The organism is Massilia sp. IC2-476 (genome assembly GCF_020707295.1).
Classification (GTDB): Bacteria; Pseudomonadota; Gammaproteobacteria; order Burkholderiales; family Burkholderiaceae_D; genus Telluria.
In genome coordinates this window covers 228,739-286,409 of the sequence record NZ_JAJFER010000005.1, presented here as the reverse complement: position 1 = coordinate 286,409, position 57,671 = coordinate 228,739, and the positions used below count along the sequence as shown (strand labels likewise).

General features: G+C 66.7%; 47 protein-coding genes (2 of these 47 only partly in view). 23 read left to right on the top strand and 24 right to left on the bottom strand.

The genetic code is table 11. From position 1 onward, the window contains the following. From LK539_RS15475 to LK539_RS15460, 4 genes are all read left to right on the top strand, one after another. A protein-coding gene (locus LK539_RS15475; RefSeq protein ID WP_227801929.1) for an L-threonylcarbamoyladenylate synthase crosses the window boundary here: on the top strand, positions 1-691 show its 3' portion. Its footprint begins 347 nt before the window's first position; the window shows 691 of its 1,038 coding nt (coding positions 348-1,038); its start codon lies off the left edge, out of view; its stop codon occupies positions 689-691. Between the two features lie 267 nt (positions 692-958). Continuing rightward, positions 959-2,326: an SGNH/GDSL hydrolase family protein gene (locus LK539_RS15470; RefSeq protein WP_227801928.1), complete on the top strand. Its 1,368-nt coding sequence runs from the start codon at positions 959-961 to the stop codon at positions 2,324-2,326. A 54-nt stretch (positions 2,327-2,380) separates the two neighbouring features. Continuing rightward, positions 2,381-3,064, top strand: coding sequence for an OmpW family protein (locus LK539_RS15465; RefSeq protein ID WP_227801927.1), 684 nt, complete (start codon positions 2,381-2,383; stop codon positions 3,062-3,064). A gap of 144 nt (positions 3,065-3,208) precedes the next feature. Then, a complete protein-coding gene (locus LK539_RS15460) occupies positions 3,209-4,420 on the top strand; it encodes an MFS transporter (protein ID WP_227801926.1) in 1,212 nt (403 codons plus the stop codon). A gap of 1 nt (position 4,421) precedes the next feature. On the opposite strand, the gene LK539_RS15455 is transcribed toward LK539_RS15460, so the two are convergent. Continuing rightward, positions 4,422-5,375, bottom strand: coding sequence for a LysR family transcriptional regulator (locus LK539_RS15455; RefSeq protein ID WP_227801925.1), 954 nt, complete (start codon positions 5,373-5,375; stop codon positions 4,422-4,424). Positions 5,376-5,416: 41 nt separating this feature from the next. Between LK539_RS15455 and LK539_RS15450 the strand changes: the two genes are divergently transcribed. Further along, positions 5,417-6,268: an alpha/beta hydrolase gene (locus tag LK539_RS15450; protein ID WP_227801923.1), complete on the top strand. Its 852-nt coding sequence runs from the start codon at positions 5,417-5,419 to the stop codon at positions 6,266-6,268. Positions 6,269-6,316: 48 nt separating this feature from the next. Here the strand turns inward: LK539_RS15450 and LK539_RS15445 are convergent, their stop codons facing one another. The 3 genes from LK539_RS15445 to LK539_RS15435 all read right to left on the bottom strand — a co-directional run bounded on the left by LK539_RS15445 (position 6,317) and on the right by LK539_RS15435 (position 12,143). Further along, positions 6,317-9,262, bottom strand: coding sequence for a TonB-dependent receptor (locus tag LK539_RS15445; protein ID WP_227801922.1), 2,946 nt, complete (start codon positions 9,260-9,262; stop codon positions 6,317-6,319). 248 nt (positions 9,263-9,510) lie between these two features. Further along, entirely contained in the window at positions 9,511-10,713 is a 1,203-nt protein-coding gene (locus LK539_RS15440; protein ID WP_227801921.1) for a DUF4861 family protein, read from the bottom strand. Positions 10,714-10,730: 17 nt separating this feature from the next. After that, the gene (locus tag LK539_RS15435; RefSeq protein ID WP_227801920.1) at positions 10,731-12,143 is read right to left on the bottom strand and encodes a glycoside hydrolase family 105 protein; all 1,413 of its coding nucleotides are present in this window, start codon (positions 12,141-12,143) and stop codon (positions 10,731-10,733) included. 156 nt (positions 12,144-12,299) lie between these two features. Here LK539_RS15435 and garD point away from each other — a divergent pair, with 156 nt between their 5' ends. The 5 genes from garD (at position 12,300) to LK539_RS15410 (ending at position 18,653) form a co-directional block, all read left to right on the top strand. After that, on the top strand, positions 12,300-13,841 hold the full coding sequence (gene garD / locus LK539_RS15430; protein WP_227801918.1) for a galactarate dehydratase: 1,542 nt from the start codon (positions 12,300-12,302) through the stop codon (positions 13,839-13,841). A gap of 215 nt (positions 13,842-14,056) precedes the next feature. Beyond that, entirely contained in the window at positions 14,057-14,875 is an 819-nt protein-coding gene (locus LK539_RS15425; RefSeq protein ID WP_227801917.1) for an NAD(P)-dependent oxidoreductase, read from the top strand. Positions 14,876-14,879: 4 nt separating this feature from the next. Next, a complete protein-coding gene (locus LK539_RS15420) occupies positions 14,880-15,773 on the top strand; it encodes an aldose 1-epimerase (protein WP_227801915.1) in 894 nt (297 codons plus the stop codon). Next, positions 15,773-18,205 (top strand): family 43 glycosylhydrolase, encoded by a 2,433-nt coding sequence (locus tag LK539_RS15415; RefSeq protein WP_227802095.1) that lies wholly within the window; start codon positions 15,773-15,775, stop codon positions 18,203-18,205. Before LK539_RS15420 ends, LK539_RS15415 begins: the two co-directional genes overlap by 1 nt. A 70-nt stretch (positions 18,206-18,275) precedes the next feature. Then, positions 18,276-18,653 (top strand): cupin domain-containing protein, encoded by a 378-nt coding sequence (locus LK539_RS15410; protein WP_227801914.1) that lies wholly within the window; start codon positions 18,276-18,278, stop codon positions 18,651-18,653. Position 18,654: 1 nt separating this feature from the next. Here the strand turns inward: LK539_RS15410 and LK539_RS15405 are convergent, their stop codons facing one another. Both LK539_RS15405 and LK539_RS15400 read right to left on the bottom strand, forming a co-directional pair. Then, positions 18,655-19,185: a hypothetical protein gene (locus tag LK539_RS15405; RefSeq protein ID WP_227801912.1), complete on the bottom strand. Its 531-nt coding sequence runs from the start codon at positions 19,183-19,185 to the stop codon at positions 18,655-18,657. A gap of 138 nt (positions 19,186-19,323) precedes the next feature. Further along, positions 19,324-20,118, bottom strand: a complete 795-nt coding sequence (locus LK539_RS15400; RefSeq protein ID WP_227801911.1) for an ElyC/SanA/YdcF family protein — start codon at positions 20,116-20,118, stop codon at positions 19,324-19,326. A 123-nt stretch (positions 20,119-20,241) separates the two neighbouring features. On the opposite strand from LK539_RS15400, the gene LK539_RS15395 reads away from it, so the two are divergent. Continuing rightward, positions 20,242-20,742, top strand: coding sequence for a hypothetical protein (locus LK539_RS15395; protein WP_227801910.1), 501 nt, complete (start codon positions 20,242-20,244; stop codon positions 20,740-20,742). A gap of 5 nt (positions 20,743-20,747) precedes the next feature. Here the strand turns inward: LK539_RS15395 and LK539_RS15390 are convergent, their stop codons facing one another. Continuing rightward, the gene (locus LK539_RS15390) at positions 20,748-21,641 is read right to left on the bottom strand and encodes a LysR family transcriptional regulator (protein WP_227801909.1); all 894 of its coding nucleotides are present in this window, start codon (positions 21,639-21,641) and stop codon (positions 20,748-20,750) included. A gap of 104 nt (positions 21,642-21,745) precedes the next feature. On the opposite strand from LK539_RS15390, the gene LK539_RS15385 reads away from it, so the two are divergent. Next, positions 21,746-22,609, top strand: coding sequence for an NmrA/HSCARG family protein (locus tag LK539_RS15385; RefSeq protein ID WP_227801908.1), 864 nt, complete (start codon positions 21,746-21,748; stop codon positions 22,607-22,609). Positions 22,610-22,633: 24 nt separating this feature from the next. After that, positions 22,634-23,107, top strand: coding sequence for an AtaL-like protein (locus LK539_RS15380; RefSeq protein ID WP_227801907.1), 474 nt, complete (start codon positions 22,634-22,636; stop codon positions 23,105-23,107). Positions 23,108-23,145: 38 nt separating this feature from the next. On the opposite strand, the gene katG is transcribed toward LK539_RS15380, so the two are convergent. From katG to LK539_RS15335, 9 genes are all read right to left on the bottom strand, one after another. Continuing rightward, a complete protein-coding gene (gene katG / locus LK539_RS15375; RefSeq protein ID WP_227801906.1) occupies positions 23,146-25,374 on the bottom strand; it encodes a catalase/peroxidase HPI in 2,229 nt (742 codons plus the stop codon). A 143-nt stretch (positions 25,375-25,517) separates the two neighbouring features. Beyond that, the gene (locus LK539_RS15370; protein WP_227801905.1) at positions 25,518-27,338 is read right to left on the bottom strand and encodes a glycoside hydrolase family 28 protein; all 1,821 of its coding nucleotides are present in this window, start codon (positions 27,336-27,338) and stop codon (positions 25,518-25,520) included. A gap of 44 nt (positions 27,339-27,382) precedes the next feature. Next, on the bottom strand, positions 27,383-28,525 hold the full coding sequence (locus tag LK539_RS15365) for a polysaccharide lyase family 1 protein (protein WP_227801904.1): 1,143 nt from the start codon (positions 28,523-28,525) through the stop codon (positions 27,383-27,385). Positions 28,526-28,531: 6 nt separating this feature from the next. Then, entirely contained in the window at positions 28,532-31,339 is a 2,808-nt protein-coding gene (locus LK539_RS15360; RefSeq protein ID WP_227801902.1) for a TonB-dependent receptor domain-containing protein, read from the bottom strand. A 347-nt stretch (positions 31,340-31,686) separates the two neighbouring features. Continuing rightward, positions 31,687-32,385, bottom strand: coding sequence for a FadR/GntR family transcriptional regulator (locus tag LK539_RS15355; RefSeq protein ID WP_227801901.1), 699 nt, complete (start codon positions 32,383-32,385; stop codon positions 31,687-31,689). Between the two features lie 108 nt (positions 32,386-32,493). Then, entirely contained in the window at positions 32,494-33,708 is a 1,215-nt protein-coding gene (locus LK539_RS15350) for a M56 family metallopeptidase (RefSeq protein ID WP_227801899.1), read from the bottom strand. Then, complete coding sequence (locus LK539_RS15345; protein ID WP_227801898.1) at positions 33,698-34,087, bottom strand: BlaI/MecI/CopY family transcriptional regulator; 390 nt, start codon at positions 34,085-34,087, stop codon at positions 33,698-33,700. The genes LK539_RS15350 and LK539_RS15345 overlap by 11 nt, the downstream gene beginning before the upstream one ends. A gap of 65 nt (positions 34,088-34,152) precedes the next feature. After that, complete coding sequence (locus LK539_RS15340; RefSeq protein WP_227801897.1) at positions 34,153-37,305, bottom strand: pectinesterase family protein; 3,153 nt, start codon at positions 37,303-37,305, stop codon at positions 34,153-34,155. Then, a complete protein-coding gene (locus tag LK539_RS15335; protein WP_227801896.1) occupies positions 37,302-38,021 on the bottom strand; it encodes a rhamnogalacturonan acetylesterase in 720 nt (239 codons plus the stop codon). The genes LK539_RS15340 and LK539_RS15335 overlap by 4 nt, the downstream gene beginning before the upstream one ends. Positions 38,022-38,197: 176 nt before the next feature. Here LK539_RS15335 and LK539_RS15330 point away from each other — a divergent pair, with 176 nt between their 5' ends. The 6 genes from LK539_RS15330 to LK539_RS15305 all read left to right on the top strand — a co-directional run bounded on the left by LK539_RS15330 (position 38,198) and on the right by LK539_RS15305 (position 44,912). Beyond that, positions 38,198-38,920 carry a FadR/GntR family transcriptional regulator gene (locus tag LK539_RS15330; protein ID WP_373889548.1) on the top strand — a complete coding sequence of 241 codons (723 nt, stop codon included), beginning with the start codon at positions 38,198-38,200 and terminating at the stop codon, positions 38,918-38,920. Between the two features lie 118 nt (positions 38,921-39,038). After that, a complete protein-coding gene (kdgD, locus tag LK539_RS15325) occupies positions 39,039-39,956 on the top strand; it encodes a 5-dehydro-4-deoxyglucarate dehydratase (RefSeq protein ID WP_227801894.1) in 918 nt (305 codons plus the stop codon). 10 nt (positions 39,957-39,966) lie between these two features. After that, a complete protein-coding gene (locus tag LK539_RS15320; protein ID WP_227801893.1) occupies positions 39,967-41,547 on the top strand; it encodes an aldehyde dehydrogenase (NADP(+)) in 1,581 nt (526 codons plus the stop codon). Between the two features lie 91 nt (positions 41,548-41,638). Further along, on the top strand, positions 41,639-43,048 hold the full coding sequence (locus LK539_RS15315) for an MFS transporter (RefSeq protein ID WP_227801892.1): 1,410 nt from the start codon (positions 41,639-41,641) through the stop codon (positions 43,046-43,048). Positions 43,049-43,056: 8 nt separating this feature from the next. After that, positions 43,057-43,944 (top strand): SMP-30/gluconolactonase/LRE family protein, encoded by an 888-nt coding sequence (locus tag LK539_RS15310; protein ID WP_227801890.1) that lies wholly within the window; start codon positions 43,057-43,059, stop codon positions 43,942-43,944. 62 nt (positions 43,945-44,006) lie between these two features. Then, positions 44,007-44,912, top strand: a complete 906-nt coding sequence (locus tag LK539_RS15305) for a cupin-like domain-containing protein (RefSeq protein WP_227801889.1) — start codon at positions 44,007-44,009, stop codon at positions 44,910-44,912. A 122-nt stretch (positions 44,913-45,034) separates the two neighbouring features. On the opposite strand, the gene LK539_RS15300 is transcribed toward LK539_RS15305, so the two are convergent. The 5 genes from LK539_RS15300 to LK539_RS15280 all read right to left on the bottom strand — a co-directional run bounded on the left by LK539_RS15300 (position 45,035) and on the right by LK539_RS15280 (position 51,154). Next, positions 45,035-47,164, bottom strand: a complete 2,130-nt coding sequence (locus LK539_RS15300; RefSeq protein WP_227801887.1) for a bifunctional diguanylate cyclase/phosphodiesterase — start codon at positions 47,162-47,164, stop codon at positions 45,035-45,037. A gap of 173 nt (positions 47,165-47,337) precedes the next feature. Then, positions 47,338-48,522: an acyl-CoA dehydrogenase gene (locus tag LK539_RS15295; RefSeq protein ID WP_227801886.1), complete on the bottom strand. Its 1,185-nt coding sequence runs from the start codon at positions 48,520-48,522 to the stop codon at positions 47,338-47,340. Positions 48,523-48,671: 149 nt separating this feature from the next. Beyond that, a complete protein-coding gene (locus tag LK539_RS15290; RefSeq protein ID WP_227801885.1) occupies positions 48,672-49,640 on the bottom strand; it encodes an AraC family transcriptional regulator in 969 nt (322 codons plus the stop codon). 41 nt (positions 49,641-49,681) lie between these two features. Next, the gene (locus LK539_RS15285) at positions 49,682-50,518 is read right to left on the bottom strand and encodes an SDR family NAD(P)-dependent oxidoreductase (protein WP_227801884.1); all 837 of its coding nucleotides are present in this window, start codon (positions 50,516-50,518) and stop codon (positions 49,682-49,684) included. A gap of 132 nt (positions 50,519-50,650) precedes the next feature. Beyond that, a complete protein-coding gene (locus tag LK539_RS15280; protein ID WP_227801882.1) occupies positions 50,651-51,154 on the bottom strand; it encodes a flavin reductase family protein in 504 nt (167 codons plus the stop codon). A 122-nt stretch (positions 51,155-51,276) separates the two neighbouring features. Between LK539_RS15280 and msrA the strand changes: the two genes are divergently transcribed. After that, positions 51,277-51,816: a peptide-methionine (S)-S-oxide reductase MsrA gene (gene msrA, locus LK539_RS15275; RefSeq protein ID WP_227801881.1), complete on the top strand. Its 540-nt coding sequence runs from the start codon at positions 51,277-51,279 to the stop codon at positions 51,814-51,816. Positions 51,817-51,961: 145 nt separating this feature from the next. On the opposite strand, the gene LK539_RS15270 is transcribed toward msrA, so the two are convergent. Both LK539_RS15270 and pdxH read right to left on the bottom strand, forming a co-directional pair. After that, the gene (locus tag LK539_RS15270; protein WP_227801879.1) at positions 51,962-53,167 is read right to left on the bottom strand and encodes a class I SAM-dependent methyltransferase; all 1,206 of its coding nucleotides are present in this window, start codon (positions 53,165-53,167) and stop codon (positions 51,962-51,964) included. A gap of 51 nt (positions 53,168-53,218) precedes the next feature. Beyond that, a complete protein-coding gene (gene pdxH, locus LK539_RS15265) occupies positions 53,219-54,415 on the bottom strand; it encodes a pyridoxamine 5'-phosphate oxidase (RefSeq protein WP_227801878.1) in 1,197 nt (398 codons plus the stop codon). Positions 54,416-54,503: 88 nt separating this feature from the next. On the opposite strand from pdxH, the gene tcdA reads away from it, so the two are divergent. The 3 genes from tcdA (at position 54,504) to cysK (ending at position 57,065) form a co-directional block, all read left to right on the top strand. Beyond that, the gene (tcdA, locus tag LK539_RS15260; RefSeq protein WP_227801876.1) at positions 54,504-55,400 is read left to right on the top strand and encodes a tRNA cyclic N6-threonylcarbamoyladenosine(37) synthase TcdA; all 897 of its coding nucleotides are present in this window, start codon (positions 54,504-54,506) and stop codon (positions 55,398-55,400) included. A 35-nt stretch (positions 55,401-55,435) separates the two neighbouring features. After that, positions 55,436-55,972, top strand: a complete 537-nt coding sequence (locus tag LK539_RS15255; protein WP_227801875.1) for an FKBP-type peptidyl-prolyl cis-trans isomerase — start codon at positions 55,436-55,438, stop codon at positions 55,970-55,972. 160 nt (positions 55,973-56,132) lie between these two features. After that, positions 56,133-57,065, top strand: coding sequence for a cysteine synthase A (gene cysK / locus LK539_RS15250; RefSeq protein WP_227801873.1), 933 nt, complete (start codon positions 56,133-56,135; stop codon positions 57,063-57,065). Positions 57,066-57,253: 188 nt separating this feature from the next. On the opposite strand, the gene LK539_RS15245 is transcribed toward cysK, so the two are convergent. Then, a protein-coding gene (locus LK539_RS15245; protein ID WP_227801872.1) for a cation diffusion facilitator family transporter crosses the window boundary here: on the bottom strand, positions 57,254-57,671 show its 3' end. Its footprint extends 587 nt past the window's final position; 418 of the gene's 1,005 nt are visible here — the last part of the coding sequence; the start codon falls outside the window, past its right edge — the gene reads right to left on this strand; the stop codon is at positions 57,254-57,256.

Genomic DNA, 57,671 nt, shown 5'->3' with positions numbered 1-57,671 from the left:
TTCGCACCCGGTGGCGATCGCGCTGCTGCGCGCCTTCAAGGGTGGCAAAGGGGGCGTCGCGGCGCCGTCGGCCAACAAGTTCGGCGCCGTCAGCCCGACCCTGGCCGAGCACGTGCGCGACGAATTCGGTGCAGATCGCAGCGTGGCCATGGTGCTCGACGGCGGGGCCTCCCAGGTCGGCATCGAATCGACCATCGTCGACCTGTCGCGCCTGGCCACCAACGGCCCGGTGCTGCTGCGGCCCGGCCACATCAGCGCGCAAGCCATCGCCGCCGTGATCGACCAGCTCCCGAGCGCACCGGATGCGGCGGCGCCGCGCGCCTCCGGCACGCTCGAATCGCACTACGCCCCGCACACCCCGGTGGCCATGCAGGAAAGCGGCCAGCTGCGCCTGACCCTCGCGGAACTGGCCGGGGCGGGACGCAAGGTCGCGCTGATCCATTACTCGGACATGCCATCCACTCATGCGGCGCTGCGCCTGCCGGCCACCCCGGACGGCTTCGCCCACGCCCTGTACGCAGCCCTGCGCGCAATGGATGGCCATGGCGCCGACGTGATCCTGGTCGAGGCGCCGCCGCAGGGCGGGGACTGGCTCGGCGTCAACGACCGCCTGCGCCGCGCTGCCCACGGCTCGACCGGCATCGTCCACGGCCTGCTCAACAGCACTACTCCAGCCAATCCGAGCGCCTGACAATTCGTATTTTGTCAGCGCTCTTGCGCAAGCCATCGGCCAGAACGCCCGTACGTACGGGCGTTCTTTACACCACACGTTTCAAAAAGCATTTCATTCTTGCCCACAGGCAGGGCTATAATCGCCCTCCCGTTCTGCTTGCTAGTTGTCACTAAAAACTGACGTATCGGCAAGCATTTCCCTATACAAGCAAGTTGAACACTGGCATATTATTGTGAAGCGAATAGCACGCCCGTTCGTTTCATAAAAACCATCTTAGGAGACATAATGCGTCAAACCAAACTCGCGCTTGCCCTGCTGACGGCAGCGGTGCTGACGGCATGCGGCGGCACCAGCCCGGCCGGCGGCGATCAAACGCAAAAACTCACGTTCACCCAGCAGGTCTCCTTTGGCGACAGCCTCTCCGACGTCGGCACCTACGCCGTTGGCGCGGTCAAGCAGGCCGGCGGCGGCAAGTTCACCATCAACGGTGACGCCACCAACAAGAATCCTGAGCTGAACGGCAAGATCTGGGTCGAATTCCTGGCCGCCGAACTGAAACTGCCGGCGCCGTGCGCTGCGCAGACCGGCCTGCAGGGCAATGCCGCCCAGGGCTTCTCGGTCCCGATCGTCAACAACCTGAACTGCTTCAACTACGCCCAGGGCGGCTCGCGCGTGACCAACCCGGTCGGCCCGGGCAATGCCGCCACCGGCTCGCCGATCGGCGAAATGACGGTGCCGCTGGTGACCCAGGTCGCCAACCACCTGTCGCGCACCGGTAACAAGTTCAGCGGTACCGAACTGGTCACCATCCTGTCGGGTGGTAACGACGTGCTGATGTCGCTGACTGTCCTGCAGAATTCGGCAACCGCCGCCGGCAGCGCCGCCGGCGCCCAGGCCTTCGGCACCTCGCTGACCATGCAGCTGGCCGCCGGCGCCACCAACCCGCAGACCGCCGCACAGGCGATCGGCGCGGCCATCGCGGCCGAGAGCGCACGTCCGGGCAATACCTCGCAAACCATCGTCGCCGCCGCAGTCGGCGCCGCCGCGCGCCAGCCGGGCAACGCCGCCGTTGCCCAGGCAAGCGTGTACGGCCCGATGGTCGCCAAGGCCCAGGCCGACGCCACCGCTGCCGGCAACAAGGCGGGCGCCGACTACCTGACCGCCAACGGTCCGAAGCTGGTCCAGGACCTGGGCCTGGCCGGTGCGCAGATGGCGACCCTGGTGAAGAACGAGATCGTCGGCAAGGGCGCCAAGTACGTCGTGGTCGCCAACCTGCCGGACGTGGCCAGCACCCCGGCCGCCAAGTCGAAGACCGCTGAAGTCCAGCAGCTGACCGCCGCCATGGTCAACGCCTTCAACACCCAGCTGAAGAACGGCCTGGGCAGCGACGACCGCATCCTGTACGTCGACCTCTACACCGTCAGCAACGACCAGGTGAAGAACCCGGCGCCGTACGGCCTGACCAACACCAGCACCCCTGCTTGCGGCCCGAACCCACTGGGCACCACGTCGCTGATCTGCACCAACAACAACACGGTCGCCGGTGACGTCAGCCACTACATGTTCGCCGACGAGATCCACCCGACCCCGTTCGAGAACAACCTGGTGGCGCGCTACGTCCTCAAGGAAATGGCCGTCAAGGGCTGGCTGTAAGACTGACGCGGGCCTGTCCTGAACAGGGCAGGCCTTCAAAAACAAGGAGAAAAAATGAAAGTACGTTTCAATAGCGTCGTCAAAGTGCTGGGTGTGGCCGCTGCGCTGGCATGCGCCTCGACCGCATCGGCGCAGTCGGCCGGCCAGTTCACCGCCGCATTCGGCCTCAACCAGCTGACCCCGAAGGTCGAGAGCGGCGACATCAGCGCGCCGGCGCTGCCGGGCACCAAGGCCGACGTCGGCCGCGACACCCAGCCGGTGCTGATCCTTAATTACGGCCTGACCGACAACATTACGCTGGAAACCGCCCTCGGCACCCCGTACAAGCACAAGCTCTACGGCGCGGGCGCCATTGCCGGCACCGGCCAGCTGGGCACCGTGGAAGCGCTGCCGGCGACCCTGTTCGCGCAATACCGCTTCGGCGCCCCGAACGCGACCTTCCGTCCCTTCGTCGGCATTGGCGCGACCTATGCCTACTTCATGAAGGAGCGCGGTTCGGCCAGGATGACCGCCGTCACCAACCCGGGCCGCGGCGTGCCGACCACCTTCAGCATCGACAACAAGTTCACTTACACTGCCCAGCTCGGTACGGTCGTGAACTTCAACGAGAAGTGGTTCGCCGACGTGACCGTCAACAAGGCCCGCCTGCGTACCGACGTGCAGTTCTCGACCGGCCAGACCCAGCACATGAAGCTGGACCCGGTGTCCGTGATCCTGGCTGTCGGCTACAAGTTCTAAGCAGCGTTCCGCTTGCCCGAAAGCCCGCCGCGCGCGGGCTTTTTTTATTGCCGGGTTCGAAAACAGTCTTGCGTGGCGCGCTGTGAATCGGAGAGTGGAGGAGACCTACAATCCTTCCAAACCCTAGCCCACAAGGATCACGACATGAACCACCCCGACACCCCCGACATCGCGCCCGGCATGGTACGCCTGCTGGCTTTCTCCGCCGGCCTGATCGTCGCCAGCCTCTATTATTCCCAGACCCTGGTCGGCCCGATCAGCGCGGCGACCGGCCTGTCCGCCGAAGCCGCCGGCCTGATCGTCACCCTGACCCAGATCGGTTACGCCCTCGGCCTGATCTTCGTCGTGCCGCTCGGCGACCTGCTGGAAAACCGCCGCCTGGTCTTCGTCGCCCTGCTGGCCACCAGCGTGGCCCTGGCCCTGGCGGCATTCAGCAACAGCGCGTGGATGTTCCTCGCCGCATCGCTCGGCATCGGCCTCGGCTCGGTGGCGGCGCAGGTGCTGGTGCCCTTCGCCGCCCACCTGTCGCTCGAGGAAACGCGCGGCTACAACGTGGGCCGGGTGGTCAGCGGCCTGCTGCTGGGGATCATGGTGGCGCGCCCCGCGGCCAGCCTGATCGCCGACCACGGCGGCTGGCACCTGGTCTTCGGCGGCGCCTCGGTGGCGATCCTGGCGCTCGCCTTTGTCCTGCGCCGCAAGCTGCCGCAGCGCGTGCCGGCGCACCAGCTGGGCTATGGCCGGCTGATCGGCTCGCTGTGGACGCTGTTCGCGACCACTCCGGTATTGCGGCGCCGCGCCGCCTACCAGGCCGGCCTGTTCGGATCGTTCAGCCTGTTCTGGACCGTCACCCCGCTGGTGCTGGCCAGCCCGCAGTTCGGGCTGTCGCAGACCGGTATCGCGGTCTATGCGCTGGTCGGCATGGCCGGCGCGGTGGCCTCGCCGGTGGCGGGACGCCTGGCGGACCGGGGCCATACCCTGGCGGCGACCGCCTGCGCCCTGGTGCTCGGCGTGATCGGTTTCGCGCTGCCCTTGTACGAGCCGGCATCGCGTGCACTCGCCATCGGCATCCTGGTGCTGGCCTCGATCGTGCTGGACATGGCGGTGGCGGCCAACCTGGTGCTCGGCCAGCGCGCCATCTTCGCCCTCGGCGCCGAAGTGCGCAGCCGCCTGAACGGCATCTACTTCGCGCTGATCTTCAGCGGCGGCGCACTGGGCTCCGCGCTGGGCGCCTGGGTCTACGCCCACCATGGCTGGCACGGCGCCCTGCTGGCCGGCATGGCCTTCCCGGCAGCGGCACTGGCCTGGTGGTTCAGCGAACTCTCGGGCCGCCCGGCGCCTTTCGGCAAGGCGGTCTGAATCAAGCCTCCGGGATGCCGGCGCGTCCCAGGTGCTCCGCGAGCAGGTCGACGAAGGCGCGGATCTTCTGCGATCCGCGCCGGTTTTCCTGGTACACCGCATGCATGGCCACGTCCATCGGCCCCGGATTGACCGCATAGTCTTCCATCACCCGCAGCAGCCGGCCCGCGCGCAGGTCGGCGTGTACCAGCCAGTGCGCCAGCATCGCCACGCCCAGGCCGGCGACGGCCGCCTGGCGCAGTACGTCGGCATTGTCGGCCTGGACCACGCCGCGGATCGGGACTTCTTCCACCGCCGCATCCGGGTCGTCCTTGCGGCGCAGGCGCCAGCTGCGGCGGTTCTCGGTAAAGCTGAACTGCAGGCAGTCGTGATCCGCCAGCTCCTGCGGCGTGCGCGGCGTGCCATGGCGCTTGAGGTAGGCGGGGCTGGCGCACAGCACCCGCTGGTGCGCGGCCAGGCGGCGCGCCACCAGCCGCGCTTCCGGATCGACGCTGCCCATGCGGATCGCGACATCGATCGATTCGTCGGCCAGGTTGATCACCGTGTTGCTCAGGCAGAGGTCCAGCGTCAGCTGCGGATGGCGCACCCGCAGGTCGGGCAGCATCGGTGCGATGTACAGCGCAGCGAAGGTCGGCGGGGCAGCGACGCGCAGCACCCCTTTGACCTCGCCTGCGCGCTCGGTCACCGCGTCGTCGGCGGCCTCGAGCTGCTCCAGGATGCGCAGCGCGTCTTCCTGGTAGCCGCGTCCCGCTTCGGTAAGCGTGACGCTGCGGGTCGAGCGGTTCAGCAGCGCCACGCCAAGGCGTTCCTCAAGCGCGTCGATCACCCGCGTGACCGAGGAGGTGGCGACGCCGAGCTGGCGCGCCGCGGCGGAGAAACCGCCGGCTGCGGCGACGGTGCAGAAGGTCTTGAGTTCGGCGAAGCGGTCCATGGAATCCTTGCGGGAAGCGATCAAGCCATCTTTCCACAGGACCCGGGCTGTGACAAGATGGCCGCATGAAACGACTGACATGGGCTTGCGCCACCGCCGTCGCCGCAGCGATGCTGTCCACCTGGGTGGCCGGCTCCACGCTCATCGCCGGCAAGCAGTACGCGGTGGCGGCGCCGGACGCCGGCCTGCGCACGGTGAGGCTGGCAACGCCTGCGGGCAGGCCGGTCGAAGGCTGGCTGCTGCCGGGGGAGGACAAGGGTGCGCTGCTGCTCCTGCACGGCATCCGCGCCGACCGTACCCAGATGCTGGCGCGCGCCCGCTTCCTGCAGGCCGCAGGCTATGCGGTGCTGCTGATCGACCTGCCCGGCCACGGCGCCAGTCCGGCGCCGGCAATCACCTTCGGATTGCACGAAGGGGCGGCCGTGAAGGCGGCGCTGGACTACCTGCGCGGCACGTACCCGGGCCAGCGCGTCGGCGTGATCGGCGTGTCGCTCGGCGCGGCGTCGTACGTGCTGTGCGCGGACTGTCCGCGCGCGGATGCGGTGGTGCTGGAATCGATGTATCCGACCATCGAGGAGGCCGTGCAGGACCGCCTGCGCATGCGTGTCGGTCCACTCGCCGCGCCGCTGTCGCAGCTGCTGCTCGTGCAGCTGCCGCTGCGGCTCGATATCGAGCCGGAACAGCTGCGGCCGATCGAACGCATGCCTGCGCTGGACGCACCGGTCCTCATCGCTGCGGGCGACGCGGACCAGCACACCACGATCGCCGAGACCCGCCGCATTTTCGCAGCGGCAGGCAGGGACAAGGCCTTGTGGGAAGTGCCCGGCGCCGCGCACGTGGACCTCTACGCGTTCGCGCCTGCCGAGTACGAACGGCGGGTCGGCGCCTTCCTGGCGCGGCATCTCGGCGTGCCATGAAAAAAGCCCGCACGAGGCGGGCTTGAAAAGTACAGCAGGAGAAGAGAATCAGAACTTGTAGCGCAGGCCGGCCAGGAACTCGCGGCCGGTGACGTTGTTCACCACCACGCTGTTGCGTGCGCGGCTGATGAACTGGTCGTTCGGCTCGTTGGTGAGGTTCACGCCTTCGAGCGTGAACTCGAGCTTGTCGTTCCACTTGTACGAGAGCGACACGTCCACGTTGAAGGTTTCGTTCTTGCCTTCGACGTCGTTGTTGTTCTGGCCCGGCACGCGGGTCAGGAAAGACGAACGCTTGGCGCCCGAGACGCGCGCGCTGAACTTGCCGTCGTCATAGTAGAAGGTCGCGTTCCAGGACTTCGGCGACAGGTTCAGCAGGTCGTCGACGATGCGCTCGTTGCTGGTCGGCGAGACGGCGTATTCGATCTTCGAGCTGACCTTGGTGTAGTTCAGCACCGTGCCGAAGTTCTTGCCCCAGCCCGGCAGGAAGGTGAAGGGCTGCTGGTAGTTGATCTCGAAGCCCTTCAGCTTGCCGCCGTCGGTGTTGATCGGCGCCGTCACCTGGAACTGTTCGTCGCCAGTGAAGTTCGCCGGCAGCAGCGACAGCGGCAGGCCGGTCTCGCGGAAGGCCACGTTGGTGCGCAGCGACTGGATGTAGGTGTCGATGTTCTTCTGGAACAGGCCCAGGCCCACGAAGGCATTCTTGCCGAAGTAGTACTCGAAGCTGCTGTCGAAGGTCTTGGCACGGAAAGGCTTGAGCAGCGGGTTGCCGGTGTTGATGGTCAACGTGCCGGTGGTGGAGATGGTGCCGCCCGGCGACAGGAAGCCCAGCTGCGGACGGGTCATCACCTTGGCCGCGCCGAAGCGGACGATGAAGTCGCGCGTCAGGTTGGCCGCGATGTTAAACGAGGGCAGGGTGTCCTTGTAGTCGTGGTTCACCACGACCGCGGTGCCGCCGCCGGCGGCCTGGTAGCCGATCGCTTCCAGCTCGGTCTTCACGTGGCGCACGCCGAAGTTGCCGCGCACCGGGATGTCCCACAGGTCGTACTTGAACTCGCCCATCAGGTAGAAGCCGTCGTCGCGTTCGGTGACGGTGCGGTTGTTGCCGCGCGCGTTGCCGTTGGTGATCGAGGACAGGGTGAAGTCGCCCGGGCCGCCGGCGGGACCGGCCTTGATGCAGTTGCAGTAGATGTCGTAGGCGGCGGCGATGGCGCTCAGGTTCGGGATCACCCAGCCGGTCGCCGTCCCGGCCGGCATGTCGAGGCCCTTGCCGAAGCCGGTGAGGCTGGTCGTGAGACCGCTCGCTCCGCCCGGCGGCGCGAAGATCGTGTCGTTCTGGTTCACGCGCCGGAATTCATAGGTATCCGACTCGTATTTCTTCTTGTTGATGCCGCCCTTGAAGCTCAGGTTGTCGCTGGCTTCCCAGGCCAGGTCGAACTGGCCGACGTCGTTGATGTTGGTCGCGCCTTGCGGACGGATGCGGATCTCGCTGGTGGTGGTGTTGGGCACCGTGGTCGGCTGGGTCCCGCTGGCGACCTGCGGCACGCCGAGGATGGCCAGCGGCCCGCTGGTGGAGGTCGGGTCGAACGGATAGCCGATCGCCGGCATGCGGTCGTTGCCGCGGAAGTCGATGGTGTAGCCGTTGACGTTCAGGGCGTCGAGCGTGACGGTGGTCTGAACCGGGTTGCGGAACTTCGAGTTCGCGCGGCCGACCTTGGCGCTCATGCTCCAGCTGTCGTTGAACTTGTGCTCCAGCGTCAGGGTGGGCTGCGAGAAGGTGGTGTTCAGTTCGTCGAAGCGCGACTCGGAGCGGATGTCCACGCCGTTGTACTTGCCGTACAGGAGGGCGCCATTCGGCGCGTACTGGGCTTCGACCACGCTCATCTGCGGCTTGCCGCCCTGGGCGGCGCTGCGGCTGAACGAGATCGCCTGCAGGAAGTCTTCCTGGCGCGTCGCGTCCAGCTTCGAATACAGCATGTCGAAGGTGAGCAGGGTGCCGCGCTGCGGGCGCCATTGCACCGACGCGGTCAGGCCCAGGCGGTCCTGGTCGTGGGTCAGGCGGCCATAGCGCGGCAGGCGCGGATGGAAGTTGGTGGCGCTGCTGGCCGCGTTATAGGCCTCGGTCGCCGCTTGCGAGGCCGGCAGGCGCGGCACGCCCTGGGCCGCCGGGCCGCAGGTGGTGGCAGTGGAGTTCGATGGGTTCGCGGTCACGCCCTGCGGTGCGCACCAGCCGCCCGACGAGGGGCCGTTGTCCCAGCGGACGGTGCTGAAGCCTTCTTCCAGCACGCGGCGCTTGGAAAACGCGCCCGAGACCAGCACGCCCACCGTGCGGTCCAGGAAGGTGTTCGACACCATGAAGGCGACACGCGGGTCGACCTTTTCCGAGCCGTCGTTGTACTTGCCCTTGGCCGCGATGGTGGCGTTGAAGCCGCGCAGGTCGAAGGGACGCAGGGTCTGCAGGTCAACGGTGGCGCCCAGCGAGCCTTCGTCGACGTCGGCCGAGGAACTCTTGCGCACGGTAAGGGAGCTGAACAGCTCGGACGCGAACACGTTGAAGTCGAAGCCGCGGCCGCGGTTGGTGCCGCCCGAGCTGTCGGTGCCGCCGGTGGTGGCCAGGCCCTCGATGCCGTTGATGCGCACGCGGGTAAAGTCCTGGCCCAGGCCGCGCACCGTGATGTTGCGGCCTTCGCCGGCGTCGCGGTCGATCACCACGCCCGGCACGCGCTGCAGCGACTCGGCCAGGTTCGTGTCCGGGAACTTGCCCATGTCTTCGGCCTTGATGACGTCGACGATGCCGTTGTCCTGGCGCTTGGCGTTCAGGGCGCTCTCGAGCGAGGCGCGCAAGCCGGTCACCTGCACCGTCTGGATCTGCTGGGATGCATTGGCGGGGGCATCTTGGGCAAAGGCGGCGCCGATCGAGAGGGCGGACACCGAGGCGGTGCCGAGCAGGCACAAGGTGAGTTGACGTAAAGCGGCACGTTGCGGGTGTTGTTTCATGCTGTCTCCATGCGTTTTATCCTGGCGGTGCGCAGCTGGGCGCACGCCGCATCGGCGTATTTATCTGGTCAGGCCGGTTCCGCGATTCTAATGCAGAAATACCAATTCTGGTCCATCCAATTCAAATAAATACGTGAATTGGTCCAACCTCTGCCAAAGGGGATATTGCGTGGAGATGGGCCTTGTTGTAAGGCCTTGAAAAGACATGCGGCGCCCTGCGCGAGGGCGCCGCATCGGGGAGGAAAAGCTTACTGCTGGCGCGAGAGCGTCACGCGCACCGGGTTGCCGGCGCGTGCGGCCACGTCCTGCGTGTACTTCTGCCACTGCGCGAGCGAGGTGATCTCGCCGGCGCGGCTCCAGGCGCCGCCGGCGTAGTAGCGCAGCGGCTTGCCGGAGCTGGCCTTGGCCAGGATCAGTTCGTTCAGCTGGTCCTGGGTGAAGCCTTCCGCCCCAGGCACCACCACCGCGGTGCCGAAGGCGTCGTTGCTCTTCTGCTCGACCCACTGCAGCAGCACCGGACCTTCGCGCTTGACCGTGATCGACGGATCCTGGTTCTTGTCGCTCGGATTCTTGTTGAGACCCACGGCGACGGTGAGCGGATCAGCGCCTTCGTAAATGAAGGTGCTGTCGATGCGGTCCAGCTGCTGGCCGGCGTCGACGGTGAAGCGCTTGATCTCGCTGACCTGCTTGCCGGCCGCGTCCCAGCTTGCATAGTGCAGCTCGAAGACCGCGCGCACCGGGCCGTTGGCCAGCACGCGCCAACTGGCGTAGTTCACGCTCGTGTACAGCTGCTTGCCGTCCCAGATGCCGGTGCCGCCGGCGCCGCGCGACTTGCCGACGTTGTACATGTCCATGCCCTCACCCTCGTCCTTGTGGTAGTGGTCATGGCCCTTGTTGTACCAGCGGTCGACGATCGGATATGGCACGCGCTTGAACCACAGGTCCAGGCCACTGGTGACCAGCACCTCCTTGGTGACGCCGGCGGGGGCGGGCGCGGCCAGAGCCGGGCCGTAGGTGCGGTGCGCGATCTTGTCGTTTTCCCAGCCGAAGTCGTCGAGGCGCTCCGGCACGTAGCGGGCAAAGGCCTTTTGTGCGAACACCGGGGCGACCGTGTCGATCTTCTCGACCGTGAAGCCGGCGCTCTTCTCGCCAGGTGCGAAGCTGTGCTGGAAAATCAGCTCGCCGTAGGCGGCGCCGACGCCCTTCGGGTCCTTGGCCAGGGGCGCAACGTTGGTCACCTGGTAGGGCAGTACATTGCCCTTGGCATCCTTGACCGCGATCTTCTGGATCAGCGCTCCCGGCAGCGCGGCGTTCACGTCGCTCCAGGGGATCGTGATGGTTTCCGACGGACGGGCAATGGACAGGTCGTGCTGGACGGTGACGGCCAGGCGCTCCGCGGCGTAAGCGTTCAGAGCGGAAGTCAGTACAGCTGCAAGGATCAGTCGTTTCATCGTTCAGGCGCCTCTTCTCAATGGTGTTCGCGGTAGTCGGTCTTGCCCCCTTTGGGCATGTAATGATACGTGCGAACCTTGTACTGGACCTCGAAGGCCGGATTCTTCATCAGCTTGAGGATCTCGGCGCCGGCCAGCAGCATCGGGCCGTAGCCGTGCAGCGCGTGCACGCTGGTCGGACGGTTGTAGTAGTAGACCATGTCGCCGGCCAGGGTGGTGCCGACGCAGGTGCCTTCCACTTCGCCCTTCGCCGTGATACGGGTCGACAGGCCCGTCCAGCCAGCCTGCGCGATCGAGCCGTAGGTGGTCGGGCTGACCCAGCCCTGGTTGACGGCGTGCGCGATCACGTAGGTGAAGATGGCGCTGGCCGAGGTCTCGAGGTAGGAGTCGTTGCGGTCGATCATCTGGTGCCACAGGCCGGTGCCCGACTGCAGCTCGGAGATGCCCTTGATCGCGGCGCGCAGCTGGTTCAGCACCTTCGGGTAGCCCGGGTGATCCTTCGGCAGCACGTCGAGCAGGTCGGACATGGCCAGCACCGCCCAGCCGTTGGCGCGCGCCCAGTAGAAGCGCGGCGCATCCGGGTGGTTGGCATGCCAGCCGTGGGTGTAGATGCCCAGCTGCGGATTGAACATGCGGCTCGACATGCCCATCACATTGTTGACGGCGTCGTCGAAGTGCTTGCGGTCGCCCGTCAGGCGGCCCATCTCGGCCAGCGCCGGGATGCTCATGTACATGTCGTCGGCCCACAGCGAGACTTCCTGCGGACGCTTGCGCGCCATCGTGCCGTCCTCCAGACGGAACTGCTTGTTGATGACCCAGTCGCTGCAGGCGTCGATCATGGGCTTCAGGTCCGGTCCGACCTTGGCCAGGCGCGCGCGGATGAGGGCGGCGCACATCGAGCCGGAATCGTCCAGCGAACGCGGGTCGAGGAAGCGCGAGAAGCTGTTGGCCCGTTCGAGGCGGAACTTCTGTTCCTGGGCGCGGAAATAGGGGAGGGTCTGGGAGAAGAACTGGAAGTGGCGCTGGGTCATCGCGGTGAAGCTCTGGTCGCCGGTCGCTTCCGCCGCTTTCAGGAGACCCGAATGCACCACGCCCATCTCATACACCTGGATGCCGTAATCGCCCGCGCTGGGTTCGAAGATCGCGTCCGCGTTCGGGGTCTTCAGGTCGGTGATCTGGTCGCCGGTCTTCTTGCTGATGATGCGGGTGGGCGTCGCACTGTCCATGTAGGCGCGGATCGACTTGAGCTGGGCCGTGACTTCCGCCGCCACCGGCATCTTGTAGGGCACCGGATAGGTGCCTTCGGCCGCGTCCTTCAGGTTCTTGTTGTCGGTATTGCGGTAATGGCCACCCTGGGCGAGGGCGGGACCACAGGCGAGGGCGCAGCCCAAAAGGGTGGCAACGGAGGCTGCCAGCAAGGTCGTCTTCATGTGTCTCCAGTCGGCGTTGTGTGTTTACTACTGTATGACTACTTATATTTGGTCAGGCCATTCTAATTTGGTCCGACCAAAACCACAAGGTGGACTAGCCACCGTTCGAACTTGTATGGCATACTGAAAAAGAACCTACCGACAAGGCACCACACCATGAGCACCCAAGTTCCGCGCACCATCCGCATGCAGGCCAGCGACAACGTCGCAATCGTCGTCAACGACGGCGGACTGCCCGCGGGCACCGTTTTCCCCGACGGGCTGACCCTCGTCGAGGGCGTCCCGCAGGGACACAAGGTGGCGCTTACCGATTTCGCCGAAGGCGAGCCTGTCATCCGCTACGGCGTGACGATCGGCTATGCGAACGCGCCGATCCCGCGCGGCAGCTGGGTGTCCGAGCGCGTGCTGCGCATGCCCGCGGCGCGCTCGCTCGACGACCTGCCGATCGGCACCCATGCGCTTGCGGTCAGCGAACCGCTGGAAGGTTACACCTTCGAGGGTTACCGCAACAAGGACGGCTCGGTCGGCACCCGCAACATCATGGCGATCACCAGCACCGTGCAGTGCGTCTCTGGCGTGATCGACTACGCGGTCAAGCGCATCAAGGAAGAACTGCTGCCGCGCTATCCGAACGTCGAAGACGTGGTCGCGCTGGAGCACGTGTACGGCTGCGGCGTCGCGATCGACGCGCCGGGCGCGGACATTCCGATCAAGACCATCCGCAACCTGTCGCGCAACCCGAACTTCGGCGACAGCGTGATGGTGGTCAGCCTGGGCTGCGAGAAGCTGCCGCCGGCGCGTCTGTTCCCGGCCGGGGCGATCCCGATCGGTAACGCCGAGCCCTCGGTCGTGACCCTGCAGGACCAGCAGCACGTCGGCTTCATGTCGATGATCGACAACCTGATGCAGACCGCCGAAAAGCACCTGCAAGAGCTGAACGCGCGCCAGCGCGTCACCTGCCCGGCATCCGACCTGGTGGTCGGCGTGCAGTGCGGCGGCAGCGACGCCTTCTCGGGCGTGACCGCCAACCCGGCTGTCGGCTTTGCCACCGACCTGATCGTGCGTGCCGGCGGCGCCGTGATGTTCTCCGAGATTACCGAAGTGCGCGACGGTATCGACCAGCTGACCGCGCGCGCCGCGACGCCGGAAGTCGCCGAGGCGATGGTGCGCGAGATGCAGTGGTACGACGATTACCTGGTGCGCGGCGGCGTCGACCGCAGCGCCAACACCACGCCCGGCAACAAGAAGGGCGGCCTGTCGAACATCGTGGAAAAGGCCATGGGTTCGATCGTCAAGTCGGGCACCACGGCGATCACCGGCGTGCTCTCGCCGGGCGAAAAGCTGCAGCAAAAGGGCCTGATCTATGCCGCCACCCCGGCCAGCGATTTCATCTGCGGCACCCTGCAGATGGCCGCCGGCATGAACGTGCACATCTTCACCACCGGCCGCGGCACCCCCTACGGCCTGGCGGCGGTCCCGGTTATCAAGGTGGCCACCCGCACCGAGCTGGCCCAGCGCTGGCATGACCTGATGGACGTGAATGCCGGGCGCATCGCCAGCGGAGAAGCTACTATTGAGGATGTGGGCTGGGAGCTGTTCCGCCTGATCCTCGACGTGGCCAGCGGGCGCAAGACCTGGGCCGAACACTGGAAACTGCATAATGCGCTGGCGCTGTTCAATCCGGCGCCGGTGACCTGACAGAATATTGCGTTACGACCGCGGCATGTGATCTGCGGGAACCGTAGGGTGGGCGGCTCGTAACCTGGTCCACTGGACCAGGTTACCCCACGCGTTCAACTAGAGCATGCGCTGCCACAGCGCGGCTGAGAGTTGGACGCGTGGGCGGGAGACCCGCCCACCCTACGGACAACAAGGGTAGCGGCAGTAACGCCACAAAGATTAAGGAGTTAACAATGACCCAAGCAGCAAAGGGCAAACCCTTCAAACGCATCCTGCTGACCGGCGCCGCCGGCGGCCTCGGCAAGGTGCTGCGCGACCGTATCAAGCCTTGGGCCGAGGTCGTGCGCCTGTCCGACGTGGCCGACATGGGCGAAGCGCGCGAGGGCGAGGAAATCGTCCAGTGCGACCTGGCCGACAAGGAAGCGGTCCTGAAACTGCTGGAAGGCGTGGACGCCGTGCTGCACTTCGGCGGCATCTCCACCGAGAAGCCCTTCGAACCGATCATGCAGGCCAACATCCTGGGCGTCGCCAACCTGTACGAAGCCCTGCACAAGGCCGGCACCCGCCGCGTGGTGTTCGCCAGCTCGAACCACGCGATCGGCTACCACCACGTGAACACCGTGCTGGACGCGAATTCGCCGACCCGCCCGGACAGTTACTATGGCCTGTCGAAGGTCTTCGGCGAACAGATGGGGCGCTACTACTACGACCGCTTCGGCATCGAGACCGTCTGCATCCGCATCGGCTCGAGCTTCCCGGAGCCGGCCAACAAGCGCATGATGAGCACCTGGTTCTCGTATGACGACCTGGTCGAGATGCTGCGCTGCTCGCTGTTCGCGCCGCGCGTGGGCCACACCATCATCTACGGCGTGTCGGACAACGACAGCGTCTGGTGGGACAACCGCCTGGCCTCGCACCTGGGCTACAAGCCGAAGGACAGCTCCTCGAAGTTCGCCCACCTGTTCCCGGATACCTCCGAGTTCCCGGACAAGGACGACGTCACGACGACCTACCAGGGCGGCAAGTTCCTGCTCGACGGACCACAATACTAAGCAGATGCCGACGCCCGTGCTGGAACGGCTCCTGCTTCGCAACGACCGCCTGCTGGCGGAGATCGTTCCGCAGGTGGGAGGCGGCCTGGCGCGGCTCGACTGGCTGGGCAGCGACGGCGCGCAGCCGCAGGAACTGCTGCGTGGGCTGGCGCCGGACAGCGCCGGCACGCCGCTGCCGGGGCAGCTGGCCTGCTTCCCCCTGCTGCCATGGTCGAACCGCATGGCGCCCTCCGGCTTCGCCTTCGCGGGCGCGCGCCACGTACCGAAACCGAACCGGGAAGGGGAGCCTTGCCCGATCCACGGCGACGCCTGGCAGCAGCCCTGGCGCGTCGCTTCGCACTACGACACCTCCCTGGTCCTGAGCCTGGACCGCTGGGACGCCGAACCCTTCGCCTACACGGCGGAACTACGCTACACCCTGGCCGACGATGCGCTGGTGCTGGAGGTCAGCGTGCGCAACGCCGGCCGCGCCGCGCTGCCCTTCGGGATCGGACTACACCCCTGGATGCCGGATCCGGGAGGCGCCCTGCTGGAAGCAGGCGCCAACAGCGTCTGGATGTCCGGCCCGGACAAGCTGCCGCTGATGCGTCAGGACATTCCTCCCCAGTGGCGTTTCGATAATCCCGCATCGCTGCCGCAGGACGGCGTCGACAACGTATTCGAGGGCTGGCATGGGGCCGCCCGTATCGCCTGGCCGGCACGCGGCCTGGCTCTGGAAGTGCAGGCCGACATGGACTACTTCATTCTCTATGCCCCGCCCGGGCGCGACTTCTTCTGCTTCGAGCCGGTCGACCACCCGATCAATGCGCACAACCTGCCTGGCCATCCGGGCCTGACGGTGCTGGCCCCTGGCGCCACGCTGCGCCGCCGCTGCGTGTTCCGCGGAGCGGCGTTGTGATGCGGCGGGCGGCGGGCCTGCTGCTGGCGCTCGCCGCGACGGCGGCATCCGCCCAGGCGCCCTACAATGCCGAGACCACCTACCGCAAGCTGGCACGCGACTACCCATATATCCGCATCGCCAGCGGCGAAGCGCCGGCCCCGGTCCAGGTGCGCAAGAACCTGGTCTATGCCCAGCGCGGAGAACTGGCGCTGGGGCTCGACCTCTACTTGCCTGGGCCAGGCGACAAGCCGGCGCCGCTGGTGGTGCTGGTGCACGGCGGCGGCTGGGGCACGGGCGAACGCGCCAACATGGCGCCGCTCGCGGCCCGACTCGCGGCGCGAGGCTATGCGGCCGCCACCGTCAGCTACCGCCTGTCCGGCCAGGCCCGCTATCCGGCCGCGATCGAGGACGTGAAAGAGGCGGTGCGCTGGCTGCGCCAGGGCGCGGCTGCCTACGGCATCGACCCGGCGCGTGTCGCCATCGCCGGCGGCTCGGCCGGCGGGCAGATCGCCTCGCTGGTCGGCATGCTCGAGCCGCGCGCGATCCGCGCCGTGGTCAGCATCGACGGCCTGTCCGACTTCACGTCCGAAGAAGCACGCAAGCACGAGGACGACCCGGCCAAGAACCCGTCCGCCGCGGGCGCCTGGTTCGGCGGCCGCTATGCCGAGAAAGAGGCGCTGTGGCGCGATGCTTCTCCGATCACCCATGCCGGCAAGGGCAGCCCGCCGGTGCTGTTCATCGTCAGCGGCGTGCCGCGCTTCTCGGTGGGACGCGAAGCCATGGCGTCCAAGCTCGCCTCGCACGGCATCCATAGCGACACCGTGGCGCTGCCGGGCACACCGCATTCGTTCTGGCTGTTCGATCCCTGGGTAGCGCCGACCGTCGATGCGATGACAGCCTTCCTGGAGCGCACGCTGGGGGCCGTGCCGGCGCGCGCGCCCTGGTCGGCCGACCTCGGCGACGGCCGCTACCGCAACCCGATCCTGCATGCCGATTACTCCGACCCGGACGCGATCCGCGTCGGCGACACCTACTACATGGTGTCCTCGAGCTTCGCGAATGCGCCCGGCCTGCCGCTGCTCGTATCGAAGGACATGGTCAACTGGGAGCTGAAGGGCCACGCGCTGCCCCAGCTGGTGCCGGGCGCGCAGTTCCAGGCGCCGCAGCACGGCAAGGGCGTGTGGGCGCCCTGCCTGCGCTACCACGACGGCCGCTTCTGGATCTTCTATCCGGACCCGGACCAGGGCGTGTACGTCACCACCGCCACCCGCTTCGAGGGACCGTGGAGCGCGCCGCACCTGCTGCTGGCGGGGAAGGGCATCATCGACCCGACGCCGCTGTGGGATGACGATGGCAAGGCTTACCTGATCCACGCCTGGGCCAAGAGCCGCGCCGGCTTCAACAACGTGCTCACGCTGCGCCGCATGGACCCAGGCGGCCGCAGCCTGCTCGACAGCGAAGGCAAGGTCGTCATCGACGGCAACGCGCTGCCCGGCTACCGTACGCTGGAAGGACCGAAGCTGTACAAGGCGAACGGCTGGTACTACGTGTTCGCCCCTGCGGGCGGCGTCGAGCATGGCTGGCAATCGGTGTTCCGCTCGCGCAGCATCGAGGGCCCTTATGAGGCGCGCATCGTGATGGAGCAGGGCGCGACGCCGGTCAATGGACCGCACCAGGGCGCCTGGGTCACCACGCCGCAGGGCGCCGACTGGTTCTTCCACTTCCAGGACCGCCGCGCCTACGGCCGCGTGGTGCACCTGGAGCCGATGCGCTGGGAAGACGGCTGGCCCATCATCGGCGAGCCCTCCGGCAAACCGGGCGTCGGCCAGCCGGTGCTGGAATACGCCAAGCCGGTGGCGGGCAGCTTCCCGCAGCGTGTGCCGGCGGCGAGCGACGAATTCGACGGCAAGACCCTGGCGCCGCAATGGCAATGGGCGGCCAATCCGCAGCAGCGCTGGTACGCACTTGACGCGCGCCCCGGCCAGCTGCGCCTGTTCGCACAGCCGGACGGCTTGGTGCGCGACCTGCCATCGGTGCTGACCCAGAAATTCCCGGCGCCCGCCTTCGGCGTCACCGCCAGGGTGGAACTGCACGCGCAGCGCGACGGCGACCAGGTCGGACTCGGCGCGATGGGCCTGGCCAGCAGGTGGTTCGGCTTGCGCCGCATCGAGGGCAAGCCGCGCGTGGTGATGGTCAGCTGCGCTCAGGACGGCAAGTGCGCGGAAGAAGTGGGCGCGGTGCTGCCGGGCTACGCGGCGCACCTGCGCATGCATGTGACGGCCGGGGCCTATGTGTCGTTCTCGTACAGCGTTGACGGCGTGCGCTATACCCAGCTCGGGCTGCCGTTCGAGGCCACCATGGGACGCTGGGTCGGCGCCCAGCTCGGCCTGTTCACCACCGGCGCCGCCGGCGCCTACGCCGATATCGACTACCTGCGCATCAGCCCCTGAGCTTCCTGCGGCAATCTCCATCACCGATGGTAGTATGGCCGCACCTTCGTTCCCGGCGACTGGAGCCACCATGGTCATCGATCCGCAGCACACCTATGTGCACCTTGCCGACGACGGCAAGGCACATCAAGTTTCAGGCGACAGCTTCTGGCAATTGCCCCCTGAAGCGTTCGACAGTTTCGGCAAGGGCTGGCTGGTCTCGGAATTCCTGTTCACGGAAGACTGGCCGACCTGGGAGATGCATCCGCAAGGCGAAGAGTTCGTCTATCTGCTGTCGGGCGCGGTCGAGCTGCTGCTCGATCGCGGCAACGAGGTGGAAACGATCCTGCTGAACGGCAGCGGCGCCGTCGTGGTGCCGCGCGGGGTGTGGCATACCGCCAAGGTGCGGGTGCCGAGCCGCATGCTGCATGTGACGCGCGGCGAGGGGACCGAGAACCGGCCGGTCTAGCTCAAGCGGGACACGTCCGCTGGAAATAGCGTTGCACCTGTATCCAATGCCAGGGCGCGATGTTGCCATGCCCTTCGAAATACCAGGACGCTCCGCGCCGCACGAACACATACGAGTCGGTGTAGCGCGCCATCGTGACATCGGCCCACTCCACCAGGAAGCTCAACTGGTTCTCGCCCTCGCTCTGCCAGCAGTAGAGCAGGATGGCGATGTATCGCTCGCGCCTGCCTGAGGCATGCGGCGGCAGGCGCAGCAGTGGGCGTGATTCGTCCAGTACCTGACGAATGCTGCCGAGCGTTTTTTTGTCAGGGTGATGGAGGTCCAGCAGGAAGGTGGCGATGGAATCGCTGGCGCTGGCAATGCTTGGCAGCAGCGGACGCTCGTGCTCGCGCACATAGAACCCTTGCTTGAGACCGATCCAGGGTGGCGCCGGACGATAGATGCTCTGCTCGATCCTGGGCGTATTGGCCCCGATGCCGCATGCCTGCATCAAGACGCACGCCAGCGCCAGCAAGGCGATACGCATTTTCATGGCTATCCCCCAAAGAGTGATAGCGCATGATAGTGGCGCCGGTGCACCGCGTTGTGCGCAAACAGGAGGGCGCGTGCAACGCTACCTTCGGGCGCATCGGACGCCACCTCGAGGCTCCGGAGCTGCCGTGCGCGGCAATCAGCCTTGGGTCGCCTGCGCGCCACCCGAGCGCATCCGGTACCAGACCAGCCCCAGCAACTCATACGTGGCGTACCAGGAGCGCCGCAGTCCCTCGGCGCTCGGTATCCAGGCATAGATGCTGCGGGTCCATCCGCCGAAGAACATGGTCGGCGCCTCGACGACCTCGAGTCCCGCGCGCTGGAAGGCGCTGCGGGCGCGCGCCATGTGCATGGCGTCGGTGACCAGCAGCACGCGCTTGATCCCATCCCTGCGCAGCAGGGCCGCGCTGAAGGCCGCATTATCGGCGGTGTCGCGCGATTTGCCTTCGACCCAGCGCACCGGGACCCCGAAATCATCGCGCAGCGCGGCCGCCATGCCGTCGGCCAGCGAGTAGCTGCGTTCGTGCGCGGTCGGCTTGCCGGCGCTGCCGCCGCTGACCAGCACCGGCAAGCCGGTGCGCCGCTGCAGATGGGCCGCATAGCGCAGGCGCGCCAGCGCCGTGTAGTCCGGGATGTCGCGGTCCCCGTATTCCGGCGCCTTGCGCATCCGTCCGGCCGATAGCACCACGATCGCCTGCCCGCCGGCGCGTTCGGGCGACAGCAGCGGCGTGGTCAGCTCTTCCAGGGGGCGCACGAACAGGTCGGCCACCGCGGGCGTGGATAGCAGCGCAAGCAGGGCCAGCGCGCCTCCGGCCAGGATGCGTCCGGCGCGCGGCCAGCGGCGCCACAGGAGCAGGCCGAGCAGGATCAGCAGGAACAGATTGGCCGGCGGGAGAATCAGGTTGCGCGGTATGGCGTTGATGAGGTCGAGCACGGGGAGCAGGTCTTTCCTTAGTCGTGAATTGGCAACAGGCAGCCCTTAGTGATACCTCGCTTGGTTGACTTTCGTCAACTCCATTTAGAATACAAGTACGTTTTCGCCAACGACAAGACCGCCATGACCCAGATGCACATGATCCTGCTCGCAGCGTCGCCACTCATCATGTGGCGCGTGTACAAACGTGTCCGGCGCCTGACCGTGCGCCAGAAGTCGCGGCTGTGGCGCCACTGGTTCGGCGTGCTGTTCCTGCCCGTCGCCCTAGTGGCGATGGCGCTGGTGCTGTTGGCCAAACCGCTGGTGCTGGCCTGCCTGCTGGGCGGCGCCGCGGGCGGCGGCGCGCTCGGCCTCGCGGCCCTGCGCCGCACCCGCTTCGAACGGGTCGGCGACGAGTTTTTCTATACCCCGTTCGCGCCGATCGGCATGGTGGTGGCGACCATCTTCATCGCACGGGTGTTGTACCGCGTGTTCGAGATGGTCACGCTGGGTCCGCAACAGACGCCGTCCTTCGGCAGCAGCCCACTGACGATGGGGATCATGGGCGTGGTCGTCGGCTACTACCTGGTCGGCGCCTCCGGCCTGCTGCGCTGGCGCCGCGCGGAAGCACGCACCGGCGCATAATCCGGCTAGCCGGCGAGATAGGCCGCCAGCTCGTCGGGTGTCCCCTTCGGGAAGGCTGCCTTCAGGTAGTCGAGGAAGCTCGAGACGCGCGCGCTCAGGAGCCGCCGCGACGGGTAGAGCGCCCACAGCGCGATCTCCGGCCCCGCCACATCGCCCCAGTGCGCCAGCGTGCCTGCGACCAGGTCGTGGCTGACCAGCGATACCGGCAGCCGCGCGGCGCCGACGCCGATGCGCACCGCGTCGCGCACCATCACCAGCGACGATAGCGACAGCACCGGATCGACCGCGATGCGCGCGCTGCCGGATGCTCCCTGCAGCTCCCACGACGTCGACCCGTCGCGCGCATCGCGCACCACGACCGGGACGGCCTGGCCCTCCTGCGGCCGCGGCAGGTCGGGGCTCGCCACCACCACCAGCCGGTCGCGCAGGAAGATCCTTCCCACCAGGTTCTCGTCCGGCGCCGGATTGACCCGGATGACCAGGTCGTAGCCTTCCTCGACCATGTCCACGTTGCGGTCGTCGGTGGTGACTTCGAGCCGCACCTCCGGATAGGCCAGCGCGAAGCCGGCCGCCAGCCTGCCCATCGCGGTCTGCGAGAACAGCAGCGGCGCGCTGATGCGCAGCCTGCCGCGCGGCCGTTCGCCGCCCGAGGCGATGCTCGCTGCCGTTTCGTCGATCTCGGTCAGCAGCACGGCGGTACGCTCGTGCAGCATGCGCCCCTCCTGCGTGAGCTTGAGCGTGCGCGCGCCGCGCTCGAACAGGCGCAGGTCGAGGCTGCGTTCCAGTTCCGCGACCCGGCGCGACAGCGTCGCCTTCGGCCGTCCGCTCAGGCGCGCCGCACGTCCGAAGCCGCCGTGGCGGGCGACGAGGTTGAAATCGACCAGTGCCAGCAAATCCATGTGTTCCACCCATAAGACGGTCTGTCCAAATTTGACGGCTATCGTACCACCTGTGGGATGGCTACCATGGATTCACTGTCAACCACACCTGAAGGAGAAACACCATGACTATCCTCGTTACCGGCGCTACCGGCCAGATCGGCCGCCAGGTCGTCCAGCATCTCGTGGAGCAGGGCGCCAGCGTGCGCGCCCTGGTGCGCAATCCCGCCAAGGCCGATTTTCCGGCCGGCGTCGACGTGGTGCAGGGCGACCTGCTCGACCCCGATGCGCTGCGCAGCGCCTATGCCGGCGTGTCCACGCTGTTCCTGCTGAACGCCGTCGTCCCCGACGAATTCACCCAGGCGCTGCTCGCCCTGAACCTGGCCAGGGAAGCCGGTGTCGAACGCCTGGTCTACCTGTCCGTCATCCACAGCGACCTGTACGTGAACGTACCTCACTTCGCCGGCAAGTACGGCGTCGAGCGCGCGATCGAGGCCCTGGGCTTCGGCGCCACCATCCTGCGTCCCGCCTACTTCATGCAGAACGACCTGGCCATCCGCGACGTGGTGCAGGGCTACGGCGTCTATCCAATGCCGCTGGGGAGCCGCGGCATCGCCATGATCGATACCCGCGACATCGCGGAAATCGCGGCCATCGAGCTGCTGCGCCGCGAGCGCGCGGCCGGCCCGCTGCCGTCCTCGCGCCTGAACCTGGTCGGGCCCGATACCCTGCGCGGCAGCGAGGTCGCCGCGATCTGGTCCGAGCTGCTGGGACGCCCGATCGGCTACGGCGGCGACGACACCCGCAGCTTCGAGCAGAACCTGCGCCAGGCCATGCCGGCCTGGATGGCCTACGACATGCGCCTGATGAGCGAAGGTTTTCTCGCCAAGGGCATGGTGCCGGAAGCCGGCGACGTCGAACGCCTGGCCAGCCTGCTGGGACGTCCGCTGCGCAGCTACCGCGACTTCGCCGCTCAAGCCACCGCCTGATCGCCAATCACAAAGGAGAACATCATGATCTATTCGACCGCCACCGTTCCCGTGAACCCGGACGGCGACACCCCCTTGAGCCGCGAGCAGGCCTGGGCCGGCCTGGTCCTGAAGGCGCGCGACGCGCGCGAGTTCCTGCCGCCCGGCCTGTGCACCCGCTGCGAGGTCGTGGAAGAAAGTGCGGGCCACATCGTGCGCGACGCCACCATCGGCGGCGTCGACCTGCGCGAAATCATCAGCTTCGAACCGGGCCGCAAAGTGAGCTTCTTCCAGGCCTCGGGCCCCCGCGAAGGCGTGATCATCAACGAGCTGTTCGAGGACGGGAATGGACAACTGCAGCTGCGCTTCTACTGCTACCTCGGCCTGCGCGACAAGGCGCCGGGCGGACCGGAGGAGCAGGCCGAGCAGGCCATGATGGACAGCGACAAGGGCTACCGCGCAGCCCTGCTGTCGACCTTGAAGCGGACCCGCGAACTGCTGGCCGCGGGCCGGCTGTGAAAGCTGTGGCGGCCGAGGGGCCGCCACAGCCCGGACCTTCACGCCGCCTGGCGGTAGCGCAGGTCGAAGCGGTCGAGCTCCATCACCTTGTTCCAGGCCTTGACGAAGTCCTGCACGAAGTGGGCTTCGCCGTCGCGGGCGGCATAGACTTCCGACAGCGCGCGCAGCTGGGCGTTGCTGCCGAAGATCAGGTCGGCCAGGGTAGCGGTCCAGCGCCGCTCGCCGCTCGCACGGTCGGTCCCTTCGAACAGGTGCTGGCTGCCTTCGACACGCTTCCAGGCGGTGCGCATGTCCAGCAGATTGGTGAAGAAGTCGGGCGTGAGGGTGCCGGCCCTGTCGGTGAACACGCCGTGCTGGACCCCGCCGCTGGTCGCGCCCAGGGCGCGCATGCCGCCCACCAGCGCCGTCATCTCGGGCGCGGTCAGCATCAGGAGGTTGGCCTTGTCGAGCATGCCGTTGGCCACGTTGCTGACGGACCCCGAGTGGATATAGTTGCGGAAGCCATCCACCGCCGGTTCCAGCACCTCGAAGGAATTCACGTCGGTCTGCTCCAGGGTGGCGTCGACGCGCCCGGGACGAAACGGCAGCTTGACGTCGTGCCCGGCCCGTTTCGCTGCCTCTTCCACCGCGGCGCAGCCGCCCAGCACGATCAGGTCGGCCAGCGACACCCGCTTGCCGTTGGCGACGTTGGCGCCGTTGAACTCCTGCTGGATCGCTTCCAGCTGCCGCAAGACCTCCGCCAGTTCGGCCGGATCGTTCGCTTCCCAGTCCTTCTGGGGCGCCAGGCGGATACGGGCGCCGTTGGCGCCGCCGCGCAGGTCGCTGCCGCGGAAGGTCGACGCCGAGGCCCAGGCGGTCTTCACCAGCTGCGGAATCGACAGGCCCGACTGCAGGATGCGGCTCTTGAGCGCAGCGATGTCGGCGTCCTCGACCAGCGGGTGGTCCACCGCCGGGAGCGGATCCTGCCAGATCAGGTCTTCCTGCGGCACCAGCGGCCCCAAGTAGCGTACCTTCGGACCCATGTCGCGGTGGGTCAGCTTGAACCAGGCGCGCGCGAAGGCGTCGGCGAACTCCTCCGGGTTGGCCAGGAAGTGGCGTGCGATCTTTTCGTAGGCGGGATCGGCGCGCAGCGCCAGGTCGGCCGTGGTCATCATCGGCTGATGCAGCTTGCCGGGGACGTGGGCGTCGGGGACGTTGCGGCCCGCATCGCCCTTCGGCTTCCATTGGTGCGCGCCGGCCGGACTCCTGGTCGGCTCCCACTCGAAGCCGAACAGGGTCTCCAGGTAGCTCATGTCCCATGTGGTGGGCGTCGGGGTCCACGCGCCTTCAAGGCCGCTGGTGATGGCGTGCGCGCCGATACCGCTTTCATAGCTGCTCTTCCAGCCCAGGCCCAGTTCCTCGATGTTGGCCCCTTCCGGATCGGCGCTCAGGTGGTTGGCCGGGCCGGCGCCGTGGCACTTGCCGAAGGTGTGGCCGCCGGCGACCAGGGCCACGGTCTCGTAATCGTCCATGGCCATGCGGCCGAAGGTGTCGCGAATATCGCGCGCCGAGCCCACCGGGTCGGGATTGCCGTTCGGGCCTTCCGGGTTCACGTAGATCAGGCCCATCTGCACTGCCGCGAGCGGCTTGGACAGCTCGCGTTCGCCGCTATAGCGCTCGTCGCCCAGCCAGGTCGATTCCGGGCCCCAGTCGATCGGCAGCGGTTCCCAGATGTCTTCGCGGCCGCCGCCGAAGCCGAAGGTCTTGAAGCCCATGGACTCGAGCGCCACGTTACCGGCCAGGATCATCAGGTCGGCCCAGGACAGGCTCTTGCCGTACTTCTGCTTGACGGGCCAGAGCAGCCGGCGCGCCTTGTCCAGGTTGCCGTTGTCGGGCCAGCTGTTGAGCGGTGCGAAGCGCTGCTCGCCCGAGCGCGCGCCGCCGCGTCCGTCGAAGATGCGGTAGGTGCCGGCGGAGTGCCAGGCCATGCGGATGAAGAAGGGGCCGTAGTGGCCATAGTCGGCCGGCCACCAGGCCTGCGAGTCGGTCATCAGCGCGTGCAGGTCGGCGATGACGGCGTCGAGGTCCAGCTTGCGGAACTCGCGCTTGTAGTCGTAGTCCTCCAGCATCGGGTCGCCCAGCCTCGTGTGCTGGTGCAGCACGCCGAGGTTCAGCTGGTCGGGCCACCAGTGGGCGTTGGTGCGCGTCTGCCGCGGCTTGTTGCCATGTGCCACAGGGCACTTGAGTTCGGATTCGGCGTTCTTCAGATCCATGTCACGGTCGTTCATGCTGTTGTCTCCTCGTCGTGGACTCGTGAGCGCTAGCATACGGCCGCGATTCCGGCGTCGCCAATTGAGCTTTTATATAGACGCGATAGCAAGATTGCACACCGTCGCGCCCGGTGGCGGCCGGGCGGCCGCCACCGTCCTGCTTAGGCCTGCAGCGTGGTGTTGTACAGCTTGCCTCCGATTTTTACATTCGTCAGCTTGACGTTGCGGACGTTGTAGATGAACCAGGGCTGGGCCGCATTGACCGGGGTGCCGAAGTCGCAGTCGGTGAAGGTAACGTTCCGGATCGGCAGGATCTCGGCCGGCTTCTCGCCGTTGTAGTCGAAGGCGACTGGACCCAGCAGCAGGATGGCCTGGTAGCACGAGCGCGGGCCTTCCTTTGTCGCGACGTGACCGACTTTCACGCCCGAGATGTGGACGTCTTCCACGATCGGCGGACGGGTGCGCACGTTGTCGGCGTTCGGTGCGTAGTCGCAATCGAAGGTCACCACCGCGCCGGCCGAGGAACCGACCGTCTTCGGCGGGATCGGCGAGCCGGGCAGCGGGTTGTAGACCTGCGGCTTCAGGTTCACGCCGTTCGGCATGGTCACGTTGCGCACATAGAAGTGGCGCAGGAAGCCGCCGCGGTTCATGTTGGTCTTCAGGCGGATCGCGGTGTTCAGCGGGTCGGTGTCCCAGTGCTCGTTGCGGAACTCGATGTCCTGCGCGTACACGTGCTGGATCCCGCCCGACATCTCGCTGCCCAGGGTGACGCCGCCGTGGCCGCTGTTCATGACGCACTTCTGGATCACCACGTTCTGGGTCGGGCCGAACTGCGTGTCCAGGTTCTTGCCGGCCTTGATCGCGATGCAGTCGTCGCCGCATTTGAAGGTGCAGTCCTGCACCAGCACGGTGTTGCAGGCTTCGGGGTCGAAACCGTCGCTGTTCGGGCCCATGCTGTCCATCAGCACGCCGCGGATCTCGAGCTTGCTGCAGTTGACCGGGTGGTGCTGCCAGAACGGCGCCTGGTTCAGCTGGTAACCCTGCAGCAGCACGTTGGTGCAGCCGATGAATTCGACCATGCAGGGACGCAGATAGTGGCCGCGGCCGAAGATGCGCTTGGCCACCGGCACGCCGGCTTCCGACAGGGTCGGCAGGTAGGCTTCGTCGGTGCGCCACTTGTCGTCCTTGCCTTCCATGAGCGCGACCTGGGCGTCGCTCAGCTGCGGCGCGACTGCGCGGATCGAGCCCGGATTGAGCGGGTTGACGGCGATTTGCGAACGCTTGGGATCGCGTCCCTTGGCCTTGCCCTTCCAGTCCCACCAGGTCTCGCCGTCGGCACGCGGCACGCCGCCCTGGCCGTCCAGGATGCTGGTCCAGTCTTCGCCGGTCAGCGCGATGTTGGTCTGGCCGTAGGCATACACCAGCGGCGAGTAGTTCAGGCAGTCGTTGCTCTGCCAGCGCGAGAGCACCAGCTTGCCGTTCGGGCCGCAGTCATAGTCGCCGTATTTCGCGAAGTCTTCGGGATCGTTGCTGAAGTAGACGTGGGCGCCCTTGGCCAGGTGCACGTTGACGTTCGACTTGAGCACGATCGGGCCCTTCACCAGCCAGTTACCGGCCGGGATCACGACACGTCCGCCGCCGGCGGCGCTGCAGGCGGCGATGGCCGCCGCGATCGCCGCGTAGCAGTCCTTCGCGCCCGGCGCCGGGGTGCTGACCTTGCCTTCCTGGTGGTGGCCGACGTAGCCGTTCACCTTGATGGCTTCGCAGGGCTCGGCGCCGTAGGCGGTGATGAGGAAGTCGCGCTTGGGGAAGCTGAGCGGCTTCTTGAACTGGTCGATGATGCCCTGGGCGCGCGCCCACGGGTCGTTCTTGCCGGGGACCTTGGCGGCCAGCGCCGGGCCGCCCACGCCCAGGGCCGCCGCCGATACCGAGGCGGCGCGCAGCAGGGAACGGCGGTAAGGATTGATGTGTCTCGTTGTCATGTCGTTTTCCTTGTCGTGGGTCGGGCGGTGCTAAGCGTGTTGTTCTACATCTTGCCGGCGCCCGCATGCAGGCGGACGTGGGCGGGTACGGCGCTCGCCGGCAGCGGCGTGAACGGGTAGGGCACGGTCCAGGACGCGGCGTCGCTGCCGCAGGGCGCGAGCGGCGCACCGTTCAGCAGCGAGCCCGTGTCGGCAAATGTACCAGCCTCGGGGCCGCTTGCGAACGGACGGACCGCATCCAGGCAGCTGCGCGCGCCGGCGATGTCGTAGGCGTTGGCGTGCGAAACGATGCGCGCCCCCTTGGCCACGCCGACGCTGTAGCCGTGGCGGTAGGCCGGATGGCGGCGGTCGCCTACGTGGTAGTTGTTGAACAGGTGGACCTGGCCGAAGCGCACGCGCGGTGCGCGGCCGGCGATGTATTCGAACAGGTTGTTGCTGAGGGTGACGCGCAGGTGGCCGGAGTCAGTCACGGCCTTGTCGCTGGCGCCAATCAGGGTGTTCTTCGCGTGCAGCGCGAAGTGGTTATAGGAGACGGTCACGAAGTCGCTGGCGTCGCGGATGTCGAGCGCACCGTCGTGACACTGCTTGTGCTTGCCGTTCTCGACGGGGAGCAGGTCGTCGGTCAGTGGTGCGTCGGTAAAGCTGTTGTGGTCGATCCACACATGCTGCGAGCCGACGATGGCGATGCTGTCGAACTCCGCGTTCCAGTTGCCGTCCTCGCCGTCCGCCGGATCCCAGCGCGGGGCGACGTCGCAGGGATTGCGCAGCCTGAGGTTGCGGATGATGACCTGGGAGACGTTCGCCACCACCAGGTGGGCGTTGACGAAGCCCGATTCGCTGCCGGCGCCGATCAGGGTGGTATTGGCGGGGAGTAGAACCTTGCCGCGCCTGGCCTGGTCGGCGCTGCTGGCAAAGGGATGTCCTTCGCTCATGTCGATGATGCCATCGACCATGACGATGCGACTGCCCTGGACGGACTTGCCGAGGGCGCTGCGCAGCTGCGCAGCATCGGTAACGGTGAAGACATTGGCGGCGGGTGCATCGCCGCCGCCGCGGGTGCCGCCCTCGAGGGCGGCCCAGCCGTCAGGAGGCGCTTCCTGGCGCGCCGGGAGCTGGACCGGCTGGGTGGCTGCGGAGACGCAGCCACCCAGCGCGGCACACAGGACCAGGGCGGCAGGGAGCTTCAACGCCGCTTAGAACGTGTAGTCCGCACGCACCGTGAAGGTACGGCCGATCGGCTTGGCGACGTTACGTGCGAACACCACGCGCGAGCTCAGACGCTGGTTCGACAGCGGCGGATCTTCGTCGAACAGGTTGTTCACGCCGGCGCCGATCTTCAGCTGCGGGTTGACCTTCCAGCTGGTCGACAGGTTGTACACGCTGTACGGGGCGATGCGGTTGAAGAAGGGCTGGCCCGGTTTCTGGGTCGGCAGGGCGTTGGTGTCTTCGTAGCTCGACGCGTACTGCTGGGTGAGCTGGGCGAAGAACGGACCATACGACCAGTTCACGCGCGCCTGGTGCTTCCACTTGAACACGTAGGTGTTCGATGCGGTCGCGCCGGTGGACAGGGCGCCGTTCTTGCCGACGCTGTCGAACCATTCGCCGCCCGACTCGTTCTGGCCTTCGTACTTGTCGGTGTAGGTGCCGTCCAGCGAGACGCCGAAGCGGCCCCAGTTCGAGGTCGGGTACACGTAGTTCAGGCCGATGTCGACGCCCTGGGTACGCAGGCCGCCCATGTTCAGGCGGGTCTTGGTGATGTACGCCAGGCTGCCGTCCGGGTTACGCACGAACAGGTCGGCGTACTTCTGGATGTTGTTGAAGATCGTGTCTTCCGAGACCTGGGCGATGGTGCCGGTCATGTCGATCTTCCAGAAGTCGACGGTCGCCACCAGGTTCTTGACCGGCTCGACCACGATACCGACGGTGACGGTCTTCGACTTTTCCGGATCCAGGTCCGGGTTGGCGCCGGTCAGGGTGGTCAGTCGGGTGTTGCAGACACGGGTCGGATCGAGGTTCAGGCCGGCGTAGCGCGGGTCGGTCGTCAGGGTGCCGGTGCCGGTCACGCCAGGGGTGGCGCTCGGGCACAGCAGCGGGTCATCCCAGTTCGACGAGGACGGGGTCAGGGTGCGCTCGCTGCCGTACAGTTCCGGCAGGGTCGGGGCACGGAAGCCGCGGCTGACGGTACCGCGCAGCATCAGCTCCTTCATCGGCTGGTAGCGGAAGCTGGCCTTCGGGTTGACGGTGTTGCCGAAGTCGCTGAAGTGGTCGGCGCGGACGGCGAAGTTCAGGTTCAGTTCCTTCGTCACCGGCGCATCCAGCTCGGCGTAGGCGCCCATCACGCGGCGCGAACCGCTCGGGTTGCGGCCCGGGGTGCCCGACACCTTGTAGACGACTTCGTCGCCCAGCATGTTCATGTTTTCTTCGAAGCTCTCGCGGTGCCAGTCGGCGCCGAGCGCCAGGCCCAGGGCGCCGCCCTTCAGGTCCATCAGGGTGCGCGACACGTTCACGTCGGCGCCGTAGTAGCGCACGTCCGCGGTGCGGTATTCCAGGCCGTCGGCCGAGATGCTCTCGAGGTATTCGCGGCCGGCCGCATCCTGCGGTCCGAACGGGTTCAGGATGCCCTTCTCGACGCCGGCGTACAGGCCCGGGGTGCGCACGAAGTTGTCGCGGAAGCCGATGTTGCGCTTGCTGTAGGCGTAGGAGACGCCGGCGCGGTAGTCCCAGCCCTTGAATTCGCCTTCGTCCTGCACCACCAGGCGGTGGTTGAGCTGCTCGTCGTGGCTGGTGACCGCGCCGAGTTCGTCCAGGCTCCAGGTCAGGGCCAGGTCTTCGCCGTTCAGGCCGGCCACGGCCGGTACGCCGCCGCTGCCGCCCGGGTACCACTTGCTGGCCTTGGTGATCATCAAGGGACGACGCGACGCGGTGAGGCGGTCGTAGTCGGTATTGGCGCCGAAAGGCTGCGGCGCGTCGGACGCGTCGATGTAGGACTTCGACAGGTTCAGTTCGACAGTCAGCAGGCCGCCGTCGCCGTGGGCCAGGCTGCCCTTGGTGAACAGGGTGGCCTGCTGGGCTTCCGGCAGCAGTTCCGGATAGTAGGTCGGATCGGTGATGCAGGTCTTGCCGCCGTTGGCGTTGGTGCGGGTCGAGGGCACCGTGGTCTGGACCGCGTACGGGGTGACGCAGCCGGCCGCGAAATACGGATTGCCGGTGACGTTGGTGGTCCTGCCGTTGCGGTAGATGGTGAAGTTCGCCGGCGACGCCGAGCCGCCCGAGGTGTTCGGGGTGAACGGGGTGCCGCCGAGCTGGGCGATCTTGGCCGGGTCGGTGACGTTCGGACGGTCGCGCTGCAGCAGCGAGTCGCGGCGCTGGATGTCGAAGGCGGAGTAGATGTTCCATCCATCCTGGGCCAGGTCGCCCTTGCCCACGACGATGCCGGCGCGGCGCTGGGCGCCGCCGCCGGAAGCTTCCGGCTGCACGGTGCTGGCGCTGGCGGTCACGCCGGTGATCTGGCGCTTGGTGATGAAGTTGACCACGCCGGCGATGGCGTCGGTGCCATACAGGGCCGAGGCGCCGTCGCGCAGCACTTCGACGCGCTCGATGGCGGCCATCGGCATTACGTCGACGTTGACCGAGCTGTCGCCCAGCGCTTCGTTGGCCAGGCGGCGGCCGTTCAGCAGCACCAGGGTGCGGTTGGTGTTCAGGGCGCGCATGTTGATCATGGTGCCGCTGCCGCCGCCGCCGACTGGCTCGTTGGTCGAGGCCACGGTCAGGGCCACGGCGACTTCCGACATCGTGGTCAGGCCGCGGTTTTGCAGTTCTTCTGCCTTGATGGTCGTGAGGGGGAGGGCGTTCTCGGAAGCGAGGCGCTTGATCGAGGAACCGGTGACTTCGACGCGCTGCATCGGCGCTTCCTGCGCCGCTGCAGTGTTCATCAAGGCCAGCACTGCGACAGCGACTGCCGACATCATGAAGCGCGGTTGGGTGGTGCGTTGGTGTTTCACTACATGTCTCCTGCTTTGAATCGTCGATTGCGTCCGGTGTGTTCCCTGGATCGCGCGAATGATGCCAATGCTCAGCGCTGTCGTTCGCGGGCAGCCGAGTCATGGCGCCCCTGAATGAAGGGTATTCAGCAGATGATTGGTACGTCGGCGATTCTACTTTGGTCTGACCGCTTTCGCAATCTGGACTTGCCACTTAATTTTTTGGTACGTAAATACACGCTGAATTGGCTGGGCCAATTATCGAAACACCAAGATTGTGTCGTGCGACTGCGGGGCGTGCCCGCGGGTTGGCATTGCTGTGCAGGGGAAGGGAACGGCCGGGACGGAGCCCGGCCGGAAGGCTGGCCTTAGCCGCGCGAGAAAGTGCGGGTGACGCGGTCCAGGTGGGCGCGCATGGCGGTGCGGGCGCCGGCCACGTCGTGCGAGGCGATGGCGGCGAAGATGTTGCGGTGGTCGAGCAGGGTCTGCTGGCGCAGTTCCTCGGTCTGGAAGTGTTCCTTCAGCTTGTGCCACAGCGAGCCGCGCTGGCTCCACAGGTATTCGATTACGCCGACCATCGCGCTGTTGCCGGTGGCGCGCGCGATCGCCAGGTGGAAGTTGCGGTCGGCCGACTCGTTTCCGCTGCGTTCCTCGTGGTGCTGTTCCATCTCTTCGACCGCGCGCAGGATGGCGTCGATGGCCGAATCGCTGGCGTGCTTGGCGGCCAGCGCCGCAACCTCGACCTCGATCAGGCGGCGCGCCGCCAGCACTTCGAAGGGGCCGGGACCGGCGGTCGGCACTTCGGCCTGCGGCGTCGCCTGTTCGCTGACATAGACGCCGGAGCCGCCGCGCACCTCGACCGTGCCGCCCAGTTCGAGAGCGATCAGGGCCTCGCGCAGCGAGGTGCGGCTGACGCCGAGCTTGCTCGCCAGCTCGCGCTCGGCCGGCAGGCGCTCACCCGGCCGGATGTTCTCGGCGCGGATCAGTTCCTCGATCCTGGCCGAGACCACCCGGTACAGCCGTGGCTCGTTGGCGCCGTTGTCGTTCAGCGCAGCGGTTTTCTTCATCGATGGTCCGTCGTGGATAAATGGTGGCCAGTGCCAAAACTAGGGAATCTTAGTTTGGTACTGGTAATGTTGCAAGTGGACCAACCAATTATATGACAACGGACGTGTTCAGGGCTGTTGTGTAACGGTCATCGCAATGCTGAAGGCCTTGTCGCCTTCGCCGACGCGGACAGTGGCCGGTTCGCCGACGCGGGCCAATAGCGTTGGCGCGGTCATCAGGGATCCACCTTTGAACAGCTTGCCGGCCAGCCAGACCTGGTCCGGCGCGTTGCCCGGCCGGACGGTCATCTCGACGCGCCATTCGCCGGAGGCCACCGCGAACTTCTCGCCCGCCGCAGTGAGGATGCGCGGGATGCCCTTCTTGTCGGCTTGCTCGAGGAAGGAATCCGCCTTGAGCGTGAATGCGATGTCCGGTGCGCTCACCGTCGCCATGGCCAGTTCGACGGCATACCGGGGTGCAGCGGTGGGCGCGGCCTGTTCGGCGCGGGCGCCGAGCGTGGCGGCGAACGCCCCCGTGGCCAGCAGGGCGAGGATGCAGCGGCCGGCGGCGCGGCGAAGGGTTCCGGGTGAGGTGTGTTGCAGCTGCATGATGCGCTCCTTGGTGGGGTGGGGATGCTGCCAGTGACAGTGGATGCCGGCTGCCGCTACGACGCCGGTGTGGGACTTGAGCAGGGCTTCTGCATAGGTGCGGCGCTGCTGCGGGTGCTGCCGCATGACGTCGGCATCGCAGGCCAGTTCCTGGTCCTGACGGAAGCGCCGCACGCCAAGATGGACTAATGGGTTGAACCAGAACACGCACTGGAACAGGGCCGCCAGCAGGTTGGCGTAGAGATCGCCGCGCGCGATGTGGGCCCGTTCGTGGGCCAGGACCAGGGCCTGTTCGGGAGGCGAATAGCGTGTCGCGAAATCCTGCGGCAGCACGATCCGCGGACGAAACAGGCCGATCGAGGCCGGTCCAGCGGCGCCGGCGCTGGCCTGGCGCAGGAAGGCGCGCTGTACGAAGATGAGGCAGAACGCCATGGCCGTCGCGCCGACGACCCAGGCCAGCAACAGCATATCCGCCTGGCCGGGCACGGGCACTGCCGTGGCCTGGGCGGCCAGCGTTTGCACCGGACGGAGAACCTGGGTCGACACCAACACCTGTGCGGGGCGACCGGGTAGCACGCTGGCCACGGCCGCGAGCGGCGCCAGCAGCCAGATCTGGTAGGCGAGGGAGGCGCCCAGCCAACGCAGCAAGGGCCGGCGCAGGGCCAGCACAACCAGGATGGCCAGGCCGGTGAACAGCGCCGCGCGCAGCAGGAGGGGAATCAGTTCACTTGCCATCGTCAAGCTCGTCGATCAGCTTGCGCAGTTCCTTCAGATCCGCCTGCGACAGCTTCTTCTGGCTGCCGAAGTGGGCGACCAGCGGCGCGATGCGCCCGCCGAACAGGCGCTGCACCAGGCTTTCGCTTTCACGCGCCAGCCAGGCTTCGCGCGGCAGGATGGCGGAGTAGAGGAAGCGCCGCCCATCCTTCTCGGCGGCGATGGCGCCCTTCTTGAGCAGGCGGTTGAGCAGCGTTTTGACGGTGGCGGTCTGCCAGTGCTGGCTTTCGGATAAAGCGACGACGACCTGCTCGGCCACCACCGGGCCGGGTGCGCGCCACAGCACTTCCATGACGTGCGACTCGGCGTCGCTGATGTTGATCGCGGGAGTATTCGACATGACAGTACCATTTACAGTTGTAATCAACATTCATGATTACACCTGTAAACGGTACTGTCAAGCGTTCACGGTTGCGGGTTCCAGCCGCGCCCCGCGAACACGGCCGCGCGGTTCGACAGGCGCGCAGCCGCCTCGCGCTCCAGCTGGAAGCCGCCGTAGCTGCGCGGCTGCCCGTCTTCGCTGCGGTTGCCGTACTCGCTCCATCCACCCTGAACCGGATTCGGGACCGGCTTGCGATACCAGGCGTTGGCCGCGATGTGCGGGCCGACCGTGCATTCGATAAAGGCGACGTTATCCCAAGTGTTGGCGGTGCCTGGCGAGCGCGCGAAATAGGTGGCCCCAATCGGCGGCAGGTTCCCCAACGGGCCCGGGCCGCGCGTGATGCGCGAACGCAGGAAGACGAAGCCGGGGTCGCCCTTGGCAAGGGTGCGCGCTTGCACGATGTAGCCGCCGCTGTCCGGGTTGGCGCTATCGCCGACGGTGCGCAGTTCGCTTTCTTCGAACAGGGCCGCGTGGTTGTTCCCCCAGACGAAGTCGACGTTGCCTTCGATGAGCGAGCGGTAGAACCAGGCGTAGCCCCAGAGCTGCAGCGTGTCCTGCTCGCTGACGAAATGGGCGTTACGCACTTGCAGGCGTCCCTGGTCGCTGGCGAAGAAGAGCGTCTCGGCCTGGGCCGAATGGCCGTCGCTGCGGCGGGTGCTGTTGTGCAGGGCGATGTCGCGGATCTCCAGCAGGTCGCTGTCCTGGGCCAGGAACAGCGCGCGGCCGCCGCCGAGTCCCGCGCTGCCTTTCGCTTGCGCGCTGCCCGAACCCGGATTGCGGGTTTCGCTGTTGGGGGCGCGGATGATGGTGGCGTCGCGGCTCTGGCCGCGCAGGGTGATGTTGTCCTTGTCGCCCAGGTAGAGCAGTTCCGGGTACACGCCGTCGCGCACGTTGACCGTCAGCGCCTTATCGCGCGGCAGCGACATGGCGTAATCGAGGGCGCCCTGCACGGTGCGGAAGTCGGCGCGCCCGTCGTCGTCCACGCTCACGCTGTCGCCCACCGGTCTATAGGGCGTGGTGCGGAAGGACCAGCGTGCGCCCTTGAAACCGTTCGCGCGCACCAGGCCCGCATCGACCACGGCCTCGTAGTCGGCGCCGTATTCCAGCAGCACGGGCAGGCGCATGCGCAGCTCTTTGCCGCTGACCGTGATCGCGCGCTGGCGCACCAGGCGCTGGCGCTCGCCGCTGCCGAGCGCAGTGACGGTTTCGCCGGGACGGATGACCGCAACCAGGGCCCCGTCGCGCTTGCGGTAGACGCGCACGCTGCACTGGCCGCTCAACACCGGTTCCTCGGCGAAGACGAGCCGCAGCGGCGTGTCGGGCGGCACGCCGCGCTCGCCCTTGGCCGGGTGGGCGGCAGCGGGATGGGTGGTGGCGGCCGGCGCCGCGAACGGTGCGCCGACATCGACCGTGAAGATCGCTTGCGCCCATGCGTCGTCCAGGCTGCGTACGGTCACGGTGGTGCTGCCGGCGGCCAGCGGTTTCACGCGCAGCACGCCATCGATCGTCTCGGCGACGGCAATGCGCGGGTCGGCGCTCTCGGCGGCGATGCGGGTGGCGCCGCCGATGCGCACGGTTTCCGGCGCGTCGCCGGCCTGCAGCACGATGCGGTCGACCAGGTTCGGCGTCACGCGCTCGGGCGCCCCGGCAGGGCCGCCGCGCAGGTCGAGCAGCTGGCTGGCGCCGGCATCCCAGGACACCGGCTGCACGGCCGGCATGGCCGGCGCCACCAGCCAGGTCGCACGTTCGCCATCGACCAGCACGTTGAGCATGCTGCCCTGCGGTCCCGGCTCGGCGGTGTAGCGCAGCACGATCGGACCGGGCGGCGGCGCATTACGGCGCACCTGCTTGATGCGCTTGACTTCTCCGCCGCGCGACTCCAGCAGCTCCACCACGACCATCTTGCCGTCGCTGGCGAGCTGCAGGCTCGCGCCCTGCCAATCGCCGTTGGCGTCCTGGCGTGCGCGCAGCACGAAAGGCGCGCCGGGACGCGGCACGAAGCGTGCCTCGGCATAGCCGTCCGCCGCCGCCGCGGGCAGGGGACGCGGGCCGGCATGCTCGAGCACGTGGCGCGCCACCTCGGCCGCCGGCAGCGGCGTGTAGCCATAGGGCGCTCGCCAGCCGGCATTTCCACCGTAGGGGCAGTCCTTCAGGGCGGCGCCGTTCAGCAGCGAAGCGTTGTCGACGAAGACGCCGGGGCTGTTGCCGGGATCGCGCACCACGTCCCGGCAGCTGGCGGCACCAAGGATGTCGAAGGCGTTCGCATCCGAGACGATGTGCGAGGCATGGGCCACGCCGATGCTGTAGTGGTGGCCGTAGACCGGGCGCTTGCGGTCGCCCACGTAGTAGTTGTTCAGCACGTGCACCTGGCCGTAGCGCACCCGCGGCGCGCGTTCGGCGACGTGCTCGAACAGGTTGCCCTTGAGCGTCACGCGCAGGTGCGAGGCGTCGCCGGTGGCGCGGTCGCTCGAGCCGATCAGCATGTTCTTTTCGTGCTGGGCGAAGCGGTTGTAGGTGACGCTGACGAAGTCGGCGGCCTGGTTGATGTCGAGCGCGCCGTCGTGGCATTGCTTCAGCATGCCGTTTTCGACCGGGGATTTGTCGTCGCTGTCCGGGGCGTCGGTGAAGCTGTTGTGGTCGATCCAGACGTGGTGCGAATTCGATACCAGGATGCCGTCGAAGGAGGAGTTCCAGTTGCCCTTCGATCCGTCCTTCGGATCCCAGCGCGGGCCGACGTCGCAGGGATTGCGGATCGCGAGGTTGCGGATCACGACTTGCGACACGCCCACCACCGCCAGCGAGCCATTGATGAAGCCCGCACCGGGCGTCACACCGATCAGCGTGGTGTTCGCGGGAATGCGCACTGCGCCGCGCTGGGCCTGGTCCTCGGTGCTGCCGTAGCTGCGGCCTTCGCTCATGTCGATGGTGGCCGCCACCCGCACGATGCGCGCCGGCGCAGCAGCGCTGAGCGCGGCCAGCAGCTGGGGGCGGTCACGCACGGTGTAGACGTGTTCAGGGCTGGCCAGGGCGCCGCCGCGGGTGCCGCCCTCTTGCGCGGCCCAGCCGTCGGAGGGCGCATGCTGGCGCTCGGCCAGGGGAACGGTGGTGATGGTCGGTGCCGGCGTGATCGCAGCACCTGCCAGCGCCAGCGCGATCGCCGCGCTGGAGGCGCTCATCGTGCGCCCCGCAGGTCCGCTGCCAGCGCCGGCACCCTGCGCGCCAGTTCCTTCGCCATGATGCCTGAAAAGCGCTCGGCGCCTTCCGGGCCGAGGTGGGTGTAGTCGAAGTTGGACCCGGTACGCGCCATCTTGTCCGCTTCCTTCGGTCCCATCTCTTGTACCGCCGCCAGCGACAGCGCATTCAGGTCGACCAGCGGCGTCTTGGTGTTGCGCGCGATCTCGCGCACGGTGCCGGCCCAGGGCGCGAGATCGTTATGCACGTAGCCGTTCTTGAAGCTGCGGCGGGTGAGGGGCGTCACCAGCACCGGCACGCCGCCCGCCTCCCGTGCTTCTTGCACGTAGCGCTGCATGTTGACCGGGAATTCGGTGGCGTAATCGCTCGAGCGTCCCGGCTTGCCCGGCTGGTCGTTATGGCCGAACTGGATCAGTACATAGGTCTTGCGAAAGCCCGCGCCGTCGCGCAGCAGTCCCATGACCTCATCCCAGCGCCCTTCGGCGCGGAAGCTCTTCGAGCTGCGGCCGCCGCGCGCCAGGTTGACGCAGCTGGTCTCGGCCGTAAAGCGCGCGCACAGGGCGTCGCCATAGCCGGTGGTGCTGGCCATGGTCGAATCGCCGACCAGGATCACGCGGTCCGGGAGGGTGGGCGCGGCGCCCGCATGGGCGGCAAGGAGCAGGGGGAGGAGAGATAGCAGGGAACGGACAGGACGTGGCATGGACGGGCTCCTAAAGGTTCGCCCGATTCTATTTTGGCCTGACCAATTTATCAAGCGGTCAGGCCGGGCGTATCTGAGACATTATTTCAGAGACGTCTTGTTATAAGACGTCAGACATCTTGTCTTGATATATAATCGTCTTATTCCTCTCCCAAGCCTATCCAAACATGGTCCCCATGCAGCGCAAACCCCGCAACCTGGCGCAGGGCGTCGTCGAGCAGATCAGCAGCAGCATCCGCCAGGGCGTACTCAAGCCGGGCGAGAAGCTGCCGACCGAATCCTCGATGATGGCCCAGCACGGCGTCAGCCGCACGGTCGTGCGCGAGGCGATCTCGCACCTGCAGGCCTCGGGCCTGGTGCAGACGCGCCACGGCATCGGCACCTTCGTGCTGGAGCCTGCGCCAAGTTCGGGGCTGGGCATCGATGCCGAAAGTATCCTGACCCTGCGCGACGTGCTGTCGATCCTGGAGCTGCGCATCGGCGTGGAGACCGAGACCGCCGGCCTGGCTGCCGTGCGCCGCAGCGACGAGCAGGTGCGCGAGCTGGGCGCGGCGCTGGCCGAGATGCACGCGGCGATGGCAGCGGGGCGCCCGGCGGCCGACGCCGACAAGCGCTTCCACCTGCTGATCGCGCAGTCCACCGGCAACCGCTATTTCGCCGACATCCTGGCCCAGCTGGGCAATGCGATCATTCCGCGTGCGCGCCTGAACACGGTGGAACTGGAGCAGGACAAGCCGGCCAATTTCAACGAGCGCGTCAGCCGCGAGCACGACGACATCTTCCGCGCCATCGAGCGCCGCGATCCGGAGGCCGCACGCGCGGCCATGCGTACCCACCTGTCCAACAGCCGCGAGCGGCTGGTGCAGGCGCAGCAGCGCATCGAATCGCAGATCAACTAAAAATTTTCTAACTTTTCGCTTGCGGCGTCATCCGTTCAGTTGTACGATGACATACAACATAGGGCGGTGAGGCCCTTTACTGCAGCAACCCATTCATATCTGTCCTGGAGACCTCGTAATGCAAGCACTCGAACTACAAAAAGTCCTGTCGCACGGCCTGCTGTCCTTCCCGATCACCGACTTCACCGCCGAACTCGACTTCGACAAAGCCGGCTACCAGAAGCGCCTCGAGTGGCTGGCCCCGTACGGCGCCACCGCGCTGTTCGCCGCCGGCGGCACCGGCGAATACTTCTCGCTGCACGGCGAAGAGTACGGCCAGATCATTAAGACCGCGGTCGACACCTGCGCCGGCACCGGCGTCGCGATCCTGGCTGGCTGCGGCGGCCCGACCCGCGCCGCCATCGCCCACGCACAGGAAGCCGAGCGCCAGGGCGCGCAAGGCCTGCTGCTGCTGCCGCACTACCTGACCGAATCCAACCAGGACGGCCTGATCGCCCACGTCGAAGCGGTGTGCCGCTCCGTGAAGATCGGCGTCGTGGTCTACAACCGCGCCGCCTGCCGCCTGACCCCGGAATCGCTGGCCAAGCTGGCCGACCGCAACCCGAACCTGATCGGCTTCAAGGACGGTATCGGCGACATCGAACTGATGGTCTCGATCTACCGCAAGATGGGCGACCGCTTCAGCTACCTGGGCGGCCTGCCGACCGCTGAAGTCTACGCCGGCGCCTACAAGGCACTGGGCACCCCGGTGTACTCGTCGGCCGTGTTCAACTTCGTGCCGCAGCTGGCGATGGACTTCTACAACGCCACCGCCGCCGGCGACACCGCCACCACCAACCGCCTGATCGACGAGTTCTTCCTGCCGTACCTGGAGATCCGCAACCGCAAGGGCGGCTACGCCGTCAGCATCATCAAGGCCGGCGCCCGCCTGGTCGGCCACGGCGCGGGTCCGGTGCGTCCGCCGCTGACCGACCTGACCGCGGAAGAAGACCAGATGCTGCTGGACCTGATCAAGAAGCAAAAGAACCCTGTTTAAGGTACGAGCCATGACGATCACTGGTGAAATGATCATCGGCAGCCAGCTGGTCCGCGGTAGCGCGGGCGAGCAGCGTGCCTACAATCCTTCGACCCGCGCCGAATTCGAGCCTGGCTTCGGCCAGGCCACCGGCGCGGACGTGGACCGCGCCTGCGAACTCGCAGCCGCCGCCTTCGATCCGTACCGCGCCCTGCCGCTCGAGCAGCGCGCACGCTTCCTGGAAGCGGTGGCGGAAGGGATCCTGGCGATCGGTTCGGAACTGATCGAACGCGCCCAGCAGGAAACCGGCCTGCCGCAAGCCCGCCTGGAAGGCGAGCGCATGCGCACCGTGAACCAGCTGCGCCTGTTCGCGAAAGTGGTGCGCGACGGCCGCTTCCTCGGCGCGACCATCGATACCGCACTGCCGGAACGCACCCCGCCGCGCCCCGACCTGCGCCTGGCCAAGATCGGCCTCGGCCCGGTCGCGGTCTTCGGCGCCAGTAACTTCCCGCTGGCCTTCTCGGTCGCGGGCGGCGACACGGCGTCTGCGCTGGCCGCCGGCTGCCCGGTCGTGGTCAAGGCGCACGGCGCCCACCTCGGCACCTCGGAACTGGTCGGCCGCGCCGTCCAGCGCGCGGTGCAGGAATGCGGCCTGCCGGAAGGCGTGTTCTCGATGCTGTTCGGCGACGGCCGCACCATCGGCCAGCAGCTGGTGGCTCACCCGGCGATCAAGGCGGTCGGTTTCACCGGCTCGCGCGGCGGCGGCACTGCGCTGATGCGCACCGCGGCTTCGCGTCCGGAACCGATCCCGGTCTACGCCGAGATGAGCAGCGTGAACCCGGTGTTCCTCCTGCCGGCTGCGCTGGAGCAGGGCGGCGCCGCGCTGGCGAACGGCTTTGTCGATTCGCTGACCCTGGGCGTCGGCCAGTTCTGCACCAACCCGGGCCTGGTGTTCGCGGTCAAGGGCGCGGCGCTGGATGCCTTCGCCGCCGCGGCGACCACCGCGCTTCAAGCCAAGGGCGCCGGCACTATGCTGACCGCCGGCATCCATGATGCCTACAACAGCGGCATCGCCCGTTTCGGCGCCACCGAAGGTCTGCGACTCGTTGCGCAGGGCAGCACCGAAGGTATCGGCTGCGCCGCGCAAGCCGCGCTGTACGAAGTGGACGCAGCCGCCTTCATCGGCAACCCGGAGCTGCAGGACGAGATCTTCGGCCCGGCCGCGCTGATCGTGCGCTTCGACAGCGAAGAGCAGATGCTGCAGGCGGCGGAAAAGCTGCACGGCCAGCTGACCGCTACCGTGCACGTCAAGCCGGCGGACTATCCGCTGGCGGCGAAGCTGCTGCCGATCCTGGAACGCAAGGCAGGCCGCGTGCTGTTCAACGGCTTCCCGACCGGCGTCGAGGTATCGCATGCGATGGTCCACGGCGGCCCGTTCCCGGCCACCAGCGACAGCCGCACTACCTCGGTGGGCGCGACCGCGATCGACCGCTTCCTGCGGCCGGTGTGCTACCAGAGCCTGCCGGCGGACTTGCTGCCGGAAGCACTTCGGGATGACAATCCCCTGCGCCTGGCACGCGTGCTGGACGGAGACCTGAAAGTCGCGGTGTAATACCCGGGGGGCGCTTGTTGCGCCCCCTTTCACGATTGAAGCACCAGCCGGCGGAGACACCGGCTGTTTCACTTGAAAAGAACTGATCATCATGAATCAGCAAGTCTTGAGCCGTAGCCCGGAGAAGACCAGCGAGCTGGCTTCCACGGTGGGCAAATACCGCTGGACGATCTGCGCCCTGCTGTTCTTCGCCACCACCATCAACTACCTCGACCGCCAGGTCCTGAGCCTGCTGGCCCCGCTGCTGACCAAGGAATTCGGCTGGTCGAACACGGACTACGCCAACATCACGGCGACCTTCCAGTTCGTGTACGCGATCTCGATGCTGTTCGCCGGCCGCGTGATCGACCGCCTCGGCACCAAGCGCGCCTTCGTGCTGGCCATCGTCGTGTGGTCGATCGGCGCCATCGCCCACGCCTACGCGATCGGCATCGGCACCGCCGTCAACAATGTGTTCACCACCCTGGGCCTGGCCGCCGTGCCGGTCTCGATCATCGGCTTCATGGTCGGCCGCGCGGTGCTGGCGATCGGCGAGGCGGGCAACTTCCCGGCCGCGATCAAGGCCACCGCCGAGTACTTCCCGAAGCGCGAGCGCTCGTTTGCCACCGGTATCTTCAACTCCGGCGCCAACGTCGGCGCGATCCTGGCGCCGCTCACGGTGCCGCTGATCGCCGAGTACTGGGGCTGGCAGGCCGCCTTCATCGCCGTCGGCGCGGTCGGCTTCCTGTGGATGGGTGTCTGGATCTGGCTGTACGACACGCCGGAACGCCAGAAGCGCCTCAGCGCAGGCGAACTGGCCTACATCAACAGCGACAGCACCCCGGTGGAAGCAGCACCAAGCGCGGCCGGCAAGCCGAAGGCCTCGTGGTTCAAGCTGCTCGGTTACCGCCAGACCTGGGCCTTCACCTTCGGTAAGTTCATGACCGACGGCGTGTGGTGGTTCTTCCTGTTCTGGCTGCCGAAATACATGTCCTCGCAATACGGCCTCACGGGTCCGGAAATGGTGATCCCGCTGGCGGTCCTGTACAGCATGACCATGGTGGGCTCGATCGGCGGCGGCTGGCTGCCGACCTGGTTCATCGACCGCGGCGCCAGCATCTACCAGGGCCGCATGCGCGCCATGTTCACCATCGCCCTGTTCCCCCTGGTGGTGCTGGCCGCGCAACCGCTCGGCACCCTGGGCTACTGGTTCCCGGTGATCCTGATCGGCATCGGCGCCTCGGCCCACCAGGCCTGGTCGGCCAACCTGTTCACCACCGTGTCCGACATGTTCCCGAAACACAGCGTCGGTTCCGTGGTCGGCATCGGCGGCATGGCCGGCGGCCTGGGCGGCGTGCTGCTCACCAAGCTGGGCGGCTGGCTGTTCGACTACTACGGCGCCCAGGGTCACCTGGAGACCGGCTACATGATCATGTTCTCGATCTGCGCGCTGGCCTACCTGGTTGCCTGGCTGGTGATGAAGGCCCTGGTGCCGGCACACCGCGAGATCACCGACCTGTGATGGCGAACATGGATATCCAACGCATCGACGGCGTGCACTGCGCCACCGGCGAAAGCCCGACCTGGAACGCGCGCGAACAGGCGTGGTACTGGGTCGACATTCCCGCGCGCCGTGTGTGGCGCCTGGACCACGCCAGCGGCCAGGCGCGCCATTGGGAAGCGCCGGAGATGGTGGCCTGCGTGGCCTGTGCCGACGACGGCAGCCTGGTGGCCGGCATGGAGACCGGCGTGTTCCGCCTGGAGCTGGGCGAGGGTAGTGACGCCAAGGTGACGCTGCTGGCCGCTCCGTCTTCGTCGGAGCTGGGCGAGGGTATGCGCTTCAACGACGGCCGCTGCGACCGCCAGGGCCGTTTCTGGAGCGGCACCATGTTCATGGACATGGGCGCGGCGCGCGCGGTCGGCGGGCTGTATCGCTATGGCACCGAGGGTGGCCTGCACGGCCCGGTCGTCAGCGGCATGCTGACCCAGAACGGCCTGGCCTGGTCGCCCGACGGCCGCACCATGTACCTGTCGGATTCGCATCCCAAGGTCCGTACGGTCTGGGCTTTCGACTACGACACCGACCAGGGCATCCCGCACACCAAGCGGGTCTTCCTCGACCTCACCGGGCAGAAGGGCCGCCCGGACGGTGCCGCGGTCGACGCCGACGGCTGCTACTGGACCTGCGCCAACGACGCCGGCCTGGTGCAGCGCTTCACCCCGCAAGGGAAGCTGGACCGCGAGATCGCACTGCCGATGGCCAAGCCCTCGATGTGCGCCTTCGGCGGCCCCGGCCTCGACACCTTGCTGGTGACCTCGATCGACCCCGGTACCGGCGGTGATGCCGGTTCGGTGGTGCTGCTGCGCCCCGGCGTCAGTGGCGTGGCCGAAACGCCTTTCGTTACCGGGCATCGCTGATTCGACTTTTCAGCATCCACACGCTACCCTGTGCGGGCTAATGTGTGGAGAGCTGAAAACGAATGCAGGAACGAAGTGTAACGAAGGGGCCGCTGCCGCCGCTGCCGACCGTGGCGGCGACACCGGAAGACGCGGCGGCCAGGAAGCGCGCCCAGGAAGAGCGTGACGCCGCAGTACGCGGCGTCAGCTCGATCACCGCCATGCGCGAGGCAGTCAAGCAGCACGCGCGCAGCCTTCCCATCCTTGTCGAGATTCCCCGCCTGAAGCGCCTGGACGCGAACGCCTTCGCGGCGCGCGCCAGAGAAGGACTTCCTTTCATCATGACTGGCCTGGTCGGGCAGTGGCCGTTGTGCGGCGTGACGCCGGCCGAGCTGCGCGAACGTTACGGCGACCTGCCCGTGCGCGCCCGCGTCGGCGACTACATCCGCCAGCCCTTCCGTGCCGACCGCCCGATGCGCGACATGACATTGCGCGAGTACCTCGACCTCGAACCGGAACGCATCCATGGCGAGGGCGACCCGCCGCCGTACGTCGGGAATCTCGAGCTGCGCGAACTGAATCGCCTGTGCCACTGGCCGGCCTACTTCCGCAAGATGGGACCGCCCCGGTTCTGGCTCGGCCCCGTCGGCACCATGACGCCGCTGCACTGCGACTTCGACGACAACATCTTCGCCCAGGTCTGGGGCCGCAAGCGCATCTTCCTGGCGCCGCCGCACCACGACGCCTACCTGTATGCGAACGAAGCCAACCCGGTGCTGTTCGGCTCTCCCTTCGATCCGGAAGTGCCCGACTTCGACGCCTATCCGCTGGCGCGCCAGGCGGCGACAGTGTCCTGCATCGTCGAACCCGGCGACATGCTTTACGTGCCGGCCGGCTGGTTCCATCAGGTGCGGGCGCTGGAGTTTTCGCTGTCCTCCAACCGCTGGGCGCGCGGGGTGCCGCTGGCGCTGCAGGACGATGCGATCTGAACCCGTAGGGTGGTCGGCTTCGCCGACCGCGCGTTCAAGCAGCCGACGAGCAGACGATACATCAGTTCATTCGTGATCTGAACGCGCGCTCGGCAGAGCCGAGCACCCTACGAGCATATGGTTCAATGCACCATGCGCGCGTACTGCGTGAAGTTTTCCGAGCTCAGCGCGTGCTGGTATAAAAAACCCTGGTAGATGAAGCAGCCGGCGTCCGACAGGAACTGGCGCTGGCCCGGCGTCTCGACCCCTTCCGCGATCACCTGCAGCCCCAGGCTGTCGCCCAGCGCGATGATGGAGCGGACGATCGAGGCGTCGTTCTGGTCGGTGAGCACGTCGCGCATGAAGGACTGGTCGATCTTGAGCTGGTCGAGCGGCAGCTTGCGCAGGTAGGCCAGACTCGAGTAGCCGGTGCCGAAGTCGTCCAGCGAGAAACTGATGCCGCGCTGCTTGAGCATGGCCATGGTGCGCGCGGTCTGGGTGAAGTCACTCACCACCAGGCTTTCGGTCAGTTCCAGCTTGAGGCTGGAGGGCTGCACGCCCGTCTCTTCGAACACGCCCTGCAGCATCGGCACGAAGTCCGGTTCGATGAACTGGCTGGCGCTGACGTTGACCGACAGCGTCAAGCCGGCCATGTCGGGCCAGCGCTGCCAGCGCGCCAGCTCGGCGCAGGCGGTGCGCAGCACCCAGCGGCCGATGTCGATGATCAGGCCGCTCTCTTCGGCGGCATGGATGAATTCCGCCGGGTACAGAAGCCGCCCGTCCGGCAGGCGCCAGCGCAGCAGCGCTTCGGCGCCAATCACGCGGCTGCTGCGGTCGAGCTGCGGCTGGTAGTGCAGCACGAATTCGTTGTCGCGCAGGGCGCGCCGCATCGCGCCTTCCAGCTCGGCCCGCGCCGACCACGCGGCCTGCACCGCCGGGTCGTGGAAGCGGTAGGTATTGCGTCCGCAGGCCTTGGCCTGGTACATCGCGGCGTCGGCCTGGCGCAGGATCGATTCGACCGTATCGACCACGCCGCACATGGTGGCGACGCCGACGCTGACCGATACCGAATAATTCATCTCGGCCAGCTGGAAGGGCGCCGCCATCGCTGCCACCACCTTGGTCGCCACCGTCTCGGCCTGCGCCGCCGCGCCTTCGCGCGTGTCTTCCACCGGCTGGATCAGGATCACGAACTCGTCGCCGCCCAGGCGCGCCACCATGTCGGCTTCGCGCACGCAGTGCTCGAGGCGGCGCGCGACCGCCTGCAGCAGCATGTCGCCGGCGGCGTGTCCCTGCGAGTCGTTCAGGTACTTGAAGTTGTCGAGGTCGCAGAACATCAGGGCGCCGTGCTTGCGCGATCGGGCGCTGCCCAGCAGGGCGCGGCGCAGGTGGTCGAGCAGGCTGGCGCGATTCGGCAGGTCGGTCAAGGCATCGAAGAAGGCGAGGCGGTAGATCTTCGCTTCGTTGTGCTTGCGTTCGCTGATGTCGGTGCTGATCACGAGGATCTTCTGGGGTGCGCCCGATTCGCGATCCGCGGCCAGCAGGGTCCAGCGCGTGTCGGTCTCGATGCAGACGCCGTCGCGCCGCAGGTGCGACAGTTCACCCGTCCACTCGCCATTGGCAAGGGTGGTCTCGTAGGCTGCGTGATAAGCCGGCAGGTTTTCACACAGCAGTTCCGAGAACTTCTTGCTGCGGGCTTCCGCTGCGGTCCAGCCGTAGAGCCGCTCGGCGCCGTTATTCCAGTACGTGATGCGCGAATTCAGGTCCATCGCAATGATGGCGTCGCGCGCCTGCTGCAGATAGGAGGCCTGTTCGTACACCAGCATGTTGGCTTTGCGCAGCTGGGTATAGTCGAACAGGATGCCCTCCAGGATCCGGCCTCCAGCCTGCGGGGGCGCCGAACCCTGCTCGAAGACCCATCGCTGTTCGCCGTTGGCGCAGCGGATCCGGTAGGTCAGCTGGAACGATCGTTCCTGCTGTATCGCGAGTGCAATGGCGCGTTCGACCGAATTGCGGTCGTCGGGGTGAATGATGCTGGAGAAGGTCACGCCGGTGTGCGACAGGAAGGTGGCAGGAGAGTAGCCGGTCAGCCTTTCGATGCCGTTGCTGACATACTTCATGGTGCACTGGCCGTCGTTGAGGCAACGGTAGACAGCGATTGGCAGGTTGTCCAGCAACATCTCGAGAGACAAAGGCTGCGCATCGCAATGCTGTTCCTGCGCGATGCGGCCCTCGGCAACAGGGGACGGTTGCGGTCGATCAGGAGCACTCATCGGGCCTCGCGAAGTGGTCTGAGATGGGTATAGATTTACTAATGTGAAGCCTGCAACTATCCTAACGCAAAAATGCACCGTATTGACACGGCGCGATTGAAATTGGAAAAGGATTTGTATTCGGGACACTGCCCGAGGGAAGCGCGCCGCCGGGCGGCGGCGCGCTGGGAGAATCAGAACGCGGCGATGCCGGTCTGCGCGCGGCCGAGGATCAGCGCGTGGATGTCGTGGGTGCCTTCGTAGGTATTGACCACCTCGAGGTTGACCATATGGCGCACGATGCCGAACTCATCCGAGATGCCGTTGCCGCCGAGCATATCGCGGGCAACACGGGCAATATCCAGTGCCTTGCCGCACGAATTGCGCTTCATGATCGAAGTGATTTCGACCGCGGCCGTGCCTTCGTCCTTCATGCGGCCCAGGCGCAGGCAGCCCTGCAGGCCGAGCGTGATTTCGGTCTGCATGTCGGCCAGCTTCTTCTGCACCAGCTGGTTGGCGGCGAGCGGCTTGCCGAACTGCTTGCGGTCCAGCACGTACTGGCGCGCGGTGTGCCAGCAGGCTTCGGCGGCGCCCAGCGCGCCCCAGGCGATGCCATAGCGCGCCGAGTTCAGGCAGGTGAACGGGCCCTTCAGGCCGCGTACTTCCGGGAAGGCGTTTTCTTCCGGGCAGAACACTTCGTCCATGACGATTTCGCCGGTGACCGAGGCGCGCAGGCCGAACTTGCCGTGGATCGCCGGCGCGCTCAGGCCCTTCCAGCCCTTCTCCAGCACGAAGCCGCGGATTGCGCCTTCGTCGTCCTTGGCCCAGACCACGAACACGTCGGCGACCGGCGAGTTGGTGATCCACATTTTCGAACCGCTCAGCGAGTAGCCGCCCTCGACCTTGCGCGCGCGGGTGACCATCGAGCCCGGGTCGGAGCCGTGGTTCGGCTCGGTCAGGCCGAAGCAGCCGATCCATTCGCCGGTGGCCAGCTTGGGCAGGTATTTCTGTTTGGTCGCTTCGTTGCCGAATTCGTAGATCGGCACCATCACCAGCGAGGATTGCACGCTCATCATCGAGCGGTAGCCCGAATCGACACGCTCGACTTCGCGCGCGATCAGGCCGTAGGCCACGTAGTTCAGGCCCGGGCCGCCGTATTGTTCAGGGATGGTCGGGCCGAGCAGGCCGAGTTCGCCCATTTCGCGGAAGATCTCGACATCCATGCGCTCGTGGCGGAAGGCCTCGAGGATGCGCGGCTGCAGCTTGTCCTGGCAGTAGCTGGCGGCGGCGTCGCGCACCATGCGTTCTTCATCGGTCAGCTGGCTGTTCAGCAGCAGGGGGTCGTCCCAGTGGAAGGCTGCTTTTCGGGAATGGCTCATGGATCTTCCTGTCTCGATAGGTTCTGATAGAAGGCGTGCCCATCCCTTGGACCCGCCATAGCCTGACCATTATAGAAATGCCGCGCCGCCGCATCTTTTGAAAGTGCGACAGGCATTTTCATTTTTGCCCGGCCGGCAATCCTGCGATTTTATTGTGTAAACGACACGGCGTTGCTGAGCCCGGCGTTGCGCAGGCGCAGCATGTCGCGCGTCGGCGCCGAGCCGAAATGGCGGGCATATTCGCGGCTGAACTGCGAGGGACTGGCGTAGCCGACCCGCTGGCATGCCAGGCCGGCATCCATGCCGGTCGACAGCATCAGCCGGCGCGCCTCCTGCAGGCGCAGGGTCTTCTGGTATTGCAAGGGGCTCATCGAGGTCAGCGACTTGAAATGCTCGTGCAATGACGACGGGCTCATGTGCGCCAGCTCAGCCATCTCGTCGATGCGGATGGGCTGGTCGTAATGGCGGCGGATCCAGTCCACCACCCGGCCAATCCGGTGCGACTCGACGCGGCCGAGCTGGGCCAGCCGGGCGCCGAAGGGGCCGCGCAGCAGGCGCAGCACGATCTCATCGAGCGCCAGCGGCGCCAGCAGGGCCGCATCCTCGGGCTGGCCGGCCAGCGCCATCAGGCGTGCGGCGGCGTCGACGATGGGCTCGCCGGCCTCGGCCACGTAGACGGCGCGCCTGTCGGCCACGGCGGGCACGCCCTCGGGATAGACCTTCAGGATCAGTTCGGCCAGGCGTTGCTGGTCGAAATCGAGCCGGAAGGACAGGTAGGGCGCCGCCACGCTGGCCTGCCGGATCATGGCGGCGATCGGCAGGTCGAGCGAGAAGATCATCATGCGCGAGGGATCGTAGTCGTACGACTCGTCGCCCAGCATGACGGTCTTGGCGCCCTGCGCCACGATGCACAGGGCGGGGCGGTGCAGGCCGTGCACCAGCTCGGCGCTGGTGTTCGAGGCCCGGATCGCGTGCACGCCCGGGATGCAGGTCTCGAAAGAACCGTCCTGCGGCGCGTGGGCGGTCAGCAGCCGCGCCAGCCGCGCGAGCGCCGGGCTGGCCGGCCGGGAGGCCGCCTGGGCGCCGGCAAGGATAGGAATGTGGTCGGGTGAGTTCATGGCCTTCTCACCAGCCAGAATACACCAGCTGCCGCCGCGCTTCACGCTGCGTGGTCGGTCGAGCGCGACAGTGCGGCCATCGCATTCAGCGCGCTGAAGCGGGCATCGAGTTCCGCCGTGGCCATGGCGACGGCGTCGCTGCCGGCCAGGAACTGCTTCGGCGGATTGTCCATGCCGGCCAACTGGACCACCGCGGCGGCAAGCTTCACCGGATCGCCCAGTTGCTTGCCGTGATAGGCGCCGTAGGCGTTCTCGACCGAGCCGTGGGCGGCATAGTCCTCGATGGTTTTCTGGCCGTAGCGGACCGAGCTCTGGTCGAGGAAATCGGTGCGGAAGAAGCCGGGCTCCACCGTCGTGATGTTGATGCCGAACTTCGCCAACTCCAGCGCCAGCGAGGAGGACAGGCCCTCGATCGCATACTTGGTGGCGCAATACACCGAGGCGCCGTCGAAGCCGGTGAGGCCGGCGATCGAGCTGATGTTGATGATGTGGCCCGAGCGCTGCCGGCGCAGCACCGGCAGGGCGGCGCGCAGCACGTGCATCACGCCGAAGACGTTGACGCTGAACTGCTGTTCGATGTCCTGGGGCGTGAGTTCCTCGAAGTTGCCCAGCAGGCCGTAGGCAGCATTGTTGACGAGCACGTCGATGCGGCCGAAGCGCGCCACGGCGGCCTCGATCGCTGCCGGGGCCTGTGCCTCGCGAGCGACGTCGAATTCCACTAGGGCGACCTGGGCCGGGTCCACGGCCGCGAAGGTGGCTTTCAGTTGATCAAGCTTGCGGCCTGCCGCGACGACGCGGTCGCCGCTAGCGATGGCTGCGTGGGCGATTTGTGCGCCAATCCCGCGGTTGGCGCCCGTGATGAACCAGACTTTGGACATGATGTCTTCTCTCCATGTTGTGCCGCTGGCGCGGCGTTAAGGTGAGAAGAATGGTAGGACGCGGTTCAAGCGCGGACTTGCCTGAAAATCCGGACAACTGGCGCGATCCTCGCCAGCTGCACTCTGGGAGCGTCAGCCGGTCTGGCCGAATCGTCCGCCGTGGAACAGCAGCGCCGGCTGTGGATGGACGGCGCACTGCTCGACTTCGCCTACGAAGATGACGTGGTCGCCTTCCGGATAGCGGCTGCGGTTGTGGCATTCGAACCAGGCCGAGACGCCTTTCAGGATCGGCAGGCCGGTGCGCGACAGTTCGTACTCGACGCCGTCGAAGGGATTGTCGGTGCGGCGCGAGAAGCGCAGGGCCAGGTCCTGCTGCCCGGCGGCAAGGACGTTGATGACATAGTGCGAGTTGCCGCTGAAAATCGGCAGGCTGTTGGCGCCGGCGCCCAGGCTCCACAGGACGAGCGGGGGCTCGAGCGAGACCGAGTTAAAGGAACTGGCAGTCAGCCCGCGGAAAGTGCCGTCGGCAAGGCGCGTGGTGATGACGGTGACACCGGTAGCGAATTGCGACAGGGCATGGCGAAAGTGCGCCGAATCGAAACCGCGCGTCGTGGCGCGGGGGGAACGTGTATTCATTGGAACGCCATTATGCCACTGTCGGGCCATCGGCCGCTTCCGCCAGTGGCTTGCACTGCACAAAACTTGGCTTTGCGGTAAATTAAGAACTATCAAAACTGACGAAATCAAAGGTGCGTGCGATGAGCGAACAAAGGGGGAGCGAGGTAGCCATCCTCGGGGGCGGATGTTTCTGGTGCCTGGAAGCGGTCTACCTGGAGGCGCGCGGCGTGACCCGCGTGGAATCGGGCTACATGGGCGGCCATGTCGAGAATCCGAGCTACGAGCAGGTGTGCGCCGCGACGACCGGCCATGCTGAAGTGGTGCGGCTGGAATTCGACCCGTCGGTGATCAGCTACCGCGACATCCTCGAGATCTTCTTCACGATCCACGACCCGACCACGCCTGACCGCCAGGGCAACGACGTCGGTCCCCAGTACCGCTCAGTGATCTTCACCACCTCGCCAGAACAGGAAGCGACCGCGCGCAAGGTGATGGCCGAGATGGCGGCGGTGTGGGACGCGCCGATCGTGACCCAGCTGTTGCCGCAGGAGACCTGGTACAAGGCCGAGGATTACCACCAAAACTATTTTGCGCAGCATCCGCTGCAGGGGTATTGCGCGTTCGTGGTGGCGCCGAAGGTGGCGAAGTTCCGCAAGACCTTCAGCGAGCGTCTCAAGTAGATCAACTTTCGCGGGGCTGGATCCGGTAGCTATCACCGCGTGGGCGGAAGATCCGCCCACCCTACGGTCCTCAAGCGTCCGATGATCAATCGCGTAGTGTCAGTGCATTCGTGAGTTGAACGCGCGTTCGGCAAAGCCGAACACCCTACGGGTACATGTAGCGCCGTGACCACGGCAGCCGCTCCACATTCCCCTCCGCCTTGCCACACACGATCTGGTACAGGCTGATGCGGCCATGCGCGAAGGCGTACGCGCAGCCGGCCAGGTAGACGTGCCAGATCCGGAAGCGCTTCTCGTCCGTCAGCTTGCGGATGTGCTCCGCCCGGCTTTCGAAGTTCTCGGTCCAGATCGCGCAGGTTTTGGCGTAGTGGCGCCGCAGATTTTCCACGTCGCGCACTTCCAGCCCGCCTTCCTGCATCGCGCGCACCACCGTCGACAGGTGGGCCAGTTCGCCCTGCGGGAACACGTACTGGCCGATGAACTCGCCGCCGCCATAGGGCGTGGCGCTGTTGTCCACATTGGCGGTGGTGATTCCGTGGTTCATCACGACGCCATCCGGCGCCAGCAAGGTATTAATGCGTGAAAAATACGCAGGCAGGTGCTGTACGCCGACGTGCTCGAACATGCCGACGCTGGTGATGCGCTCGAATTGGCCCTCGACGTCGCGGTAGTCCTGCAGGCGGATCTCGACCTGGCCGGTCAAACCCGCGCGCGCGACGCGCTCGCGCGCAAGCAGGGCCTGGTTCTCCGACAGCGTAATGCCGACGCAGCGCGCGCCGAAAGCCTGGGCGGCGCGCAGCACCAGCGCACCCCAGCCGCAGCCGATATCCAGCAGCGTCTGTCCCGGGCGCAGGTCGATCTTGCGCAGGATGTGGTCGATCTTCTTCTGCTGCGCCGTGGCCAGGTCTTCGCTGCCTTCTTCAAAATACGCGCAGGAATACACCATGGCGGGGTCGAGCCAGGCCGCGTAGAAGTCGTTGGAGACGTCGTAGTGGTAGCGGATCGCCTCGGCATCGCTCTGGCGGGTGTGCGGGACGTTGCGGCGCAGGACCTCGACCAAGCGGCTGCGTCCCTTGTCCATGCTCGCGGCCAGGCTGTTGCCGACGCTGATGATGTCGGCCGCGCGTCCCTTGATGTCGATGGCACCCTCGACGTAGGCACGCCCGAGGTTGTACAGCGATGGCGAGCGCAGGTAGCGCAGGGCGGCGCGGTCGGGAACCCGGATGGTCACGCGCGGCGCTTCGCTCGAAAACTCGAGTTGCCGGCCATCCCAGAGTTCGACCCGCAAGGGCAGGGATGGCTTGTTACGCAGGCCTTCGCTCCAGGCCGACAACATCATCTGTTCGAACACGCTTGCCTCCAGCTTGGGGGCCGCGTGCGCGTGCGAGGCGCGCGGCCGCGGTCAGGGTTGCAGGCGCAGGCGCGTCCAGCTCCCGTCTTCCTGCCGCTCATAGATGATGCGGTCGTGGAAGCGGGAGCGGCGCCCCTGCCAGAATTCCAGGCGCTCGGGCACGAGGCGGAACCCGCCCCAGTTGCCTGGTCGCGCCGGGTCGTCACCGGCCTGCCGTGCCACCACCTCGTAATTCTGCTCCAGTTCGGCACGGCTGGCGATCGGCGCACTTTGGTGCGAAGCAATGGCCGACAGGCGGCTCTTCAGCGGACGGCTGCGGAAATACCGGTCGCTTTCCTCGCTCGAGGTACGCTCAACTCTTCCTTCGATGCGAACCTGACGTTCGAGTTCGCTCCAAAAGAATAACAAAGCTGCATGTTGATTTCCCTCTAACTCTTGGCCTTTGCGACTGTCGTAGTTGGTGTACCAGGTAAAGCCGCGTTCGTCGAACTGCTTGACCAGCACGATGCGCGAGCTCGGGCGCCCATCCGGGCCCACCGTGGCCACCGACATGGCGTTCGGCTCGTTCACCTCGGCCTTCAGCGCCTGTTCGAACCACTGCGTGAACTGGAGCATCGGATCGTCCATCACATCGGTTTCGTTCAGGCTGGCCTGGCCGTAGTCCTTGCGCAGGTCGGCCACCGCCTGGCCGATGGCGGGGACCGGGTTTGCTTCCGTTCCGATGCCGCGGCGGCGCTGCATGGCCTTGCCGAGTTGCGCCATCTGCTCCGGGCCGAACAGGCGCAGCGCCATCGGCGCCATCGTGCCTTCCTCGCGCTCCATGTGGGACGAATAGCGCTGGCTGAAGCGCTGCACCGTGCTGGCCGACAGCGCGGCTCCCTGGCCTTCTGCAATGGCGGTCAATTGCTCATGCAAATCCTGCCACATCGCGTCCATGTCCTTGTGGTCCTGCAGGATCACCGGCGCCAGCGCCTGCAGCGTGGCCGCGTCTTCGCCCTGGGCGACCGCGCGCAGCATCGGGATCAGGTCCTGTTCCTCGTCCTCGTGGTGCAGGTGGGCGGCCTTTTCGAAATATTTCAGGACCGCCCCCGCCGCCTGGCGCGCCTGTTCGTCGGCGCCGAATTCCGGCAGGTGGGCGAGCAGCTTGTCGAGCGTCGCAAGCTGCTTGCGGATACGGTCATGGCAATGCTTGAGGACAGCGATCGGCTGGTCGAAATCGGGAGCGGTGTCGTGGAGGATTGGGGTCATTGGCGTTTTGTTGACACACGAGAAGAATTTGATTGACTAGAAGCTATTTTAGTGCAGCTGCGAAAGGATCGTCCGTTAAAATGCCGGGATGAACCTGATCGATACCCCATCCTTTGCAAGCACCCTGGACGACGAAGTCGACTTTGCGCGCCGCTTCGGCGGGATCGCGCGCCTCTATGGCGAGCGTGCACTCGAACGCTTTCGTGCGGCGCACGTTTGCGTGATCGGTGTCGGCGGCGTCGGTTCCTGGATCGTCGAGGCGTTGGCGCGCAGCGCCGTGGGCGAGCTGACCCTGATCGACCTCGATAACGTGGCCGAATCGAACATCAACCGCCAGCTGCAGGCCCTGACCTCGACCATCGGCATGCCGAAGATCGAAGCGCTGAAGGAACGCATCGCGCAGATCAACCCCTTCTGCAAGGTCAACCTGGTCGAGGATTTCATCGACCCGGAAAACCTCGAGAGCATGGTTGCGGGCAAAGGGTTTGATTACGTGGTCGACGCCATCGACGGCGTCAAGTCGAAGGCCGCCCTGATCGCCTGGTGCAGCGCCAACAAGCTGCCGCTGATCGTCATCGGCGGCGCCGGCGGCCAGACCGACCCCACGAAGATCGAAGTGCGCGACCTGGCCCGCACCGAGCAGGAACCGCTCCTGAAAAAGGTGCGCAAGATCCTGCGTGCGCAGTACGGCTTCGCCAAGGGCGAAAAGAACAAATACCACATCGACGCCGTGTTCTCGATGGAGCCGCTGCGCTATCCGGAGAGCGGCGACGCCTGCGCGGTGGACCCGAACAGCATCACGGGCCTGAACTGCGCCGGTTTCGGTTCGAGCATGGTGGTGACCGCCACCTTCGGCATGGTGGCGGCCGGCCACCTGCTGCGCAAGCTGGCCGATGCGGCGAACGCCGACGTGGCCAACGCCGTCCCGCAGGATGGCGTGGCCAACGTGGAAACTGTGCAAGCGGAAGAGGCCTTGCTATCATAGGATCAGTTATTGATCACTTTGATGGAAGAGCCCACATGATCCGTCGTACCGCCTTTGCCGCACTGATGCTGGCCGCCGCTGCCGCATCCGCCCAGGACACCGCCACCCAGCAGCAGGACGCGTCCAAGCCCACTACCCAGCCCGCGCCGGAGCAGCAGACCGTGCCGCAGGCCACCCAGCCGCAGACTGCGCCGCAGCCCGAAGCCACGGCGCCGGCCGTGCCCACGCCCCAGGTCGAGATCATCGACCGCGTGGTCGGCAAGGGCAAGGAAGCCACCGCCGGCAGCAACGTCTACGTCCACTACACCGGCTGGCTGCACAAGCCGCTGGCACCCAAGCAGCGCGGCAAGAAATTCGACTCCTCGGTCGACCGCGGCGAGCCGCTCGAATTCCAGCTGGGCGCGGGCCGCGTCATCAAGGGCTGGGAGCAGGGCGTGGCAGGCATGAAGGTGGGCGGCAAGCGCACCCTGATCATCCCGAGCGTGCTGGCCTACGGCAAGCGCGGCGCCGGCCCGATGATCCCGCCGGACGCCGACCTGATCTTCGACGTGGAACTGGTGAACGTCAAGTAAGAGCGCCTAACAAAACCCCCAGGGCAAGGCGCATCGTCGAAGACAGTACGCTAGTACGGCGAGACGATGCAACGCAGCCATGGGAGGAATTGTTAGGCGCTCTAAGTCAAAATCGACTGGGGCGGGCAGTGCCCGCCTCACACTATTGCGGGAGACCGGCATGCGCATCGCGAACGACGTTACTGAACTCATCGGCAACACCCCACTCGTACGAATCCGCAGGCTGGCCCCGCAGGGTGGGGCCGAGATCCTCGGCAAGCTCGAATACCACAACCCCGCGCACAGCGTGAAAGACCGCATCGGGCTGGCCATGATCGAGGCCGCCGAGCGCGCCGGCCTGATCAAGCCTGACACCATCATCGTCGAACCCACCAGCGGCAACACCGGCATCGCGCTTGCGATGGTGTGCGCCGCGCGCGGCTACCGCTGCAGGCTCGTCATGCCTGAGACCATGAGCAACGAACGGCGCATGCTGCTGCGCGCCTACGGCGCCGAACTCGTGCTCACGCCAGGCAGCGAAGGCATGCTGGGCGCGATCCGCCGCGCCGAGGAACTGGTCGCCCTTGATCCGAACTGCTTCATGCCCCAGCAGTTCAACAATCCGGCCAACCCGGAAATCCACCGCAACACCACCGCCGAGGAAATCTGGCGCGACACCGACGGCAAGGTCGACATCCTGGTCGCCGGCATCGGCACCGGCGGCACCATTACCGGCGTGAGCGAAGTGATCAAGGCGCGTAAACCCGGCTTCAAGGCGATCGCCGTCGAGCCGGAAGCCTCGCCGATGCTGTCGAAAGGCACCAAGGGCCCGCACCCGATCCAGGGCATCGGCGCCGGCTTCGTGCCGGCAGTGCTCAACACCGGCGCCTATGACGAAATCATCACCGTGAAGAACGACGACGCCTTCGAGACCGCACGCGCGGCGGCGCGCGAGGAAGGGCTGCTGGTCGGGATTTCGTCGGGGGCCGCGCTGTGGGCGGCAATGCAGGTGGCGCAGCGGCCGGAGAATGCGGGGAAGATGATCGTGACGATCATTCCGTCGTTTGGCGAGAGGTATCTCAGTACGGCCTTGTACGCCAACCTGGCGGGCTAAAGGCTGCTGTTCTCACTGCTCATCGGAATTGGATCCCGGCCTTCGCCGGGATGACGTCTCAGCGCTGCGGATTGGAGGTGGCGCTAACTCTACCCCCCAGCTTTAAAACCGTCATTCCCGCGAAGGCGGGACTGATGCCACTGGCATCAGTCCCTCCAAGTTCGTAGCGTCTAGTTAGCCCACCGCACTCAATGTGCATGCGCATGATCATGGTCGTGATCATGATCATGCCCCTCCAGCGCACAATCATGATGCGTCGTCCCTTCCTCCATCTGCAGCGTGCAGTGATGGATCCCGAAGTCGCTGCGCAGCTTCGCCACCATCTCGTCCAGCACCCGGTCGCCCGGATACCCGCCCGGCATCACCACGTGCGCCGTCAATGCGTTCTCGGTGGTGCTCATTGCCCAGATGTGCAGGTCATGCACTTCCTTCACGCCCGGCTGGCTGCACAGGTAGTTGCGCACGGCGCCGGCGTCGACGCTATGCGGCACCGCGGCCATCGACATCTGCACCGATTCGCGCAGCAGCGACCAGGTGCCCAGCACGATCACGACCACGATCACCAGGCTTACCGCCGGGTCGATCCAGGTCCAGCCGGTGCCCATG

Coding starts and splice junctions, on each gene's coding strand:
- LK539_RS15345 (WP_227801898.1), bottom strand. CDS start 34,087: ATGTCGAATACTCCCGCGATCAACATCAGCGACGCCGAGTCGCACGTC.
- LK539_RS15410 (WP_227801914.1), top strand. CDS start 18,276: ATGGTCATCGATCCGCAGCACACCTATGTGCACCTTGCCGACGACGGC.
- LK539_RS15425 (WP_227801917.1), top strand. CDS start 14,057: ATGACCCAAGCAGCAAAGGGCAAACCCTTCAAACGCATCCTGCTGACC.
- LK539_RS15300 (WP_227801887.1), bottom strand. CDS start 47,164: ATGAGTGCTCCTGATCGACCGCAACCGTCCCCTGTTGCCGAGGGCCGC.
- kdgD (WP_227801894.1), top strand. CDS start 39,039: ATGCAAGCACTCGAACTACAAAAAGTCCTGTCGCACGGCCTGCTGTCC.
- LK539_RS15310 (WP_227801890.1), top strand. CDS start 43,057: ATGGATATCCAACGCATCGACGGCGTGCACTGCGCCACCGGCGAAAGC.
- LK539_RS15385 (WP_227801908.1), top strand. CDS start 21,746: ATGACTATCCTCGTTACCGGCGCTACCGGCCAGATCGGCCGCCAGGTC.
- msrA (WP_227801881.1), top strand. CDS start 51,277: ATGAGCGAACAAAGGGGGAGCGAGGTAGCCATCCTCGGGGGCGGATGT.
- LK539_RS15420 (WP_227801915.1), top strand. CDS start 14,880: ATGCCGACGCCCGTGCTGGAACGGCTCCTGCTTCGCAACGACCGCCTG.
- LK539_RS15280 (WP_227801882.1), bottom strand. CDS start 51,154: ATGAATACACGTTCCCCCCGCGCCACGACGCGCGGTTTCGATTCGGCG.
- LK539_RS15295 (WP_227801886.1), bottom strand. CDS start 48,522: ATGAGCCATTCCCGAAAAGCAGCCTTCCACTGGGACGACCCCCTGCTG.
- LK539_RS15305 (WP_227801889.1), top strand. CDS start 44,007: ATGCAGGAACGAAGTGTAACGAAGGGGCCGCTGCCGCCGCTGCCGACC.
- LK539_RS15405 (WP_227801912.1), bottom strand. CDS start 19,185: ATGAAAATGCGTATCGCCTTGCTGGCGCTGGCGTGCGTCTTGATGCAG.
- LK539_RS15435 (WP_227801920.1), bottom strand. CDS start 12,143: ATGAAGACGACCTTGCTGGCAGCCTCCGTTGCCACCCTTTTGGGCTGC.
- LK539_RS15415 (WP_227802095.1), top strand. CDS start 15,773: ATGCGGCGGGCGGCGGGCCTGCTGCTGGCGCTCGCCGCGACGGCGGCA.
- LK539_RS15315 (WP_227801892.1), top strand. CDS start 41,639: ATGAATCAGCAAGTCTTGAGCCGTAGCCCGGAGAAGACCAGCGAGCTG.
- pdxH (WP_227801878.1), bottom strand. CDS start 54,415: ATGACCCCAATCCTCCACGACACCGCTCCCGATTTCGACCAGCCGATC.
- LK539_RS15445 (WP_227801922.1), bottom strand. CDS start 9,262: ATGAAACAACACCCGCAACGTGCCGCTTTACGTCAACTCACCTTGTGC.
- LK539_RS15465 (WP_227801927.1), top strand. CDS start 2,381: ATGAAAGTACGTTTCAATAGCGTCGTCAAAGTGCTGGGTGTGGCCGCT.
- LK539_RS15335 (WP_227801896.1), bottom strand. CDS start 38,021: ATGCCACGTCCTGTCCGTTCCCTGCTATCTCTCCTCCCCCTGCTCCTT.
- LK539_RS15255 (WP_227801875.1), top strand. CDS start 55,436: ATGATCCGTCGTACCGCCTTTGCCGCACTGATGCTGGCCGCCGCTGCC.
- LK539_RS15380 (WP_227801907.1), top strand. CDS start 22,634: ATGATCTATTCGACCGCCACCGTTCCCGTGAACCCGGACGGCGACACC.
- LK539_RS15395 (WP_227801910.1), top strand. CDS start 20,242: ATGACCCAGATGCACATGATCCTGCTCGCAGCGTCGCCACTCATCATG.
- LK539_RS15320 (WP_227801893.1), top strand. CDS start 39,967: ATGACGATCACTGGTGAAATGATCATCGGCAGCCAGCTGGTCCGCGGT.
- katG (WP_227801906.1), bottom strand. CDS start 25,374: ATGAACGACCGTGACATGGATCTGAAGAACGCCGAATCCGAACTCAAG.
- LK539_RS15285 (WP_227801884.1), bottom strand. CDS start 50,518: ATGTCCAAAGTCTGGTTCATCACGGGCGCCAACCGCGGGATTGGCGCA.
- LK539_RS15290 (WP_227801885.1), bottom strand. CDS start 49,640: ATGAACTCACCCGACCACATTCCTATCCTTGCCGGCGCCCAGGCGGCC.
- tcdA (WP_227801876.1), top strand. CDS start 54,504: ATGAACCTGATCGATACCCCATCCTTTGCAAGCACCCTGGACGACGAA.
- LK539_RS15370 (WP_227801905.1), bottom strand. CDS start 27,338: ATGACAACGAGACACATCAATCCTTACCGCCGTTCCCTGCTGCGCGCC.
- LK539_RS15470 (WP_227801928.1), top strand. CDS start 959: ATGCGTCAAACCAAACTCGCGCTTGCCCTGCTGACGGCAGCGGTGCTG.
- LK539_RS15440 (WP_227801921.1), bottom strand. CDS start 10,713: ATGAAACGACTGATCCTTGCAGCTGTACTGACTTCCGCTCTGAACGCT.
- LK539_RS15340 (WP_227801897.1), bottom strand. CDS start 37,305: ATGAGCGCCTCCAGCGCGGCGATCGCGCTGGCGCTGGCAGGTGCTGCG.
- LK539_RS15330 (WP_373889548.1), top strand. CDS start 38,198: ATGCAGCGCAAACCCCGCAACCTGGCGCAGGGCGTCGTCGAGCAGATC.
- LK539_RS15350 (WP_227801899.1), bottom strand. CDS start 33,708: ATGGCAAGTGAACTGATTCCCCTCCTGCTGCGCGCGGCGCTGTTCACC.
- LK539_RS15460 (WP_227801926.1), top strand. CDS start 3,209: ATGAACCACCCCGACACCCCCGACATCGCGCCCGGCATGGTACGCCTG.
- cysK (WP_227801873.1), top strand. CDS start 56,133: ATGCGCATCGCGAACGACGTTACTGAACTCATCGGCAACACCCCACTC.
- LK539_RS15450 (WP_227801923.1), top strand. CDS start 5,417: ATGAAACGACTGACATGGGCTTGCGCCACCGCCGTCGCCGCAGCGATG.
- LK539_RS15355 (WP_227801901.1), bottom strand. CDS start 32,385: ATGAAGAAAACCGCTGCGCTGAACGACAACGGCGCCAACGAGCCACGG.
- garD (WP_227801918.1), top strand. CDS start 12,300: ATGAGCACCCAAGTTCCGCGCACCATCCGCATGCAGGCCAGCGACAAC.
- LK539_RS15390 (WP_227801909.1), bottom strand. CDS start 21,641: ATGGATTTGCTGGCACTGGTCGATTTCAACCTCGTCGCCCGCCACGGC.